Source organism: Chryseobacterium endophyticum (assembly GCF_056333165.1).
Map to the genome: position 1 here is coordinate 733,485 of NZ_JBWGXE010000002.1, position 57,671 is coordinate 791,155.

Below are 57,671 nucleotides of genomic sequence, written 5' to 3' on the forward strand. Positions count from 1 at the left end.
GGTAAAATCTTACCAAGAAGATATACCGGAACTTCTTTAAAATACCAAAGAAAAGTTTCTGCTGCGATCAAAAGAGCAAGACACCTTGCTTTACTACCGTACGTAGCTGACTTATTGAAGTAAAAATATTACAATTAGCCATTAGCTTCAGCTTTTGGCTTTTTGTTGCTGAATAAATAATTAATTCTAACTTGATTTTAGATTTCAGATTTCAGACAAAAGGCATCTCGCCTATTTCTAATTTCTCACTTCTAACATCTAAAAAAAGGACAACAACAATGGACATTATCCTAAAAAAAGACGTAGAAAACTTAGGTCTTGAATTCGACACCGTAAGCGTAAAACCTGGTTATGCCAGAAACTTCTTAATTCCTCAAGGATATGCGCTTTTAGCAACTCCTAAAAACAAGGCAGCTTTAGAAGCTACTTTGGAAGCGAGAAAAGAAGAAGAAGCAAAATTAATCGCTGCTGCAAACGCTGTAGTAGAGCAATTGAAGAAGACTTCTGTTACTATTCCTGCAAAAGTAGGTTCTGGTGACAAATTATTCGGATCAATCAACAATGCAGACCTTTCTGCAGCTCTTGAAAAAGCTGGTGTTTCTGTAGAGAAAAAATACATCAAAATCCCAGGAAACACAATCAAAAGAACAGGTAAAGTTACCGCCAACATCAGATTACACAGAAATGTTGAGTACAATTTTGAATTCGACATCGTATCTGACGCTCCGGTAGAAGCTCCGAAAGCAGCTCCTGCTAAAAAGGAAGAAGCTAAATCTGAAGAAGAAGCTTAATCAACAAGACTTTTATCATACAAACCACTTCCAACCGAAGTGGTTTTTGTTTTTTTATATCAAATAGTGTTTATCAACAATGTACAATTTTAGGCAGCAAATTTGCTCTAGTTCCGGAAAATTATTTTTATGGAAATAAGCGAAGTTGTATCAAAGCAAAAAGAATTTTTCAAAACCCATCAGACGAAAAATATTAAATTTCGGAAAATGTACCTTGAAAAACTCAAAGAGCTTATTATCAGGAATGAAGACATTTTATATAAAGCTATTGAAAAAGATTTTGGGAAGTCAAAATTTGATACGTTCACTACTGAAATTTCGTTCATTGTTAATGATATTAATTATTATCTGAAAAACCTGAAATCATTTTCCAGACCAAGAAGAGTAAGCACAAATCTTATCAATCAGATCGGGAAAAGCAGAATTTATTCTGAGCCTTTGGGGAATATTCTTGTCATAGGAGCCTGGAATTATCCCTATCAGCTCTCCTTATCCCCTATCGTTGCAGCAATGGCAGCCGGAAACTGTTGTATCGTAAAACCGAGTGAAATTGCAGAAAACACCATGAAGGCTATAGTGCATCTCATTAATGAAAATTTCCCTCCTGAATATGTATTCGCTTTTGAAGGCGGTGTAGATGAGACAACAGAATTATTACAACTTAAGTTTGACAAAATATTTTTTACGGGAAGCACCAAAGTAGGCAAAATCGTTTATGAAGCTGCCTCGAAGCAACTTACACCGGTCACCCTGGAACTCGGCGGAAAATCACCGGTAATCGTTACGAAAGAGGCTAATCTGGAAGTTGCCGCCAGGCGAATCGTCTGGGGAAAATTTCTTAATGCAGGGCAAACCTGTGTGGCCCCCGATTATTTACTGGTCCAGGAATCTGTACAGGAACAGTTTTTAGAGACACTGAGAAAATATATCCAGGAATTTAATTACCAGCCGGATTCCGAACACTATACAAAGATTATAAATGTAAAGAACTTCGACCGGTTGAAAGGCCTGATAGAAGCCGATAAAATATATTTCGGAGGAAATTCTGATCGTGAAAAGCTCTATATGGAACCCACCATTCTATCTGGAATAAGCTGGAATGACAAAGTAATGCAGGAGGAGATTTTCGGTCCTGTTCTGCCTGTTATTTCATTTAACAATTTTAACCTTATCCTCAACGAAATCTCTGAACTTGAGAAGCCACTCGCAGCCTATCTCTTTACTGATAATGCTGAAGAGAAAGCTATTTTTAAGAATAAATTATCCTTTGGCGGAGGCTGTATTAACGAGGTAATAATGCATTTAGGAAATGAAAATCTTCCATTTGGAGGCGTAGGAAATTCCGGTATAGGAAACTACCATGGAAAATTTGGTTTTGATACTTTCTCCCACCAGAAAGCGATCCTGGAAAAGAAAACCTGGGGAGAGCCCCAAATAAAATATCCACCCTATTCCGAAAAGAAGCTGGGATGGATCAGGAAACTTATTAATTTTTAGGTTAATCGATAGCGATAAAAAACCGGGAAAAATTTCCCGGTTTTATTTTTATGATCTTTCAGGAGTCCACTTATTAAAAAATTCCTTTACTTTTTCTAAACTGTATCCTTTTCCTTCTTCCAAAACATCACTTGGCTGAACATGAATCATTTTGCCATTTTGGTCAAGAATAATAAAAACGGGATATCCGTACTTTTCTCCGGGATTTCCATATTGGGAGAATACTTTTTCATTCTTATTGTCCGGTGAATAATTCAGGTGGTAATATTCATAATTTTTATCAACAATATTTTTCAGCTCAGGCGTCGTCTGCACATATTGGTTAAATCTGAGACACCAGATACACCAGTTGCCACCGGCCTGGATGATGATGTTCTTTTTCTCTTTCTTTGCTTTGGCAATCAGATTTTCAATATCTTTTTCGGCATTGGCTTTCGGGTTATAAGGCTTTGGCAACCGGGCCTTTTCTTCCGCAGCTTTCTTTTTCGCATCTAATTCAGAATGATCAGCGGGTACCAATAAAGTTTTATCGGTATTTTTTTGCTTATCATCAGGTTTTATATTTTGGGAGAAAGCAAAAAAGCTCAGTCCCAGAAATCCTATAATTGATAACTTTTTCATACAATAAAATTAAAAAAATAATACTATTTGCAGGCAAAGATACAACCATATTTTTATTATGCTTAAATTTGCCTGTTTTATGAATTTCTTAATCAAAATATTATACTTAATCTCTAAGCTTCCGCTGAAAATCTTATACATTTTTTCAGATATCATGTTTTTTCTGAATCACTATATCGTAGGATACCGGAAGCATGTTATTACCGAGAATCTGAAAAATTCCTTTCCTGAAAAAACGGAAGAAGAGATCGGCCAGATCCGAAAGAAGTTCTATCTGAATTTTTCAGATTATCTTGTTGAAACCATCAAATCCTTCAGCATTTCGGAAAACGAAGCGAGAGTACGCATGCAGCACATCAATCAGGAGCTTTTTCATGAAGCGAAGGCTGAAGGCAAAAATATCATACTCCTGGCAGGCCATGTCTTTAACTGGGAATGGATTAATGCCCTCGCGACGATTGTTCCGCAGGACCACTGCCATCCCGTATACCGAAAGGTCAACAGTAACTTCTGGGAAAACCAGATGAAACACATCCGCAACAAATTCGGCAATGAAGCACTGGAAGCCAATGAAGTGATTCTTAATATCTTCAGGTCGAAAAATGACGGAAGCTCGGCCTATATGTTTGTGGCTGACCAGACCCCGCATTTTGCGCATATTACGTATGGACTGGAGTTCCTGAACCAGCGGACGCCCGTATTTACAGGCTACGACAGACTGGCAACAAAAATGGATCTTGCATTCATTTACTGTGAGATGAAAAAAGTAAAACGCGGATTTTACCAGGTAAATTATCACAGGATATATCCCGACGGAGAAAAATTTGTAAAAAATGAAGTGGTAAAGAAATTCCATAAACTATTGGAAAATACCATCCATAAGCGTCCTGACAATTATCTTTGGTCTCATAGAAAGTGGAAGTATCAGGATTCTATCAAAGATTTCGATGCAGAAAAAACAGTATAGAACGAATGCAGAAAAAATTAGCGGTAGTCATATTAAACTGGAACGGAAAGACTTGGCTTGAAAAATTTCTTCCCAGCGTTGCCCGGTTTTCCCGGCAATCTGACATTTATGTGATAGACAATTTTTCTACCGATGATTCCGTAGCCTTTTTGCAGCATCACTTTCCACATGTTAAGATCGTTAAAAATGATAAGAATTACGGCTTTGCAGGTGGTTATAACGAAGGATTGAAGCATATTGACAATGAAATATACTGCCTCCTCAATTCCGATGTAGAAGTTACAGAAAACTGGACAGAGCCTGTACTGGAACTGTTTGAAAGAAATCAGGAAATATCAGCGGTACAGCCCAAAATTTTATCTTTTGACAGAAAAAACTATTTTGAATTTGCCGGTGCGGCAGGCGGTTTAATCGACAATTTAGGGTATCCGTATTGCAGGGGAAGAATTTTTGATGATGTGGAAGAAGATCTTGGACAGTATGATGACGAAACAGAAATTTTCTGGGCATCCGGTTGTTGCCTTTTTATCCGTTCAAAAGATTTCTGGTCACAAAACGGGTTTGATGAACGATTTTTTGCCCATCAGGAAGAAATTGACCTTTGCTGGAGACTGATTAATGCGGGAAAAAAGATCTTTTACACCGGGAGATCAAAAGTTTATCATGTCGGCGGAGGAACTTTAAATAAGCAAAGTGCAAAAAAGACCTTTCTGAACATGAGGAACAACCTTTCCATGTTACTGAAAAACATGCCGTTTCCGAATATGATTTTCGTTATATTCGCAAGGCTATGTCTGGACGGATTGGCTGCCGTATATTTTGGATATAAATACGGATTTTCTCATTTCTGGGCTGTCGGAAAGGCACATTTTGCTTTTTATATGCAGATTCCCGGAACATGGAAGCGTCGCCAGAAACAACAGAAGCATAAATTTTATCAATCAAAATGGTTGATTTTTAAACATTTCCTACAATGAAAACAACTTCTTTATCTTTATTATTATTTGTGTGCATTTTCCAGTTCGGATTTTCGCAGAAGAATACCTGGTCTGAAATTGATAAAAACTGCAGCTTCCGGGCATTAACGGAAAAGGGTTCTGAAAATGTAAAAGATACTGATCCTGTAACAGTTGAAGTTTTTTCATTCCGCGACCTTATCGATAATATTGATATTGAAAAGGAGAAAGCTGTATCTAAAAAAGTGATGCCTTTTAATGAAATTCATGAAAAAATTGACCGTAAAGGAAAGGTAAATTTCAAAAAAGGCTCTGTCTATCTGGTAAGGCTTCAGGAAGGAATACATGGCGGAAGATTTCGCATTGAGATCAGTAAAAATGCAGACAAAAAACTTGTTGATAGTTTCAGTAAATATTTGAATGAAAAGGTAACATACGGAAGCATTCTTAAGGAAACAACCGATACTCCGACAAATAAAAATGTCATCAAAAGCTTTATTGTTACGATCAGTGACCATGACAATTTTAATATCAATACTTTAGAAGATCAATTTAAAGATGTCATTCAGGGAATTACAAAGGTGGCCACCAATAGAAATACAACATTCTTTAAAATAACAACTTAACATTCATGGATTTTTGTGCCATAGATTTCGAAACAGCAACTCATGAACGAAATTCAGCATGTGAGCTGGGAGTCTGTATTGTGCAGGATTCCAGAATTGTAGAAACAAAGACCTGGCTGATTAAACCGCCGAGTTTTCCTTACTTTAATCCTTTTAACGTCGATGTTCACGGAATTTTACCGGAAGATGTAAAAGATGCTCCTACTTTTGATGAAATCTGGTATGAGGTGGAGGAAATGATGTACGGGACTTTAATGATTGCCCATAACGCAGGTTTTGATGCCGGTGTTCTCCGTGGCTGCCTGAATCACTATGGAATGTTTACTCCAAAATTAAATTACCTCTGCAGCATTCAGCTTGCTAAAAAATCGTGGAATTATTTACCTAAATACGGGTTAAAACACTTGGCAGAATACCATCAGTTAAGTTTTAAACATCACAGAGCCGGTGATGATGCCGAAGTTTGTGCAAAAATTTCTTTGCTGGCTTTCGAAAAACTTTTTCTCACCACTAATGATGAGATTGCAGATCTTTTGAAACTTAAGATTAAAAAGCTCTAACTTAATTGCTCAGAACTTCAGATAACAGATTGAATTTCGGAATATCAATTTCAAAATTCTCCTGAGTTTCCATATTTCTTACAAGGTACTTTCCACTCATATTTCCTACTCCTGACCGTAACATAACGTTTGAGAAATAAGCAAAGTTTTCGCTGACAGAAATTTCAGGTGTGAGGCCGATTACGCCGTCGCCGATAATTTCCGTATAGCCAAACCCTACATCAAAAATCAGCCATTTTCTCTTCAGAATTTTTATAGGAAAATTTCCGTCATTTTCGATCGTTATATTGTACTTGAAAACGTATCTGTTTTCAGATGGGTAACTGTTTTTGCTATCATATTCAGGTATGACTGAAACTTTAATATTGGAGGTCATTTTAGAGAACATCATCTTGTTATTTTCCAAAAAGATACAAAAATCTCGCCCTTTTGGGGGCGAGATGAAAATTTATATTATAATTTTTTCCTGGATTATAAGCCTAAGCCTTTTCTTTCGTCACCATTCATGAGAATTCCTACCGGATTATCAATAGCCTCTTTTACCGCTACCAGGAAGCCTACAGACTCTTTTCCGTCGATAATTCTATGGTCATAAGACATGGCTACATACATCATCGGACGAATCACCACCTGCCCGTCAACAGCAACCGGTCTCTGGATAATATTGTGCATACCCAGAATTGCAGATTGAGGAGGGTTGATGATCGGCGTAGACATCATGGATCCGAAAGTTCCGCCATTCGTAATGGTGAAAGTTCCGCCTGTCATTTCGTCAACAGTGATTTTTCCGTCTCTTACTTTTATAGCCAGGTCTTTAATATTGGCTTCAACACTTGCAAAAGACATATTTTCTGCATTTCTCAATACCGGAACCATTAATCCTTTAGGACCTGAAACCGCAATCGAAATATCGCAGAAATCGTAGTTTACTTTGAAATCTCCGTCGATAGATGCATTGACATCAGGATACATCTGTAATGCTCTTGTCACCGCTTTTGTAAAGAAAGACATGAAGCCAAGCCCTACACCGTGTTTCTGAGCAAATTCTTCTTTATATTGTTTTCTCAGTCTGAAGATTTCAGACATGTCAACTTCATTGAAAGTAGTCAACATTGCCGTTTCGTTCTTTACAGAAACCAGTCTCTGAGCAATTTTTCTTCTAAGAACTGAAAGTTTTGTCGTCGTTGTTGATCTTGATCCGGTAGCCGTAACAGGATTTCCTCCAAATGCAGGAACAGCTGCCAACTCAGCATCAGATTTAGTGATTCTTCCGTCTCTTCCGCTTCCTGAAACCTGTGAAGCCTCCATTCCTTTTTCATCAAGGATTTTTTTCGCTGCCGGCGATGGTGCACCGGTAGCATACGTTTGTGGTGTAGCAGGCTGGGTAGCAGGTTTTGGAGTCTCCTCTTTTGCAGGTTCAGCAGCTTTCGGAGCTTCTTCCTGTTTTGGAGCTTCAGCCGCAGGAGCATCGCTTCCTGCAGGTTTTGCAGCATCCATATCGATTAAGCAAACTACCTGTCCTACCTGTACAACGTCACCTTCTTCTGCTTTTAAAGTAATGATTCCGCTTTGTTCAGCAGGCAATTCAAGAGTGGCTTTGTCTGAATCTACTTCAGCGATGGGTTGATCTTTTTCTACATAATCACCATCTTTTACAAGCCAGGTTGCAATTTCAACTTCTGTAATTGATTCGCCCGGTGAAGGAACTTTCATTTCTAAAACTGACATATCGTATTTTTTATTTTTTTAATTTTTATTTTTTTGACTTTAAGAAAACAGTAAAAGACAAAAGGCTAATATCTGGTTTTCAGCTAAATTTAAGCGGTTACAGGTCTTTTTACCGGGGCATCATTACGATCAAACACCCGGTTGATCACTGCATTTTGATTTTTCTCAAACATTTTGTGGCTTCCCGGAGCCGGAGCACCACTAGGAACCGGAGCAACCACCTGGATTCCAGTATCCCTGAAGTTTCTTAAGATATAAGACCAAGCTCCCATATTTTCAGGTTCTTCCTGAGCCCAAACAAGAGTTTTTCTGTTTCCATACTTGCTGAAGATGGCCTCAATTGCGTCTGCCTGTAGCGGATACAATTGTTCGAATCTTACCAAAGCAACATTCTCAGCATTTAACTCTTCTTTTTTAGCTAATAATTCAAAATACAGCTTACCTGAACACAGCACTAATTTTTCCACTTTTTCAGGATCTGCAGTCGGATCATCCAAAATAGGCTGGAAGCTTCCTGTAGCAAAATCTTCCAATGGAGAAACTACTTTAGGATGTCTCAATAATGATTTTGGACTCATCACAATCAGAGGTTTTCTGAATGACCACTTCAACTGTCTTCTTAATAAATGGAAGTAGTTGGCCGGGGATGTGATATTGGCAACGACCATATTTTCATTGGCACAAAGCGTTAAGAACCTTTCCAGTCTTGCTGAAGAGTGCTCTGCTCCCTGCCCTTCTGAACCGTGTGGCAATAGCATTACCAGACCGTCCTGGATCTTCCATTTTTCTTCTGCTGCGGCTAAATATTGGTCAACAATAATTTGTGCACCATTTACGAAATCCCCGAATTGCGCTTCCCAAATCGTCAAAGTATTCGGAGAAGCCATTGCATAACCATAATCAAAACCTAAAACACCATATTCTGAAAGGTGAGAATTGTATACATCAAATCTGCTTTCCGAAACGTGTCTTAAAGGGATATATTCTTCTTCGGTATCTTCTGTTTTTACAACGGCATGTCGGTGAGAGAAAGTTCCTCTTTCCACATCCTCACCGGAAATTCTTACATTGTGCCCTTCAACCAAAAGTGTTGCATAAGCCAGCCATTCACCAAGAGCCCAGTCTAAAGAATTTCCTTCAATGGCTTTTATTCTGTTCTCGAAGAGTCTCGTGATTTTATTCAGGAACTTTTTATCAGCCGGAAGTGTAGACATTTTAAGAGCCAGCTCCTTCAGCTTTTCCAGGTCATATTTTGTATCGACAGGTTCCTGTACGGCTCCTCTTTTAGCAATAGGATAGTTCGTCCAGTCATCTGCCATGAACAAATCCATCACATTTTTCTCAATCTCTTTCGAAGCATCAAAATCTTTATCCAGGAGCGCTTTAAATTCAGTTTCCATTTTAGCGATAACATCGTTTGACGTTACGCTGTCTTTCAACAACTGGTCTTTATAGATTTCTCTCGGATTCGGGTGTTTTGAAATGATTTTGTAAAGATTAGGCTGGGTAAATCTCGGCTCATCCCCTTCATTGTGACCATATTTTCTGTATCCTAACAAATCAATGTAAACGTCTTTACCGAATTTAGCCCTGAAATCAGCAGCAAAATGAATCGCATGAACCACTGCTTCCGCATCATCCGCATTCACGTGCATTACAGGAGATTCAGTTACTTTTGCGATGTCAGTACAGTATGTTGAAGATCTTGCATCCATGTAATTTGTGGTAAACGAAACCTGGTTGTTCACAACAATATGAACCGTACCGCCTGTTCTGTAGCCTTCCAGCGTCATCATTTGAGCAACTTCATAAGCAATACCCTGTCCTGCAATAGCACCGTCTCCATGGATAACGATCGGTAATATTTTCGAATAATCTCCTTTGTATTTATCATCTACTTTCGCACGGCAGATCCCTTCTACAAGAGCGGCTACTGTCTCAAGGTGAGATGGGTTCGGGGTAAGATTGATCGCCACTTCTTCTCCTGAAGCGGTTTTTATTTTTTTTGATGATCCTAAGTGATATTTAACGTCACCTGAGAATACATCTTCTTCGAATTCTTTTCCTTCAAATTCCGAGAAAATCTGTTTGTAAGACTTTCCGAAAATATTGGTAAGCACATTCAGCCTTCCTCTGTGGGCCATTCCTAAAACAACCTCGTCAACGCCTAACTGCGAAGATCTGGTGATCAGCTGATCCAATGCAGGAATCAAAGTTTCTCCTCCTTCCAGTGAAAATCTTTTCTGCCCAACAAATTTTGTATGAAGATAATTTTCAAATGCTACCGCCTGGTTTAATTTTAAAAGGATTTCAGTTTTTTCATTCGCTGAAAGACTTGGATGGTTTTCATTAACCTGAAGCCATTGCTTGATAAAATCTTTTTCTTCAACATTGTTGATGTGCATATACTCTACTCCGATCGAATCACAGTAGATGTTTTCCAGATGCGTGATCAGCTCCTGTAAAGTAGCCGGGCCTTTCATCCCTGTTTCAACGGCACAGTTGAATTTTGTATTTAAATCTGACTTATCAAGACCGAAATTTTCGATATCCAAAGTCGGCGTGTAGTGTCTTCTTTCTCGGACAGGATTGGTTTTAGTAAACAGATGACCTCTGGTTCTATACGCTTCGATAAGGTTTACCACCTTAAATTCTTTTTTGATGTGTTCCGGAACTTCACCGTTTGAAGCGGCCTGAGCTGCCTGCTGTACTACGGGAGCTGAAGCTGCCGGAACCTGGCTGTATTGGATATAATCGTCTTCTCCATAGTTCTCCAAAGCAAAATCAAAACCTTGAAAAAAGGCTTTCCAGGAGGGTTCTAAAGAGTCGGGAAATTTTAAGTACTGTTGGTATAAATCCTCAATTAACTGAGAATGAGCTGCGTTTAGGAATGAAAATCTGTCCATTATTACAGTGTATCTGTTATTAAAATTTGTTTATAGAATTGAACCCCAAATTTAATAAAAAAAACCGACTTGGAACAGCGTGAAACTATTAAAAAAACTATAAAAGAAATAATTATTCTGAATTTACTTAAATACTGATAATGAGAGCTTCATATTCACATCCTGATCTTCCATAGGACGCTCCAGAAACGTCTGCCGGATATCTCCAAAACGCATTTCATCTTTTTTAGCCTTTTGGATAAGCTGCTGAATGGCTTTTATTCTCCCCGCATAATTCCCTTTATAGTACATGATATAATTTTGCGTAGGACTTTGTGTCCTGAAACTGAAGTTATTATCCGTAAGCCCAAACTTCTTGGATAACGGAATTCCAAGAAAATAAGACACTTCTTTATCCTTGTAATTATCGGCATCGGTAATCAGTACTGGAAAACCGAATTCATCGTCTTTTTTACCCAGATCCATGGTTGTGTAATTATAGATCTTGTTATAATTCATCACAATGTTTTTATAAAGCGCATCTTTCTTGTTGGAGGTGCTTACATTGATCCCCAGCAAAAGTTTTTCTTCTTCATTTTCAACCATTAAACTGTCGTATTTTATGGCCGCCATCTGGTTGTCTTTCTCCACTTTATTGCCCAGAACATTGTTGAGATTCAACATACTTTTATTGATATTCTCGGCAAAGCGGTCTTCGGTCCAAAAATTTTCTACACGTCTTAAAACGGATAATTTAGGAGTATGGACGATCCAGGTAATCCGAGTCTTTTCGGGAGCAATGGCTTTAAATTTAATATCAACCAGTGTCGGGCTTTCATTTTTATCCTCAAAGAGTTGATATCTCAGTGTTTTGTTGGGATTTTCGTACCGTAAGAACATTTCGCCGTCCGTATCGTTTTTAGGGTCTACATAGCTTATGGAACTTCCTTTTCCTTCATAAGGCGTATAGTAATCGATATCAATGGATTTCGAGCTGGTAAAGAAATTATTCCAGCGGGTAAAGTTCTGCAGATTATTAAACTGATTGAAAACCTTTTCTACCGGATAGTTAATTTCTTTTTCAATTTTAAAATCTTTGCTTTCATCCACAAAATAGTACATTGAAGCGGCATAAGCCCCAATCAGCAAAACGATAAATACAGCTATAATCTTAAAAAAACGCATCGTACAAATGTATAGAAAATAACAAAAGTGACCAATATGATGATCACTCTGTTTAATAATTTATTTTGAAGGATGAAATATCGGCTTTAAATCAATTTCCGTATTCCATACATCCGTTTTATCCGATATGAGTTCCATGTTCCAGGACCGCTCCTTTTTTCACGACGATAATACCATCCTGAACGGAATACGTACCGTAATCACCATCGTTAAGGTGTTTGCCGCCGATAATGCGTACATTATCACCGATGTGGCAGTTTTTATCTAAAATTGCTTTTTCGATATAACAATATTTTCCGATGCCCATATTAGGGCGGCCTTTACTGTCATTATCAACAATTTCTGCAGTGCCCTGGTAAAAATCTGAGCCCATCACATACGCGTTAACGATTGTACTTCCTTTGTCAATTCTTGTCCTGTTTCCAATCACGGAGTTTTCAATTTTATCTGCCATGATGATGCATCCGTCACCAAATACCGCTTTGCTTACATAAGAACCGTTTATTTTTGATGGTGGAAGCATTCTCGCTCTGGTATAGATCGGAGAAGATGAAAAAAGGTTAAACTGCGGGAAATCCTGACAAAGATCAAGGTTTGCTTCATAAAACGATTCTATGGTTCCGATATCCGTCCAATACCCTTCATACTGATAACTGAGCGTGGTATATTTCCCTATGGAATTTGGTATAATATCTTTTCCGAAATCGTCTCCCGCACCTTCATCAAACATCTTTTTGAGAATGCTTTTGGTAAAAATATAAATCCCCATGGAGGCAAGATATTCTTTACCGGCATTTTTATTTTCTTCCGAAACTTCGGACTTTAAGCCGTCCAGCATGTCGTATCCAGGCTTTTCAACAAAAGAGGTAATATTTCCTTCATCGTCAGAACTTAAGATCCCGAAACCTGTCGCATCTTTGGCATTTACAGGAATGGTAGCAATGGTCACATCACCGCCTTTCTCTATATGGAAATCCAGCATTTCCTTGAAATCCATCTGATAAAGCTGATCTCCTGAAAGAATTAAGATATAATCATAATCGTATTTTTCCAAATGTTTCATCGACTGACGCACCGCATCAGCCGTTCCCTGATACCAGCTTTCGTTTTCAACATTCTGTTCGGCAGCCAGAATATCCACAAATCCTTTGCTGAAAATATCAAAGTGATATGAGTTTTTAATGTGTGAATTTAAAGACGCTGAATTAAACTGTGTTAAAACAAGAATCTTGTTCATCCCTGAATTTAAACAATTGGAAATCGGAATATCTACCAATCTGTATTTCCCTGCGATTGGTACGGCAGGTTTTGACCTTGTGTATGTGAGCGGGAACAGCCTTGTTCCTCTACCGCCTCCTAAAACAATGGATATAACATTGCGATTCATAAATATTTTGCATTTTACGTATTAATATTTTTTTATTTAATTTTTATATAAAGCTATGTATTTTTCAGCAGACTTTTCCCAAGCAAAATCAAAACTCATATTGGCATGAATAAGATTTTCCATTACCTCCTTTTGATTGTAGACCATCAATGCCCTGTTCATAGCATGGATAACATCATCTACACCAGGATAAGTAAAATTAATCCCTGCCCCACCTGTGGAAATATCCGCTACGGTATCTCTCAGGCCTCCAATATAGCGAACAATCGGAACCGTACCATATCTCATCGAGTACATCTGATTAAGCCCGCAGGGTTCAACCCTTGATGGCATCAGCAAAAAATCCGCCGAAGCATATATTTTATGTGAAAGATATTCTTTGTATCCCACATCCAGTCCGAAATTGGTGTAGGTATAATCATATTCTTTCAGTTTGTTTTCAATGTACGTGTTTCCGGAACCCAAAACCATTATATTAAGTGCTCCATAACTTTGTTTAATGCTTCTCCAGACGATATCAGGAAGCAAATCTGCGCCTTTTTCCGTAGCAAATCTTCCGATAAAAGCAAATAAAGGAAGCTCAGGCTTTAAGCCATATTCTTTACACAGTTTTTCTTTATTTTTCTTTTTCTGCTCTACGGCATTTTTAATATTAAAATTAAAATCCAGCATCGGATCGGTTTCAGGATTCCAGACTTCCGTGTCGATGCCGTTGATAATTCCGTAGGCTTTACCGAACTCATCTCTTACCAGGCTTTCAAGACCTCTGAAGCTTACATAAAGCTCCTCAAGATATCCCTGGGAAACGGTGGTAAAAGCATTGGCACATTTAATCATGCTTGCCAGAGGATTGATCAACCCGTTCCAGTCCAGTAATCCCCATTTGTACGGATCGAAGGAAGGAAGATATCTGGCCATTTCCCAGCTCATCATTCCCTGGTATTCACCATTGTGAATGGTTCCCACCGTTTTCACACCTTTAAGGAAAGAAAATTCCGGACAATATTCGATCATAAACGGAACCAATCCCGTATGGTAATCGTGACAATGCAGAACATCGGGACGGATTTCCATAGCACTCAGCCAATGAAGAACACCGTGCTGAAAAGCAATGAACTGAAAATTCTCATCCTGATAGCCGTATGGATTATCTCTATCCAGAAGCCCTGGAATTTTTACCATGTACAATTCAAAGCCTAAAGCATTGGATTTTTCCTTTAAAACCTGCACCTGCAGCATATTTCCTCCCTGGTGTATAAAGCCATCAAAAACTATGTCAAACTGATGATCATAGACAAAAGATTTATTATACCACGGCATAACAACCTTCGCATCAATATCTTTAATTTTGTTCTGATACTTCGGCAAAGCGCCTACTACATCGGCAAGACCTCCCACTTTTGCCACCGGATAACATTCGGTACTGAGATGGTAAATTATCATATTCTATCTTTTATAATGTTTGATTCTGTTGTGTTTATATTTTATGTCTTTTCTTTTTAAAATAATCCCTGATAATGGCGGAAGATTGATACTGATCGACTTCTGATGATTCATATAATTTTCGTATTGTTCATCAAAAATATCGGCTCTTACGCCGCTTCCTGCATATTGCTCGTCATCGGAATTAAAAATAACTTCCCAGTGACTTCCTGCGCTTACCCCTACTTTATAATCGATTACGCGTGGAGTAAGGTTCAAAATAACCATACAGACGTCATCTTTTCGCTGTCCTTTTCTCAGGTAAATATATACTGAATTTTCAACGTCATCCGCCTGCACCCACTCAAACCCATAATAGTTGAACTGATTTTCGTAAAGTGCCGTTTCAGTTCTGTAAAGGTGATTCAGTTTTTTCACCAAATCCTTCAATCCTTTGTGAACAGGATACATCAGCAAATGCCAGTCCAGGCTTTTTTTAAAGTTCCATTCGCTCGTTTGCCCGAATTCATCACCCATGAATAAAAGCTTGGCGCCGGGATGCGTAAACATGTATACATACAAAGCCCTTAGATTGGCAAACTTCTGCCATTCGTCACCAAACATTTTGTAAATAAGACTTGCTTTTCCATGAACCACTTCATCATGGGAGAGTGGCATCATATAATTTTCGTTATACATATACATTGAAGCGAAAGTCAGCTTGTGATGATTAAACTTCCGTTCAATGGGATCTACTTTAAAGTAATCCAGGGTATCATGCATCCACCCCATCATCCATTTCATTCCGAAACCGACTCCTCCGTCATGCACAGGTTTTGTAAGCATCGGAAAATCCGAGCTTTCCTCAGCGATTGTTATGATATTATCACCAAACTCCTTGTAAACAGCCGAATTGAATTCCTGCAAAAATGTCTTTGCTTCAAGATTTACATTTCCCCCATAAATATTGGGCTCCCATTCGCCTTCATTCCTGGAATAATCGAGATGAAGCATGGAAGTCACCGCATCTACCCGCAAACCGTCGGCGTGGTAGCGCTCCAGCCAGAACATAGCGTTGGAGATCAAAAAAGATTTTACTTCATTTCGCCCGTAATTAAAAATATAGGATTTCCAGTCGGGGTGGAATCCCTTCCTCGGATCTTCATGTTCATAAAGATACGATCCGTCAAACCGATGCAGCCCATTAGCATCACCCGGAAAATGGGAAGGTACCCAGTCGAGGATCACGCCGATATCATTTTTATGGAGTTCATCAATGAGAAACATCAGGTCCTGGGGCGAGCCGAAACGTGATGTTGCCGCGAAAAACCCCGTAATCTGGTAACCCCAGCTTGGATCGTACGGGTATTCCATAACCGGCATGAATTCCACATGGGTGAATTCCATTTCTTTGATGTAAGGAACAAGCTTTTCAGCTACATCACGGTAACTTAAAAATTTTTCGGGATCCTTATCACTTCGTATCCATGAGCCAAGATGAAGTTCGTAAACGGAAACCGGAGCCTTGAGACTGTTTTTTTTCCAGCGGTTCTGAAGCCAGTCTTTGTCATTCCATTCATACCAGGTGGTAGAAACCAGTGATGCTGCCTGAATGTTTTGTTCCCAGCTCAGTGCATACGGGTCGCTCTTTTCCAGAACTTCCCCTCTCGCTGTTTCTATCGCATATTTGTATAATGTTCCCCAGGTAAGCCCTGCAACGAAGCCTTCCCAGATTCCCGATCCGTCCCATCTTGGGAACAGGATATGGTCTTTGTGATTCCAGCTGTTGAAATTACCGATTACCGAAACTTTTTTGGCGTTGGGTGCCCATACCGAAAAGTAAACGCCCTGCACGCCATCTTTTTCTACGGAATGTGCCCCGAACTTGTCGTACAGCTTATAATGTTTACCTTCTTTAAAAAGATAAATATCATGATCCGTAAAAAGAGTGTATGTTTTAACCGAATTCATCACGGTTTTGATTTAAATTTTAATACTTCTCTGAAACTACTGAAAAAATCAGAAAGAACTGTTAATAAATAGTGAAGTAATTATTATGTTAAATACACAACCATTACTTGCTTCTTATCAAATATAGCTTTTTTTCAGGAGTGTTTCCTTTGATTTTAAAAATAATTTGCCATAAAAAGATTTTATTCTAAATTTATCCTTCAGAATTATAAAAAACGCTTGGATGAGATTTAAACTCCATACTGAGGAAAATGATGAAAGGAATATCTATATCACAGGAAATTTCAACAGCTGGAACCCGCGGGATCTACGCTATCAGCTTGCCAAAGCCGGAGACCGGAATTATTATATAGAAATCGACAATGCGCTTTTACCCGAAACCATAGAATACAAATTCACAAAAGGAGGCTGGGAAAATGTAGAGCTCGATACCTACGGAAACATTACACCAAACAGAAAAGTGAAGAAATCAGAAGGAAAAGCTTCCGACCTGGTAGAGAAATGGCGACTAAACTGGGGACCGTTTAAAAAAGAATTTTTTCCCATTGTGGAAGTTATTTCAGAAGAATTTTACATTCCTCAGCTGGAACGCCACCGGAAGGTCTGGGCATTGCTCCCATACGATTACTATGTTTCAGAAAAGAACTACCCTGTGCTTTATCTTCAGGACGCACAAAATCTTTTCAACGAAGGCAGTGATTACGGCAACTGGGAAATCGACAAGAAACTTTCCGTACTCTCCGAATATGGACGTGGAGAAGTCATCATTATCGCCATAGAACACGGAAGCGAAGACAGAGTTAAGGAGTATATTTTCGATAATGACCATGTCGCCAATGGCTCGGAAGGGAAAAAATACATCCGTTTTATCACCGATACCCTGAAACCTTTTGTAGACGAACATTACCGGATTAAAAAAGACCGCGAGAACACAGGAATCGGCGGCAGCTCTCTGGGGGCATTGATCAGTATTTACAGCGGCTTTCTGTATCCTGAAGTCTATTCTAAACTGCTTATCTTTTCACCTTCACTCTGGGTAGAGCCCGGCAATAATTTTCCGATGATGAATTTCAGGGTTCCTTATAAAATGAAAATCTATCTGTATGGCGGCGGCCGGGAAGGTTCTAAAATGGTTAAAAGAATTCATATTTTCGAACAATATTTAAAACGCTGGGAAAAGAAAAATCTTTTTGATTTCGAATTCAGAACGAGCATCAATCCGGAGGGAACCCATAACGAATTCTACTGGTCACAGGAATTCCCAAGGGCAATCGAATGGCTTTTTTACAACAATACACAAAACCCGGTTGAGGTACAACCTCAGCAAAACAGCATTAAAAAGTAAACAATGAAATTAGTCAATAAAAAAATTAAAAACTATACTCAGATTTTCCATCTTTTCACGGAAGAAGAATGGATCAAAACATCCGGAAATTTCAACAAAAACATCCCGGCATTTTTCAGCGGTAAAAAGTACGAGGTTTTCGTCAACGTTCAGGAAGAAGGCATTGCTTATTTCATAGGTTTGGGCAAATCAGATGTGGCTTTATTTGAAATCCAGCAGGTCGCACTGAAGTTTTCGCAGATTTACAAAGAAAAGATCGCGGCATTGCCGACACTGGTCGTAGGAGATTTTATCAATGAAAAGCAATTCGAGGAGTTTGTGAAAGGTCTTTTAATCGGCTCTTACCACTATCCTTTTGAAAAAACTCATGCATTCTGGAACGTAAAATTCGAGCTTCATTTTGAGAATGTAAGCCAAAAGAAACTGGATCATATTAACCAAAAAGCAGTAGCCATAAGCAACGGACAAATCGCATGTCAGGAATGGCTGAACAAACCGGCAAATCTTAAAAAACCGGATATGTTTAGTTTATATTTAAAAAATTTAGCCAAGAAACATGACCTGAAATATACAGTTTTCAACAGAAAAAAATGTGAGGAACTGGGATTGGGCGCTTATCTTTCGGTAAATCAGGGAAGCGCTTACGACGCCGCTTTTACCATCCTTGAATATAAAACCAACGCTAAAAATGCAAAAACCTTCGGCCTTGTAGGAAAATGTGTGCTATTTGATACCGGCGGAATTTCGTTAAAAAATCCGGACAACATGCATTATATGAAGTCGGATATGGGCGGCGCCACCGCCGTTGTAGGAACTTTGATTTATGCCGCAGAAATGCAGCTTCCGGTTAATATCATTGCCATTTTACCCATCACAGACAATGCCATTTCCGAAAATGCATTTCTTCCGAGCGATGTCATCACGGCGTACAACGGAAAAACGATCGAGGTCCTTAACACCGATGCCGAAGGAAGAATGATCCTGGCAGACGGACTTTCTTATCTCTCCAAAAACTATAAAACAGATGTCCTTATCGACATTGCCACCCTTACGGGCAGTTCTGTAAGAATGTTTGGCGACACCTGCGGAGCTCTTTTTACAAACAATAACGAACTCAAAGATACACTGATAAAAACAGGCGATAAGGTAAACCAGAGACTATGGAACTTACCGCTTTGGGAGGTATGGAAAGATGACATAAAGTCTGATGTAGCAGATATAAAAAATATCTCGATGAAACCCATCGGAGATTGTATAGTAGCGGCGAAATTTCTGGAATATTTTATCGAAGACCATCCAAAATGGGCGCACCTCGATATAGCCGGAGTAGCTTTCGGAAATGTAGGCTATGCTAAAGAGAAAGCAGCCACCGGATTTGGCGTGCAGCTGCTGGCAGATTTAATCGAAAATTATCACTAAAAATTAGTTTATTACAAAAAATCTCTGTATAATTGAACCAGAATTTTCAAAAGCACATTATTTTTATTAATTTAATATTAAATAAATAATAAAAAACCGCTTTTATTTTTGAAATTTCACTAAAAACTAAAAAACATTATATGGAGAAGAAAACAATAGTATGTATTTCGTGCTATTACAAGGGATATGATTTCATGGACGAAATGAAACATCTCGGTAATAAGGTCATTTTAATTACTTCAGAAAACCTGAAAGAAAAAAACTGGCCATGGCATGCTATCGACGAAACCTTCTACATGCACGAGCTGAAACCCTCAGTCTGGAATCTCGACCATCTTATCCAGGGATTTTCTTACCTCATGCAAACCCGAAAAGTCGATGCTGTGGTAGCCCTTGATGACTACGATGTGGAAAAAGCAGCACTGGTGCGGGAAACCTTTCGCATTCCCGGTATGGGACAAACTACGCACCGGTATTTCAGGGACAAGCTTGCCATGCGGCAAAAAGCAAAAGATTCGCATATCAGGGTTCCTGAATTCACTGCAGTCTTTAACAATGATGAGGTTAATGCATTTGCCGATCAGGTTCCGGCACCGTGGGTTTTGAAACCGCGTTCAGAAGCTTCCGCGTCAGGAATCAAAAAGCTGCATTCCAAAGAAGAACTTTGGGAAGCCCTCAATAATCTGGGAGAAGAACGTCACCTGTTCCTGCTGGAAAGCTTTAAACCCGGTGATGTATATCACATTGACAGTCTTACATTCAATAAAGAAATCGTTTTCACCGCCGTCTCAAAATACCTGGCACCTCCCATGCAGGTTTCTCATGAAGGAGGTGTTTTCAGAACTAAAACACTGGGACGGTATTCTGAAGAATTTACAGTCCTGGAAAATGCCAATGCAAAACTTTTATCCAGTTTCGGACTGATGAACGGTGCGACACATACCGAGTTTATAAAAGGTAAAGAAGACGGAAAATACTACTTCCTGGAAACCTCTTCAAGAGTGGGAGGCGCTCATATTCCTGATCTTGTGAAAGCTTCCAGCAATATCAACATCTGGAGAGAATGGGCAAAAATTGAAGATGCTCTACTGCGGGGAAAAGACTACCGGATTTCCAAACCTACAGGATATTACGCCGGATTGATCATTGCACTGATTAAAGATGAAAAAGCAGATCATACTCAATTTGAAAGCCCGGAAACAGTGAAATTTTTACCGATCGATCATCACGTCGGAATTGTGTATAAATCCAATGATCCGGCAATGATTCAGGAAAGGCTCGACCATGCCGCAGAAATCATTCACGCTGAAATGCTGAATATTCTCCCTCCGAAGAGCAAACCGACGAGCTAGCAGCCAGCAAATTAATTATCATTGATCAATCATCATCATTTATTACAAAAAAATGCCGCATATAGAACATACCGATTATTACTCACATATTTTAGGAGCAAGTATAAAAGTAGAAGTCACAGGACATTACGGATATCCGATCATTATGTTTCCGACCTCTCAGGGTCTTTATACCCAAAACCATGATTTTCATCTCAATGAAAGCATTAACTGGTTTATCGAAAAGGGAAAAATAAAGTTGTATAACATCCAGACGATCGACAGTTGGAGCTTTTACGACGAAAGCATTCCGCCGCAGCAACGGATCAGAAATTATGAAAAATATGTACAGTTTCTTATTAAGGAATTTGTACCCTACATTCAGAAAATCCATAAAACACATCGTGTTGCAGTAGCCGGAGCAAGTTTCGGCGGATACCACGCGGCTAATTTTGCCTTCAGGTTTCCGGATGTTGTCTCTCACGTATTTTGTCTTTCGGGAGCTTTCAGCATCAGGAATTTTATGGACGGATATTCTGATGATCTGGTATATTTCAATTGTCCAAGAGAGTTTGTAAAAAATGATGAAGCCTGGAAATACAGACACATGCACATTGTTTTAAGCACTTCCGATCAGGATATCTGCAGGGATAAAAATATTGAAATGGCAGAAATTCTGCGTTTAAAAGGAATAGATTTCTGGTATGACGAAAGAAAATGGATTAATCACGACTGGCCGCTTTGGAGGATGGTTTTCCCGACTTTTATCGGGGCGTTTTTCTCTTAGGAACTTTTTTGATTTAGATTGTGATTGATTTTAACGCAAAGTCCACAAAGATTTTTAACTACCAATTGCTTTTAAGTATCAGAAATAAACAACTTATGGTTACATTCAAATCAATATCAAAATCCATTTTAATTAAATTTATAATAAATAATACAAAACATTAAAAAAATACATTATGGTTAAAAAAGTCGGAATACTATTCGGAATGGAAGACACTTTTCCCTGGGCATTTATTGATAAAGTAAATGAAATCGGAAAAGGTGAAATCGTGGCAGAACCTGTAACGATAGATAAGCTCGAACAGGGAACCGATTATGGCTACGCCGTGATCATCGACAGAATTTCACAGGATGTGCCTTTTTACAGGGCTTATCTTAAAAATGCAGCGCTGAACGGAACTTATGTCATCAACAATCCTTTTTGGTGGAGTGCCGATGAAAAGTTTTTCAATAATGCTTTAATGACAAAACTCGGAATTCCTCTTCCCAAAACCGTTCTCCTTCCCTCTTTTGAAAGACCGGAAAACACTTCGGAAACTTCTTTCAGAAACCTCAAATTCCCTCATGACTGGGATTATATTTTTAACTACGTAGGATTTCCGGCTTATATGAAACCTCATGACGGTGGCGGCTGGAGAAATGTATACCGCGTAGAAAACCCGCAGGATCTCTGGGAAAAACATTCGGAAACTGAGCAGCTTGTCATGATGGTGCAGGAAGAAATTATTTTTGATGATTACTACCGGGTATATTGTTTGGGCAGAAAATATGTACATATCATGCCTTACGAGCCGAGAAACGCTCCCCATATGAGGTATGAAACCACCCATAAAACACAGGGTAAAGAATTGGAAAAACTATTGAAAACCATCCATGATTACACCATCAAAATGAATGAAGCTTTAGGCTATGATTTCAATACGGTGGAATTTGCTGTTCGCGACGGAATCCCTTATGCTATTGACTTCTGCAATCCGGCTCCGGATGCCGACAGAAATTCTGTAGGGGAAGAAAATTTTGCATGGATTGTGGAGCATGCGGCAAAGTTAGCCGTAGAAAAAGCTAAAGAATATGTTTCCGGAAAACCTAATATCGCATGGGGAAATTTTGTAAAAGATTCTATTAAATAAAAAACATAAAAACACGAAAAAAAATGCATCAGTTTACTATTGGCATCGAAGAAGAATATCAGATTATTGATGTTGAGAGCAGAGACCTGATCTCTCATGTTTCGAAAATTATCGAAGGCGGAAAAGCGGTTTTAAGCGAAAATTTAAAGCACGAAATGCACGAATCCATGATCGAAATGGAAACCGGGATCTGCCAGAACATTCAGGAAGCCAGAGCAGAATTAACCAATCTCAGAAGACATCTCATTAAGACCGCCCACGAACAGGGATTGCGCGTCTCCGGTGGTGGAACACATCCCTTTTCCAACTGGGAGCACAATACCATTACCGACGGCGAACGCTATCATAAAATCGTAGACGACATGGGTGATGTCGCACGCGGAAATTTGATTTTTGGACTTCACGTTCATATCGGAATTCCAAACCGTGAAGAAGGTGTAAGAATCCAGAATGTGATGAGGTATTTTCTTCCCCACGTGTATGCCCTGTCTACCAACTCTCCTTTCTGGATCGGCAGAAATACAGGATTTAAATCTTACCGGCAGGAAATTTTCGTAAAATTCCCAAGAACCGGAATTCCCAGTTTCTTCAATTCCCTTGCCGAATTCGACAGCTATGTCGACCTTTTGGTAAAAACGGGAACCATAGACAATGCCAAAAAAATATGGTGGGATCTTCGGGTGCACCCGTTCTATCCTACCATCGAGTTCAGGATTTGTGATATGCCTTTAAGAATCGATGAGACGGTTTGCCTTGCTGCCATCATGCAGTCACTGGTTGCAAAAATCTATAAGCTGCACCAGCAGAATTTAAGTTTCAGAAGCTACCGAAGATTACTGCTCAACGAAAATAAATGGCGAGCCTCAAAAAGCGGAATTGAAGCTCATCTTATCGATTTTGGGAAAGAAGAATCTGTTCCGTATCCTGATCTTTTGAAAGAACTTCTGGAATTCATTGATGATGTGGTGGATGATTTAGGTTGCCGTAGTGAAGTAGAATATGCCTGGAAAATACTGGAACACGGAACAGGTGCCGACCGACAGCTTAAAATTTTCAATGAAACAGGTGATCTGACGAAAGTCGTTGACTATATGATCTCCGAAACGGAATATGGCATCACCCACGGTGAACCGCTTCACAATTTGTAATACATTTGTACAAAATATGAAGTAGCATGAAAGAGATCCGAATTGCTTTGCTGGATATGAACAACAACCAGATCAACCAGGGATTTAAAAATATAAAAGAAATCGCCGAAGCTTTCAAACAAAGCTGCCACGAGGAAAATGTAACCATCACCACGTTTGATGTGAGGTTTAAAAATGAAATTCCGGATGTTGAAGACTTCGACATTTTTATTTCTTCCGGAGGACCGGGGAATCCTCACAGAGAAGGATTTGAGTGGGAAGAGCAATTCAGCGGATTCCTGGATTCGGTGTTTGAACATAATAAATCCAGTTCCAATAAAAAATACCTTTTCCTGATCTGCCATTCTTTCCAGCTGGCCAGCATTCACTGGAAACTGGGCAATATATGTAAAAGAAAATCATACTCTTTCGGAGTAATGCCGGTGCATAAAACAGAAGAAGGCGAGCAGGAGTTTTTATTTAAAAATCTTCCGAACCCCTTCTACGCCGTTGATTCGCGGGCTTATCAATTCATAGAGCCGGATCATCATCGTTTCGAGGAATTGGGAATGCAAATCACGGCAATTGAAAAATTCAGGCCTCACGTTGATCTTGAAAGAGCAGTCATGGCTGTTCGCTTTTCTGAGGAAATATTTGGTACGCAGTTTCACCCCGAAGCCAATCCCGAAGGAATCATTGAAAATCTTAAGGACGAAAAAAACAAATTGGCCATGATCGAGAATTTCGGAATGGAAAAATACCTGGAAACCATCGACAGAATTGATGATGATGATAAAATCATTCTTACGCAATCGCAGATTCTTCCCCGGTTTTTCGACTTTGCAAAACAAAATATCGTGTATCAAACTGATACTGTAATTTAAATTTGATAATTACATTTTACCATATATTATTTTAATCGGGTCAGATTACCCGATTTTTTAAATCACAAAGAAAAATATTTATGATTCCTAAATACCGAAAACAGTTTAACCACGATTTTTCACAGGAAAAGTATGGTCTCCTGAAAGAATATTTAAAGCAAAAAAGCGGTCTGGAACCTGTGTTCAGGATTTCCGAAAGTCCGATTTTCCTGACCAAAGAATTTGAATCCAAATTGTTAGATGCAAGTGAAAGCATTATTGATCAGATTAAAGCTCTCCCTCCGGATATTTTACAAAAGGCTATTCCTGATAATTGCAGAGTCCCTAATGACACGGAAAAACCTCATTTTTTTACGATAGATTTCGGGATCTGCAGAAATGCAAACGGTGAAATAGAACCGCAGCTGATTGAACTTCAGGCCTTCCCTTCGCTCTATGCTTTTCAGAAGGTTTTTGAAGATACGTTCTGTGAAGTATATCCTTTTCTTTCGGAGATCAGGAATACGATGAAGCATGAAACCTTTAAAAATCATTTGAAAGAATTGATTGTCGGCAACGAAAACCCTGAAAATGTTATTCTTCTTGAAATTTATCCCGAAAAACAGAAAACTGCCATTGACTTCGTTTTCACCGAACAATTGCTGGGCATTAAAACCGTTTGCCTGACTAAAGTAAAAAAAGAAGGTAAAAAATTATTCTATGATAACAACGGAACTTTGACAGAGATCAAAAGGATTTACAACCGTGTCATTTTCGATGAACTGGACAGAATCCCGGACCTGAAAACGGAATTTGATTTCCGTGAAGACATTGATATCACCTGGGTAACGCATCCGAACTGGTTCTTTAAAATTTCTAAGTTCCTCTTGCCACTTTTACAGCATCAGTTTGTTCCGAAAAGTTATTTTCTGAACGAATTCCCCGAAGATGAAAACCTCGGCAATTTTGTACTGAAGCCTTTATTTTCCTTCGCCGGAAGCGGAGTGAATTTAAATCCCACCAAAGAAGTTACAGAAGCTATTGAAGACAAGGAAAACTATATTTTGCAGCGGAAAGTGCAGTACGAACCGGTTTTTGAAGATATTCACGGATATTTTTCCAAAGCGGAGATCAGATTATTGTATATTTGGAGCGAAAATGACGAACGTCCCATCCTGCTGGAAAACCTTTGTCGGATGACCAAAGCGGCCATGGTAAATGTCGATTTCAATAAGAAAGATGCCATCTGGATCGGAAGCTCGAATGCTTTTTTTGCAGAGGAATAATTTTAAAACTAATATACAATGAATGAAACTTCAGCTTTTGAAGATTTTGAAAAGAAAGCAAATTTTACACGAAGAAGAAATCTTTTACCGGTATGGATCAAAATCTTTGTTTGGTTTTTTATGATCGGAGGAACAATATCCGCTTTGCTTCTTGGAATCGGACCTTTTGTAAGAGAATTTAAAACTTCGATTTACGGAATTGAAGCAACACATACTTATACTTTTTACGGACTATTAACAAGTTGCTTACTCATCTATAAAGGAATTGTAGCCTACGGGCTTTGGTTTGAACAAAAATGGGCTCCGCAAGCTGCTATTGTTGATGCCATCGTCGGTATTGCAGTATGTACTATCATGATGATTACACCATTTATATCACCTGATACGAATTCTTTCACCCTGCGGTTAGAGCTGATTCCCTTGTATTTTTATCTGGTTAAAATGCGTGAGATAAAACAGCTTTGGGAAAATTTATAAAATAACTTTAATATTAAAAAAATTTTCGGCGGCATCTTTGATGCCGCCGAAAGTTTTTTAATCCTATAAATTAAATCTTATCATCTTCCAGAAGCTCTCTTGTCTGGTAATCCTGAACCAGATCAATAGCATTGGAAATAACGTCGCTTAAAGCGGTGATAAACGTCCCTTCTTCAGCCATTCCCATCGCATGTTTCAGGGCTTCGATTTCTTTGGGGATGATCTCATAACTTACATCTTTTCCTGATGATTGCATGCCTTCGATAATGAGTCCGTTGATCTCATCTTCCGTTCTCCCGCGGAGATGTTTCTCATTTCTTATAATGATATGGTCGAACATTCTTCCCGCAATTTTTCCACATTCCCTGATATCGCTGTCTCTGCGGTCACCTACCCCAGAAATGATCCCGATCTTTTTCGTCGCTTCCACATTTTTAAGGTAATCCTCAATCGCTTCGTACCCTGATGGATTATGGGCGAAGTCAATTAAGACCTTGAAATTTTTGAATTTAAAAACATTCAGCCTTCCGGGCGTAAGCTGTGCACTTGGAATAAAAGTCCTTAAAGAATTAGAAATATCTTCAATTCCGAATCCGTAGAGATAACAGGCAAGACTTGCAGCAAGTACATTTTCAATCATAAATTTAGCCTTTCCTTCCATAGTAATCGGGAAATCTTTGGCTTTACCAATCCTTATCTTCCAGTCGCCTTTTTTGATGGTGACAAATCCTTCTTCGTAAACACAGGTAATCCTTCCCTCCTTGGCAAATTTTTGAATATGCCTGTTGTTTTCATTCATACTGAAGATGGCAACATGGCTATCCAGATCATTGATGATCTTCATGGAATATTCATTGTCGGCATTCAAAATGCTCCATCCGCTTTTCTTCACACTGTCGAGGACAACTCTTTTCACACGGGTAAGATCTCTGAGGTTATGGATATCGTTCATTCCGAGATGATCTTCTTCAATATTGGTTAAAACCCCGATATCGCACTGCGAAAAGCCCAGTCCGGAACGTAGAATTCCCCCTCTGGCAGTTTCCAGCACGGCAAATTCTACCGTCGGATCTTTTAAAATAAATTCAGCCGAAAGAGGTCCTGTTGTATCCCCTTTCGTCAGCATCGTATTCTGAATATAAATCCCGTCAGAAGTCGTAAAGCCAACCCTATAGCCATTGCTTTTTACAATATGGGAAATCAGTCTGGTAGTGGTGGTTTTGCCATTGGTGCCTGTCACCGCAATGATCGGAATGGTAAACGGTTTGCCTGGTGGATACAACATATCAACAACCGGAGCGGCCACATTTCTCGGTAAGCCTTCGCTTGGAGCCAAATGCATCCTGAAACCCGGCGCGGCATTTACTTCAATGATGGCACCTCCGCTTTCCTTCAACGGCTGCGTAAGGTTTTCAGCCATAATATCGATCCCGCAGACATCAAGACCAATAATTTTTGATATTCTTTCTGCCATTGTGATATTTTCCGGATGAACCATATCTGTAACATCAATCGAAGTTCCTCCCGTTGAGAGATTGGCCGTCGACTTCAGATAAACGACCTCTCCTCGCTGAGGAATTGTCTGCAATGTATAATTCAGTTTTTCAAGAAGCTCGGTCGTATCTTTATCAACTTCAATTTCGGTTAAAACATTTTCATGACCGTAGCCTCTTCTCGGATCTCTATTTTCCTTTTCAATGAGTTGCTCGAGATTCAGCTCTCCATCACCCACAACGTGCGCAGGAACTCTCCTTGCAGCAGCCACCATTTTATTATTAATGACAAGAACCCTGAAATCATACCCTGTAATATATTTTTCAACAATTACTTTTTTTGAATATTTCTGTGCATGCTCAAGTCCTGTTTTTGCAGATTCCCAGTCAGTAACATTGATGGAAGAGCCTTTTCCGTGATTTCCGTCCAAAGGTTTAATCACCACCGGATATCCTATTTTCCTGACCACACTGTCAAGACCTTCTTCATCCATGATCAGATCTCCGATGGGTACCGGTATCGCAGCGTCATGCAGCATTCTTTTCGTTAACTCTTTATTACAGGCAATATCTACGGCAATAGAGCTTGTTTTCCCTGTAATGGTCGCCTGGAATCTCTGCTGATTTACTCCATAGCCGAGCTGCACCAGAGAATTCGTCCCCAAACGGATCCATGGGATTTTCCTTGAAACCGCTTCCTCAACGATACTTCCCGTAGAAGGACCTAGACGTACTCTTTCACGAATCTCTTTAAGCTTCTGAATACAGGCATTGATATCATAGTTATCCCCATCGATCAGGGCCTGTGCAATTCTTACAGATTCTTCGGCTGCATAAATTCCTGCATTTTCTTCAATATAATTAAATACTACATTGTAAACACCCGGAGTTTTGGTCTCCCTGGTTCTTCCGAAACCCACATCCATCCCTGCCAGAGTCTGAATCTCCAGGGCAATATGCTCAATAACGTGTCCCATCCAGGTTCCTGTTTCTATACGATGAAAAAATCCTCCTTCCACACCTTCGGAACATCTGTGGGTAAACAAAGAAGGCAGCAATTTTTCGATCCTTTCTCTAAACCCGTTGATCTTATTGGTAGGAAAATTTTCCATCTCTTCCAGATCCAACCTCATCTGTATCAGCTTCTTTCTTCTGATACTCCAAATATTCGGGCCGCGCAATGCCTGTATCTTTTCAATTTTCATAGTCTATTTGCATTTTTAATAGTTAACAATAACTGCATTTAAAATCAAAGATAATGCAAAACCCCAAACAAAACTATACCACGTTTGAATATTTACTAAAAATAAACGAGATTTTTTTGCCATTCTAAAATCCTCAAAATCAATTTTATGGACCTTGAATTTTCCCACCTGTTAATTATTTTTTAAATTTGCACCCTATGACGAAACCTGTTGGAAAATTAATTGTAATCGGTGGTGCTGTAAACAAAGGAAGTTTTGCCGAAACCGATTTTGATCAGAATATCGAAAAAAACCTGAATTTTTTTGAGCGAGGAATCCTTAGAAAAATCATCAATGAGTCTAAGCATAAGGAAGATTCTGTCATTGAAATTATTACGACAGCCTCACAGATTCCACAGATCGTAGGCTCAGAATATAAAAAAGCTTTTGAATTTTTAGGTGCCAAAAATGTAAACATCCTGGATATTCACAATCGCGAAGAGGCCAACTCTGATCCGATTGTAGCCAGGGCAAATGCCGCAGATGTTGTCATGTTCACCGGAGGAGACCAGCTGAGGCTGACTTCTATTCTGGGGGGAACCAGATTCCATGATACGATTCTGCTGAAATATCAGGAACAGGACTTTATTTATTCAGGCACTTCTGCCGGAGCAGCCGCAGCTTCCGAAAATATGATTTACCAGGGAAGCAGTTCTGAAGCCTTGCTGAAAGGGGAAATTAAAACTACACAGGGCTTGGGCCTTATTGATAATGTAATCATCGATACCCATTTTGTACAACGCGGAAGAATCGGGAGACTATTCCAGGCGGTAGTCAACAATCCCAGAACACTCGGAATCGGGCTTGGTGAAGACACCGGGCTTTTTATTCACGATGATGTCATGACAGCAGTCGGTTCCGGGCTTGTTATCCTTGTGGACGGAAGATTCATTAAAGATACCAACCTTACCAATATCAATCTTGGGGAGCCTATTTCTATCGACAATCTTACAGTACACGTAATGTCTATGAACGACCATTATGATCTTACCACAAAAACCCTGACGATCGAGAATTCACAATTTAATCCGATTCCTCAGGACAAATAATCACCAAACATGTTCAGACACAAAGGCAGGACAAGAACATATTATCACAATCTACGCATTGCCTGCTTACTGTCTTTTGTTGCCGGGATCGTAAATGTAGCGGGTTATTTATCCGTTCAGACCCTTACCACAAATGTTACAGGTCATTTCGCTTTTTTTATTGATGAAGTCTTTAATCTGAGATTCTGGAAAGGGATGATATTCTTTCTCTACATCCTCTTTTTCTTTTTCGGATCTTTTGTTTCCAATTTTATCACGGAAATCGCTTCAAGGAAAAACAGCAAATACCTTTACATTATCCCGACGCTGATTGAGTGCACCCTTTTGTTAGGCGCAGGCATCTGGGGGAATTATTTTATTAAATACAATCCTGTCTTACTGTCATTCATTCTTCTGTTTGCCATGGGTCTTCAGAATTCCCTGGTGACTACTATTTCCAATGCAACAGTGAGAACAACGCATCTTACCGGATTGTTTACAGACCTTGGAATTGAGCTTTCACAGCTTTTCTTTTACCGGGAAGGAGATCAGAGGAAAAAACTTGTTTCATCCATAAAGCTCAGGATTTCCATCATCAGTTTTTTCTTTCTGGGAGGCATCACGGGAGGCATCCTTTATGGTCTGATCAGTTTAAAAATACTGATCCTGGCTGCGTTCACATTACTGGCGGGAATCATATATGATTTTATAAAAATTGGCTATCTTGTCTACAAAAAACAACATTAAAATGAAGGTAATAATTCACGGCGGATTTTTCTCTGAAAGTGATCAGAGTCATGAAGTAAAAACGGCAAAACAAGAATCTCTGAAAAATATTGTAAAAAAAGCTTTTGATTATTTACAGGACCATTCAGCGTTTGATACGGCTGCATTTGCTGTTTCACTCCTTGAAGATGACGAACTGTACAATGCCGGAACAGGTTCTCAGATCCAGAGTGACGGTGTGATCAGGATGAGTGCAGCCATCATGGACGGAGAAACTGAAAAAATGAGTGGTGTCATCAATATCCAGGACGTGAAAAATCCGATTTTTGTGGCCAAAGCACTGATGAAAGAAGATGACCGCGTCTTAGGAGGAGGCGGAGCGAAAAAATACGCCGATGAACATGGATTTGAAAACTTTTCCACAGAAATTCCGAAAAGAAGGGAAGAATACGAAGCAAAATTGAAGAATGGCGGTAAAGGTACAGTCGGTTGTGTCGTTATTGATAAAGAAGGTAAATTAGCCGTTGCCACTTCCACCGGCGGAAAAGGATTTGAAATTCCCGGCAGGATATCAGATTCGGCTACTGTTGCCGGTAATTATGCCAATGCTTCTTGTGCAGTAAGCTGTACCGGTGTCGGTGAAGATATCGTAAGCAATGCTACAGCAGCAAAAATCGTTACAAGAGTGACCGATGGAATGCCTATTGAGAAGGCTTTTGACAAAACATTTGAGGAACTGAAAGTGATCGACGGATTTGCAGGTGCAATCGCTATTGATAACCATGGAAATATATTCCACCGTGACTCCCATCCTACCATGGTTTTTGCAAGTTTCGACGGAGAAAATTTAGAAACTTTCAATTAATTTTAACATTATTTTATACTTCTGATATTTTTTTTGGCACGTATTTTACATGATTGTTAATAACAAAATTTTAATATTAACACTTAAAAAATAGAAATCATGGGAAATAAGACAAAAGGTTTATTAGCATTAGTTGGTCTTGGCGCTTTAGCATATTGGAAATACAAAAACTCAAGTCCTGAGCAAAAACAAATCGTAAAAGATAAAATAAACAATGCAAAGGATAACCTAAACAAATGGGGAAATGATCTTAAAGACAAAGCTAATAACGTTGCTTCCCAGGTTCAAGACAAAGCAGATGAATTCAAAAACAAAGCACAGGATACTGTAAATAAAGCACAGGAAACTGTAAGCTAAGACTAGTTATTTTAACATTCATATATTCAGAAAAGTCATCGTAATTTTGTTACGATGACTTTTTTATTGCTTCTATAGCAAACACCAAAGGGATTTTATTTCCAAACTGTGGAATTCTCCATTTTCCTTTTTCAAATTCCTCTACATGCCTGAAACAAGGATATGGAGACCAGTCGAATTCATTGAAACGCTCCAGAGAAATCCCGTTATTCAGTAATCCCTGGAGTACTTCTGCCAGAGAATGATTCCACATTACATATTGCTGGACTATATCGGCAGACTGGTCTGCATAAGTCCCTTCATAGGTCTCAACAATAGGTTTTTCATTAAAGTAATTATACTTCACTCCTTCAAAATCATCATCAAACATCCATATTACCGGATGAAATTCTGCCATGACAAATTTTCCCTCTGATTTTAAGAAATGAGAAACTACCTTCGCCCACCGATCAAGATCAGGAAGCCATCCGATTGTACCATAACTGGTAAAGACAACATCAAATTTCCGGTCGAGAACATCCGGAAGCTCGTACAGATCCGTACAGATAAACTGAGTATCCGTTCCACATTTTGCAGCCAGTTCCTCAGCAGCAGCAATTGCTTTATCCGAGAGATCAACTCCCGTCACCTTTGCCCCCAGCCTTGATAAGGAAATAGAATCCTGCCCGAAATGACATTGCAGATGAAGAACGCTTTTGTCCTTAAGGTCTCCCAAAAGCTCAAGTTCAATAGAATTCAGAGAGGTCCTGCCTTCCAGGAATTCATTCACAAAATAAAAATCCGATTTCAGATGAGTCTCTACTTTGGCATTCCAGGAGTTTTTGTTTATTTCCAGATAGTTTTCCATGGCTGATATTTTTCCAAAAATATAAAAATAAATTTACACCAATAATACACTATTACAGTCGGGAAATTACAAACCGATAATTATTTTTTCGAACTAAATATTACAGCCTGACATCATTTAAAGTTATATTTAATCAACGCAAAAGTATATTCTTCCGATGTAAAAGTATATTCTTGCTATACAGATTAATATTTTAGCGATCCAAAAGTATATTGGCACACCGCAAACTTATATTTTAGCAATGTAAAAGTATATTTTGGCGATGCAGATTAATATTTTAGCGATGTAAAAGTATATTGGCGTATCCCAAAGTTGTATTTGAGCAATGTAAAAGTATATTCTTGGAGTGTAAAATAATATTTTTGTTTATATGAACTCTCAAATGCTTTACACAGGTTAAATCAAAAGCTCACTCTTTCAATATAAAATTTAGTTTATTCTCTTTCGATTACAATAGAAGTATAAAAACTGTACAGCTTCCAGCCTAATAATTCGTATAATTTTTTGCCTTGCTCGGTGGCCACCAAAAAATTATTGGAAAAACCTTTTGACAGTGCTACTTTTTCAAGCTCTTTCATTAAAAAACCTGCCAGTCCTTTTCTTCGATGATCTTTTTCCGTAAAAATTCTGTCATAAACAGCAAGATCATCTACAAATACAATACGGCCCGATGAGGCTATATTATTATTTTCCATAATGTTGACCAAAAGAGTGGATTCATAATATTTGTATTCGAATCTGTATTCATCCGGAAGATTTTTATCTGAGAATTTCATAGGAGAAGAGCAGTACATCATATATCCCTGTGGCTGCAATACCCATCTTTCCGGGATTCTGTCTTTAAATTCATCAAAAAGCGCACATACTTTTAGAAAAACCCAAGGCTGATTAATTGTTTCTGCCAATTCAAAAAAATCATCATTACAGCTGGGAAATACATAGCGTTTCCTTTGTTTTTCCTCCCCTACATCAACCATCAATCCTGATTTATAGCGTACAGGCAATGGCAACTGTCGTGACAACGACCAAGCTTTAAGCCATTTTTCAATAACGTCTGATGAAACGTGTCCGTCCATAAAATTAATTTATATAAAGCTCAGCAGATATCCCATTCCTGAGCCCAGCACAACGATAAGGGCACTATTGATTTTCCTGAATCCAAAGCTTAGAAAAAGACAGACAACTTCAATTCTTTATAAAGCCAGGCAAAAATACCTGTCATAAAAACTGCAGGAAGAATAAAACAAACTCCTGCAGTCATTAATCCTTTCCACCCTGCTTTTTCTCTGCCAATATGGATGGCCATTTCCGTGCTGTTGGGACCGGGAATTAAATTGGTTGCCCCTACCAGATCCAAAAAATGCTGCTGACTAAGCCATTTTCTTTTGGTGACAACTTCGTCCTGCATCATTGAAATATGTGCAGCCGGCCCTCCGAAACCTATGACTCCAAGCTTGAGAAAAAGTTTGGCTATTTCTTTTAAGTCTTCTGTATTTTTCATGGCATTACAGAATTCTAAAATGGTATTATTTATTTAAAAACTCTTCCAAACTCACCGTCTTCTGCTCTCCGGCTTCAAGATCTTTATAAGTTACATTTCCGTTTTTGATTTCTTCTTCGCCAAGGAAAACAAGATTTCTGATCCCTTTTTTCTCAGCATACGTAAACTGCTTACCGATCTTCGCCGATTCAGGATAAAGTTCGGCAGAAATTCCTTTTTCTCTTAATTGCTTTATCAATTTTAAAGCTTCCAACGTTTCGTCACCACCAAAATTGGCAAACAGGTACTCCACTTTCGAGGTCGCTTCTTCGGGGAACAGTTCCAGTTCTTCCATTACCAGGTAAATCCTGTCAAGGCCAAAAGAAATCCCGATACCCGGAATATTTTTCACTCCGAAAACTTCGGTAAGATTATCATACCGTCCACCGCCGCCAATGGATCCCATCTGAACTTCATCCGCTTTTACTTCGAAAATAGCACCTGTATAATAATCCAAACCTCTGGCAAGCGTGATATCAAATACCAGATTCTGAATATTGACTCCCAAATTCAATGATTGGGTAATAACAAACTCCAGCTCTTCAACCCCTTTCAGCCCGGTTTCATTCCCTGCAAATTTTTCTTTCAGCTGAAGCAGGTTTTCTAAAGCATCTTCCGACTGGGCAAATAGGAAATCCAGTTTATCAATGGATTCCTGGGCAATTTCTCTTTCCAGCAATTCCTTTACCACTCCTTCTTTACCGATTTTATCCAACTTATCGAGTGCAACCGTAAAATCAATCAGCTTATCGGTAATTCCTGCATATTCGGCTAATCCGGAAAGTATTTTGCGGTTGTTGATATGAATCGTCACAGAAACACCGAGCTCTGCAAATGATTTTAAATACAATTGAACCAAATCTACCTCCTGTAAAAGACTCTCACTGCCCACGACATCCGCATCACACTGATAAAACTCTCTGAATCTTCCTTTCTGCGGACGGTCGGCCCTCCAAACCGGCTGGATTTGATATCTTTTAAAAGGAAAAGTCAGCTGATTGTGGTTCATCGCTACAAATCTGGCAAAAGGTACGGTAAGATCGTAGCGCAGGGCTTTATCTGAGATCTGTGAGGTCAGTTTCTGATGACTTTTATTCTCCCAATCTTCAGAATTGACTTTCGAAGTATAATCTCCAGAATTTAAAATCTTAAAGATCAGACGGTCACCTTCCTCTCCGTATTTCCCCGTTAATGTCGAAAGATTTTCAAAGCTTGGGGTCTCCAATGGCTGGAACCCGAATAACTCGAAGTTTTTCTGTAAGATATTAATGATAAATCTTCTTCTTGCAACTTCCGATGCTGTAAAATCTCTCGTCCCTTTTGCTAAACCTGGTTTCATTTTATAATTGATAAATGATGATTAATGTATATGTGCTGCAAAAATAAGCAATTGAACTGACTTAAGCTAAATCGAAAGCCGAAGAAGACGATCTTCTTCAGCTTAGGATTTATCCATCATTTGTGTTTTTGCCTCAGGTCATATACTCTCAAGGATTTCCAGGATTTCCTCACCATAATTTTCGATCTTATGCTTCCCGAAACCTTTGATATCCAGCAGCTCTTCTTTTCTTGCAGGTTTGTATTTTGCTACAGATAAAAGTTCTTTGTTGGTTGCAATAAAATATGTCGGAAGATTCTGGGCTCGTGCCTTCTCGGATCGCCATTCCTTGAGAGCACTGAGAATTTTCTCTTCATCATGATTCAGCAACTCATTTTCAGCGGAATATTTCATCTGTTTTGGTTCTTTAACGGTGTTTGCAGTAATTTTCTGTTCATCAAAATACAATATCACCGACCAGTAGTTATCATCATTTACAAAAGCTGTTTCCACTTTTACGATCTGATGAGATTCAAGGAAATCATCAAGGCTGTGCTGATCATGCTGCAGAAATTCCTGCTGCAGCCTGATCTTAAAAACTTTTACTTTCATCACCTGTGATTTATTATTTTCCGCCAAGAAGCAGAATTTCCTCTACTTTGATCTCGGTAATATATCTTTTAACCCCGTCTTTATCATCATACGATCTGTAGGTAAGCTTTCCTTCCACGGCAATTTCTTTTCCTTTCGGAACATATTTCTGAAAGATCTCGGCGGCTTTCCCGAAAGCGATCAGGTTGTGCCACTGTGTTTCTTCCACCTTTTCACCTTTTGCATTCGTGTAATAATCGTTGGTGGCAAGCGATACTACTGCTTTTGCATTTCCGTTTTCGAAGTTTACCATTTCAACTTCTTTTCCTGTGTAACCGATTAATGTTACTCTGTTTCTTAGTGACATAATTTTTATTTTTTTAAGATTAAATACTAAATCTGAGACGTTCACTGTTTTCTCAAATCTCTGTTGCAAAGATTGCGGAAGCCTAAAAATCAAGCCGGTATGAAACTATTTAAATTCATTTGTAGTCGTTTGAAAACGAATAGAGACATTCAGTCAAAAAAATATATCCGTTTGAAAACGGATAATTGCTTACCTTTGATCTATATGAAGAAAACGATTAAAAGAACATTGAGGGTTTCAAAATATGTGATCTACAAGGAAACACTGGTAGATTACAAAGAACATTTCTGGTCTTTTCTGGGCGCATTTTTCGGAATCGGAATTATTGCCTTCATCCAGTCGCATTCTTTATCACATACCGAAAATATTTTTCTCATCGGATCCTTCGGAGCATCCAGTGTATTAATCTACGGCGCGATCCAGAGTCCGCTCGCACAGCCCCGGAATCTTGTGGGAGGCCATGTGCTCTCAGCCCTGGTAGGCGTGACCGTCTATAAAATCGTTCCCGATATCATCTGGCTTTCGGCACCTCTTGCAGTGGCTTTCTCTATCGTACTGATGCAGTATACCAAAACCCTGCATCCTCCGGGTGGTGCTACAGCGCTGATTGCAGTAAGTTCCACCGGAAAAATTCCCGAGCTGGGATTCTGGTATGTATTATCACCGGTTCTCTCCGGATGCCTTATCCTATTATTAACAGCACTTTTCTTCAATAATATCACTCCCAACAGAAGCTATCCCACACACACCAGATTCAAGAGGCTGCTGAAGAAAAAACATGCTCATCCACACAAACTGAAAAAATAAATTTATGAATTGTCTCGAATGCGGCGAAAAGATCATCGGAAGATCAGACAAAAAGTTCTGCAACGATGCCTGCCGAAACGCTTACAACAACAAACAGAACAAAGATTCCAACAATTTCATGCGTAATGTCAACAACAAGCTGCGCAGGAATTACAGGATCCTCACGGAAGTAAATACCGAAGGCAAAACGAAAGTGCTCCGGTCAAAGCTTGATGGCTTAGGTTTTGATTTTGACTATTTTACAAATATCAAAGTGTATAAAAACGGTTCGGAATATAAATTTATCTACGACTACGGATACAAAATCTTAGACGATGATTTTGTCCTGATCGTTAAAAACCAGTTGTAAATCAAAGCAATATTTAATGAAAGACATTATACTGATCACCGGAGCAAGCGGGCTTATTGCTAAAGAACTTTCAAAAAGGCTTGAGAAAAACTATACGGTTCGTTTCTTAACCCGAAATAAAAAGTATGATAACGAATTCGAATGGAATATCAAAGAGCAGACTATCGATGAGGCAGCATTGGAAGGCGTTACCCATATCATTCATCTTGCGGGTGCCAATATTTCCGAGAAACGATGGACAGAAGATCGCAAAAAAGAACTTATCGCCAGCAGAGTCGATTCCGCAGCACTGCTTTCGGCAACATTAAAAAAGAAAAACATTAGATTAAAGTCTTTCATATCTGCTTCCGGAATAAATTACTACGGAACCAAAAGCACAGAGAAGATTTTTAATGAAAACGATGATCCCGGAAGTGATTTCTTAAGCAAAGTTGTTATTTTATGGGAAAAAGCTGCCGACCAGTTCAGGGAAAACAATCTTGCCGAAAGGGTGGTTAAAATCCGTACTGCGGTGGTCCTTTCTGAGAAGGATGGTGCTTTGAAGAAAATGCTGCCGACCATTCGTATGGGCATCGGGTCGCCTTTGGGAACAGGGAAGCAATACATGCCTTGGATTCATATTGAAGATATCTGCGGAATTTACGAATACGCTTTACAAAACAACGATATGAACGGTGCTTTCAATGCTGTTTCACCCCAACATACGACGAATAAGAACCTGACAGAAAAAATTGCGGAGGTACTCAAAAAACCGCTTTTTATGCCTAACGTTCCGGGGTTTGTTTTAAAACTGATCTTCGGCGAACTGGCAGACGCTCTTTTGGAAGGCTCCAGAGCATCCTCAGACAAAATTCAGAAAGCTGGTTTTCATTTTCAATATCCGGATTTAAAGAAGGCTTTGGAAAATTTATTACATCGATAACAAGACAATTCATGCAAAATACAAACATTCAGATAGATAAAACGGAAATATTATCCGACAACTGGTACACTTTAAAGAAAGTGACCTTTACGATTCAGAAAAAAGACGGAAGTTTCGAGCAGCAGAGCCGTGAAGCCTACGACCGCGGAAACGGGGCCGTTATCCTGTTGTATAATACAGAATCGGGGATGGTAATCCTCACAAGACAGTTCAGGCTGCCAACTTTTATCAATGGAAATCCTTCCGGGATGATGATAGAAGCATGTGCCGGACTTTTGGATAATGACCATCCCGAAGAATGCATCAAACGGGAAACCGAAGAAGAAACAGGATACAAGATCACCCATGTCGAAAAGATCTTCGAAGCTTATATGTCGCCTGGTTCCGTCACCGAAATCCTTCATTTTTTCATTGCTGAATATTCAAAAGAAATGAAGATCACGGACGGCGGAGGCCTTGAGGACGAAGGTGAAGACATCGAGGTGTTGGAGCTTGGCATTGATGAAGCTTTAAAAATGATCGAATCCGGAGACATTAAAGACGCAAAAACGATCATGCTGCTTCAGTACATAAAACTGAAAAATATTCTTTAAATTCATACAAAATTAAATCAGATATCATGAAATTATTATATACCGCCGGCCTTTCACTCATTCTATCCGTGCCGGTTTTTGCCCAGAAGACAGAAAAGCCAGGTCCGAGAGACAAGGCTGTGATTGAACATTTCAGGAATGATTATAAAAAGAAAAACTACAGGAAATTCGCCGGAAATATTGTGGTGAAAGACAACCAGGTCCTGTTTGATAACAAAGTTGTGTTTTACGACAAGGCCGATAAAATCACCAAAGCCGTCCTTCAGGAAGGACTGATCTATCCGCAGCTGTTAACCGATTTCCAGGTCGATAAATTTGAAAATGAAGACAGTGACAGAACCCAGAAGCGTTTTGCCAAACTTCAGAAAAACTGGAAGGATGCTTTTGATGTGAACAACATCAGGCTGTATAATGCTTCCGAACTTAATTTCTTAAGCGCTGATGAAAAAGTGAAAAGATTCAGGATATTCTGTAAAGACCCGAAGTTTCCTAATACTATGGTCTATTACGTTGAACTTACCGATAAAAATGCGGTTAAAGACACTCCGCTGCAGGATTTTATCAAGAATGCCAAGGTTACCCATATTTACCAAAGGACGGAGTAATCCTCATTTTGATGATTCATTCTACGATATCGGATTATTTAAACGCCATCTGTGAATTCCGGCAGGTTTACCCGGTTGTAAAAGGTCAGCCACTGCGGACCAATGATCCAGGCATGATGACAATCAGAGATGCTTTGAACGGACTGAAACAAATCCTTGAAAACAAGTATAAAGTATTCGAAGGGCTTGAATTATATGTAAATATTTCCCGTGGTATCACCAATCTGCCTCATGTTTTGTACGCCTGCATCCTTACGCCAGGCCAGCTGGTTCCGAACGGAATTTATACGGCCCTATGCTGTGATGTATTGGGAAGAGGCTTCCTGATCGGCTGTGTAGAATCTAAAATCACGGCAAAAGGCCTGGCGACCGTGCAGCGAAAAAAGAAACCCGGGCTCTTGCCAATTGACGTTGACGGAACCAGTGAAAGGACGAAATACAACGATGTGTTCGTTAATCCGAAGGAGTTTTACTATCCGGTGAAAGATGAAGATGCCGTGGATGAGCATATCAGAAAGTCGATTGAGGTGGCGTGCATACTTTCAAGAAAACACATAATATGAGAATTTTAGCCCTTTTACTTTTTGTTTCAACATCATTATCAGCACAGTTTAATAATGTGCAAAACCAAATAAAATTTGGAAGTTATGGTTATTTGAATCGTATTGATGTATACTCTAAAGAATATCCCACAAAGCTTATTGAAGGTTCGGGTTCTATCTTAAACAAAGACCATAAAAATATCGGATCGATTGGTTTTTCGACTGAAATAAATACGGATAAAAATGATCAGGTGATCCGTATTCGAAAATCCGAATCCTATCATTATGAAAAGTTTCGGCGTAAACCTCAGAAAAGTGTTATTAATGAAATCACGATCTACTTTAATGATTCTCAAAAGCCTGACTTAGCAAAATATATTTCTGAAACTTATATTTCTAATGCTTTGGTTACCCGTAAGAGTATATTGTTTGATGTACTCGAAAACAAAGATGGTAACACGGATTTAAGCCTGTAAAAACAGTATTGGATGAAACGGTAAAGTATGTTAACTAAAATTGTTTTTGCATTAATAATGAACAACTTACTATTTCTCAATTTAAAACCCTAATTTTGCCTCCCGAAAAAAGGATCCCACCATATGAAAAAATTAGGCGAATACAGAAAGCTTCTGGAAGTAGATAAAAACGTAACTCTGAAGGAACTGAAAACCATTTACAGAAATGTAATGAAAGATACCCATCCTGATAAATTCATCAATGATGAAGAGGGAAAGCAGGAGGCAGAAGAAAAAAGCAAATCGATAATTGAAGCCTACCATTTCCTGGTGAGCATCAACCCTGAAACTCAGGAAAAATATAAAGAAGAATATACGGAAACCACGACCACCTCAAATATTCAGGATTTTTACCTGGAAAAATCCATCCTTACCGTTCAGCATCTTAATGGAAATATTTATGAATACCTGGGGGTTCCGAGGAATACCTATATCAAAATGGTGAATGCCGATTCGCCGAGCCGTTTTGCCAGAAGACATATCTACGGCAGCTTTGTGTACAGAAAAGCGGGTGAAGTGATGGCAGATTAATCTGTTTTAAATAAAATAAAGATAAAAAGGTGACTTCGAGAATTTGAAGCCACCTTTCGTCTTTTTAGCGGGCCTTCGGTAGCCTCACGCGCCGCCGGTTTTCGAGACCTGCTTTCGTCGGTCGACGAAGACCTCTTGTGACGCCCGACGCAAGACCCTTGTGTCGGGCGACGAAAGCGTCTCTCGGAAAACTGGAACTTATTGCTTACATGATTATCGATATTTAATTTTCATTCTTTCAGTAAAAGCGCTGCATAAACGCATTATCACAACAAATTTAAAGGAATCAACTAATATCATTGAAAAAGCCTCACAGGTCTTGAAAACCTGTGAAGTTTGGTGTAGCATTGAATGCATCTTACTGTTTAAATAAAAAGGTTTACTGATGACAGATCAATAAAAAACCGACCTGTAATACAACAGGACGGTTTTTAGGTTAATTAAAGGTTGATTATTTATTAATCTAAATGTTTCGGGGTAAATCCGTCATCACTCAGTTCTCTATGATCATATTCAGCTTTCATTTCAGCTTCATAGTCTACTTTTTCGTGCTTGCCCATTCTTCTTAAGATAGAGTCGAACAAAGAGTATACAACCGGTACGATAATCAAGGTAAGGAATAGAGATGATGTCAAACCACCAATGACTACCCATGCCAGACCTTTGTTCATTTCCGCTCCTGCTCCAGTTGCCAATGCGATCGGCAACATCCCGAAGATCATCGCGATCGTGGTCATGAGGATCGGACGGAGACGGGCATGGTTCGCCTGTACCAAAGCATCATGGGTATTCGCACCTGCTGCTTTTCTCGCGTTGGTAAAGTCGACGATCAAAATCGCGTTTTTCGCTACCAGACCAATCAGCATGATCATCCCCAGCATGGTGAAAATGTTCAGTGAGTTGGCGGTAAGGGCAAGAATCACCATTACCCCGATCATTGCCAATGGGATGGAGAATAATACAACGAAAGGATATACAAAACTGTCATACAGCGAAACCATTACCAGGTATACCAATACAATAGCTGCTAACAAAGCAATTCCCAGGGTACCGAAACCTTCCTGCTGGTTTTCCATATCTCCGCTCCAGATGTAGTCTACGCCCACAGGCTTGGTTGGCTTATCCATGAACTGTGCGGCCCATTCGTTGGCTACGTCACCCACAGGTCTACCTACGGCTTTTGCTCTTACTTTTACGGAAGGCGATTTATCCCTACGTTCCAGCAAGCTCGGTCCTGAACCCATTTTTACATCGGCAAACTGGCTCAGACGGATCTGCTGCCCCTGCGGATTGGTAAACATCAGGTTCTTCACATCATCGATCGACTGCCTGTTGGCATCACCGAAACGGATGTTGATGTCATACTCATACTCCCCTGCTCTGAACTTCCCGTCGGTATTCCCGTTAAAAGCCGTCTGCATCGTCTGTCCTACGCTGGAAAGGTTTAAGCCTAAAGAAGCCATTTTATCACGGTCGATGTTCACCTGAACTTCAGGGTTGCCGGTGTCGGTGGACAGTTCCGCATCTACAGCTCCCGGAACTTTTTTAAGCAATGCCAAAATTCGGGTAGCCTCTTTTACTGCGGTTGCATTATCTGGCGCTGTTACCACCATTTCAATCGGTGCATTTTCAGCACCCATAATTCCGATAGGAGCGGTTTTAAATTCAACTCCTGTAAATTTCTCTTCTAATGCTCTTTTTACTTTCGCCGCTTTGATGTTGGTGCTTTCAGAACGTTCGGATTTGTCGGTAAGGTTTACCTGAACTTCCGACTGATAGGTTGTTGCCTGGGCACCACCGAAACCGGTAGACTGCTGACCAACCGTGGTAATAAGATCCACAACGTCTTTGTCGTTTCTTAAAAACTTCTCAACATCTAACGTCAGCTGGTTTGTTTTTTCCACCGTTGCATCTTTGGAAAGCTCCATCTGAACCAGGAACTGTCCGCGGTCAATCGGCGGGAAGAATTCCCCTCCGATAAATCCGAATGCCACCAGCATGAAAGAAGAAATCAGGACAAGGAAAGTGATGACCACGGTCATTACTCTTCGCAAAGTAGTTTTTAAACACCATTCCAGAATTCCGGTGATCCAGTGGGTGAATTTATCGATCATGCTTTCAAACCACAGGATGAATTTCTGGAACCAGTTTTTCCCTGTTAAATGTTCGAGTTTACCAAATCTTGACGACAGCCAGGGGATAATGGTAAAGGAAGCCAGCAATGAAAGCATCGTTGCAATAACCACGGTGACACAGAACTGTGCCAGAATGTTGGCTACCAGACCTGAACTCATGGCAATTGGAAGGAACACCACCACGATTACCAAAGTAATGGCCGCTACGGTAAACCCGATCTCCGAAGCCCCGTCGTATGCGGCACGGATCTTACTTTTACCCATCTCCATGTGACGGTAAATGTTTTCCAGCACTACGATTGCGTCATCCACCAGGATCCCTACTACGAGCGAGAGTCCCAGTAAGCTCATCAGGTTCAGAGTATACCCCATCAGGTTCATCCCGATAAAGGTTGCCACCAATGAAGCCGGGATCGAAACCATTACAATGAATGCATTTCTGATGCTGTGAAGGAATAATAACATCACAATCGCCACCAAGATGATCGCTAAGAATAAGTCGAAGATTACGTGGTTGGCAGATTCGAGGGTAAAATCGGTGGTATCGTTTACCACTTTCACTTTTACGCCCTGTACTTTATAGGCTTCTTCCACCGTAGCGATGGTTTTCTGAACACTTTCCGATACCGCCACGGCATTGGCATCAGATTGTTTCTTCACCTGCATTAAGATCGTCGGAAACTGATTGAACCGCGCTACTTTTTCTACATCTTTCTGAGAATCGAAAACCGTTGCGATATCAGATAAACGGACCTGAGCTCCATTCTTATTGGAAACCACCAGGTTGTTCATCTCCTCGATTGACTTATATTTCCCTGATAACCTGATCGTAGATTTTGAGGTTCTTGTTTTCAGACTCCCAGTAGGGAAATCAAGGTTTGAGGAAAGGATTGCCTGCTGTACGTCTGCTATCGAAAGGCCGTATCCCTGCAATTTTTTCTCATCCAGATTCACCTGGATTTCCCTTTCCTGTCCGCCCACAAGATCTACCTGGGCTACTCCGTTTACACGGGAGAAGATTGGCTCGATCTTTTTATCTAAAAGGTCATACAGATCTTTACTGTTCAATTTATCTGAAGAAATACTCATGGTGATGATCGGTAAATCATCGAGGGAGAATTTATTCAGGGACGGTGCGTCCACGTCATCGGGAAGGTCTGCCAGAATAGCGTTTACCTTTCGCTGTGCATCATTCAGTGCATAGTCGACATCGGCTCCGTCATTCAACTGTACCATGATCACGGATAAGCTTTCATAGGAAGACGATTCTACTTTTTTCACGTTTTCGAGGGACCCTACGGCATCTTCAATCTTCCGGGTCACGGAAGTTTCCACCTCTGCGGGTGAAGCTCCCGGGTATACCGTAGAAATGGTCACCATATTGGTTTCAAACTTCGGAATCAACTCATACCCCATCATGGAGTAGCTTAAGATACCACCCAATGTAAGAATCGTAAAGAGTACGATGACAAGGGACGGCCTTTTAATGGATATTTCTGCTAACTTCATCGTCCTTCTACTTTATAATATTCACTTTAGATCCGTTGTCTAAGTTGATCTGCCCGCTGGTTACTACCTGCTCGCCTCCGTTCAGCCCGCTCAGTACCTGAACTTTGTCGCCATATACTTTTCCTACGGTTACTTTGATCATTTTAGCCACTCCATTCTGAACGATGAACAACTGTCCTGAGCTTACTCCATTTACGAAAGCTTCTGCAGGAACGGTCAGCATGTTCTGGGTTTCCGCACCGTTATTGGTTTTAAAGGTAGCTGTGGCATACATCCCCGCTTTCAGGTTTCCTCTGTTCTGAACTTCAATTTCAACAGGGAAATTCAGGGAAGCATCACTTTTCGGAGCAATGAAGGTAATTCTTCCGGAGAAAGATTCTTCCGGCAATACGTTTACTTTAATCGGAACTTCCTGTCCGATCTGGATTTTCCCGATCTGGCTTTCATCCACCAAAACGGAAAGCTTTAATGAATTGATGTTTACGATTTCAAATAAAGCGGTTCCTGGCGCTACGACCATTCCCGGCTCCACCATTTTCTTGTTGATGGTTCCGCTGATTCCGGCACGTACGCTGGTATCGTTTATTTTTACGCCCTGGGCACGAACGGCCGCCTGGGCATTTTTCAGCTGAAGTCTTGAGTTGTCAAGCTGCTGCTTGGTTACCCCGCCTGTTTTGAAGGCATTTTCATACCGTTGGTTATCGATAATAGCATTCTGCAAATTGTTCTGCGCCTGGGTAACATCTACTTCGATGGCATCTTTTTTAATGGTCGCCAATACCTGTCCGGCCCCTACTCTCGATCCTTCTTTTACCAAAACACTTACAATTCTTCCGGAGATTTCGGAAGACTGGTTAGATTCCTGCTTCGGAATGAATGTTCCGTTGGCCGAGTAGTCTGTGTCTATGTTTTGTCTGGAAACGGTTACGACGTTTACATTAATTTTATCTACCTGCTTGGCTACTTCTTTTACTTCCTTCGTTTGCTTTTCTTTATTGCCAGCAATTTTATAGGCTGCCAAACCGACCAGTACAGCCGCCACGATAATATATATTAGAGTTTTTTTCATTGTAGTTTATTATGGGTTTTGTAATGTGTTTAATTCTCCTTTTGCTTTGATTAGTTTAATTTCGGCCTGCTTGTAATCCAATAGGGCGTTTGCGTAATTCTGCTTGGCCTGCGTGAGTGCGTTTTCTGCATCCAGAACTTCCGTAAGCGTTGCAAGACCATACTGGTAGTTGGATTGTGTATTTTGCTGAACCCTTTCCGCCAGTCCTACATTGTCCTTGTTGCTTTCGATATTGATCAGAGCGTTTTCCATATTGGTGATGGCATTTTTATAATCCAGGCTTAAATTCAACTGGGTATTCTGAATATCCTGGTCAATATCCTGAATATCGATTTCCGCCTGATTGATTTTCGCTTTGGTTGCCCCTCCCGTAAAGATCGGAATGTTGATATTTAATCCGATCGCAGAGAAATCGCTCCAGAGTACGCCGTTGTTGAGACCGTTCGTTAAAGGAAACTTGGCTCCGGTTGCTCCCCAGCCATAGTTGGCGACAAGGTTCACCGTTGGGTATTTATAAGCTTCCGTTGCTTTTTTATTATACACCAGAAGCTCCCTGTTTTTGTTCAGCACCTTCACTTCGGTACGATCGTCGAGATTGACATTGCTGGCGATAAGCTCCGGTTTTGGTTCGATGCTTTTTTCTTCCAGTTCGATATCCGTGCTGATCGGAACACCCATGTAGAATTTCAGGGCGTTCTTTGACAATTCCACAGAGTTTCTAAGCGTCTGTCTGTTGGATCCGATATTCGTGAGCTGAACATTGGTTCGGTCCAGGTCGATGGATTTTGCCAACCCGTTATCTACCAGACTTTTGATGACATTTCTTACCTTTTCGGTATTGTCATAGCTGGCTTCTACGGTTTTGAGGTTTTCCTCCTGAACAAACACCTGATAATAGGCTGTCGCTACATTTTCGATGATCTGCTCATTGGTAAGCTGGGCATTCAAAATATAGAATTCCCTGGTAGATTTTGCTGCTTTAAGGCCGGTAAATACCCTTTGGTCAAAAATAGCCTGCTGCAGCTGTACGGACGCGGTGGAACTCCATGGCTGTCCCAGCTGTGCCCGGATTCTCTGCCCTCCAAATTCAAGAAGCGATTCCTGAATTATGGGATTGTAGGTAAGCCCTGCCGTAGCATTGATCTGCGGCAACGCTCCTGCTCTGGCTTCATCAATTTTATATTCGGCTTTTGTGATCTGCAAGGCAGCCTTTTTTGCTTCCGCTTTGTTTTGGAGAGCCTGTTTGATGGCCTCCTGGAGGGAAACCTGCTGTTGCGCAGAGATTGATGAAAAGCCGAAAATCATAAATGCAGCCGCTATTCCTATCTTTAGCTTTTGTGCAGTTATACGTTTTCTTTTCATAATTTTATACTTCGTTTATTTTTTAATGTAATTGCTTGTTCAGAGTTTTTATTTCTAAAAGACGAATTGTTTTTATAAATACTTTAACATTTCAGTTAATTTTTAAACAACATCTCCAGGATGATCTCTTTTCTTTCGGAAATAATTTTGTCGAATTCCACTTCGTCGATCATCAGGTTTTCCATCAGAAGAGGCCTTACCGCACTGGGGAAAACCAGCAGAGAAATCATATTGAGTACAAACTGGATGGGCTTCATTTTAGCGATATTGCCCTTCTCCATCTCCGTTTCAATATCCTTATAAAGCTTATTCAGTTCGTCTTCTTCAATATCTTTCTGCTGGCAGTTTCCTTTATTGATCTGTGATACGATATAAGTTTCCAAGTACGGATACTGAAGACTTGTAGAAAGACTTCCTTCGATGAACTGACCAATCTTTTCCTTGAATGGCAGATCTGAATTCATAATAATTTCAGATTTTTCGTGTTCTACCTTCTGAGCTTCATCAAAAATGATCTGGATCAGATTATCCCGTGACCGAAAATAATAGTTGATCAGCGTTCTGTTGACTCCGGCTTCATCAGCGATTTCCTGTGTAGTGGCATCAAACTTCCCTTTCACAAAGAATAAATTCTTCGCGGTTTCTTTAATTAATTCCTGTGTTTGGTCTTTTTTTGCTTGATTTGACATTTTTGTTAAACAAATTTGTGCAAATATAAATCAATCAAATGTTTTGACAAAATTGTTAAACAAAATTATTAATAGAAAAAATTATGACATGCATCATGTTTTAACATAATGGTTTTGTATTAATCATTTTTAATCTTTTAAAATAAGGGGTTTCATTATATTTGCCGGAAAATTAGTAACCGATGCAAAAAATTTTATTTCTGCTGTCTATTTTCTGTTGTATTTCTATTTTTTCACAACAAAAAAGATCCGAAAATACTGAGTTTTCCTTTTATGAAAACAAAGGCCAGATTGTAGATAAGGACGGAAAAGAAAACCCTGATGTAAAATATCTATTCCTTTCTAATGGTTTAAACGTTCAGCTGAAGAAAAATGGGTTTTCGTATGATGTTTATGAAACTAAAAAAAGTATAAATCCCAATTCTTCAAAGTTTAAAAAAGACAAATCAATACAAGGTAAAACCTATTTTGAGGACGAATTTCTGTATGAAAATTTATATCACAGAGTTGATATTGAATTATTGAATTCAAATAAAAATGTTTTGATTACTGCCGAAGGGAAATCCTCAGATTATGACAATTATTACAACCTTTCTGACAGACCGGAAGGAATAACGAATGTTCATCGTTTTCAAAAAGTTTTATATAAAAACATTTATCCAAATATTGATTTGGTTTTCTTTAAGCCAAGAGACACTTTAAAGCCTGTCGAATATAATTTCATCATTAATCCGGGAGGAAAAATTTCTGATATCAAGATGAAATTTAATGGTGCTTCTACATCAATTAAAGATAATAAACTTTTAATGAAGGTCCGTTTTGGAGAAATGTATGAAAACATTCCAAACAGCTGGATTACAGGAAATAAAAAAGAAAATATTAATATCGCTTTTAAAGATCTCGGTGATCAGACTTTCGGGTTTAATGCTCCTATCAATAGCTCGGATAAAACCATTGTCATTGATCCTGTACCTACGAGGGTTTGGGGAAGTCACGTCGGAGGAACAGGAGACGAGTACGGAAGAGTCAGAAATGATATTCAGAACACAGGTTATCTGATAGGATCTACAACTAGTTATAATAATTTTGCGACCTCAGGGACCTATCAACAAAATATTGCAGGCGGTATTGATGCTTTCCTCATAAAGATTACTAAAAACGGCCAAAAACTCTGGGGTACATATTATGGTTTCGGGATGACGGACTATTTTATGGATGCCGATTTTGACGAGGATTTTAATATTTATGCAGGAGGAATCGTCCAGAGAGGACCATATAACGACAATATTGTCATGGTAAAGTTTAACACTAACGGAAATCTTGTTTTTCAAAAAGAATTTACTTCAAGCAGTAATGATAAGCTATACTCTGTGTCATATAATCAAAATTACGTATATATCGCCGGTGATAGCTTTAGCACAGATTTTCCAACTGTAAATGCTATACAGCCTACAAAATCTACACCACCAGGCTACACAGATGGTATTCTGGCATCTATAAATGCCTCCACAGCAACAACAGAGTGGGCTACTTATTTTGGAAACAGTGACGGATCAACTTCTTTTTTTCATATCATGTCTTCTGTAGACAACCTTGAATTAATCGGGGCTACACAGTCGTCAAATATTCCGATGGTTAACGCTTTTCAACCTGTAAAAGCCGGCGGCTCTGATGGTATCTATATCAGGCTTTCAAAATCCGGTAACACAATTTTAAGGTCAAGTTACTATGGCAATGTCGGAGATGAATTTATTATGAAGGGCAGAATCGTAAATAATGTTCTGATTCTTCCCGGAAAATATTCTACCACTAGTTTCCCTTTAGGACAACCCGGTATATGGAGGATAAACCTAACAAACAATTCAATTTCCAAAAACTATTTTAACTTCGACGGTGGTTATCAGCTCCTTGCCTATCCTGATAGCTTTGGTAATGTTTTCTTTACTGGATTACACTCAAGTGGACAAGCTGATATTTCGACACCTGGCGCATATATGGGATTTCAAGCCTCACTTTTCGCTACCTTCATGATTAAATACAATCAGAATGACGTTAAAGAATGGGGAACTTATTATACAGGAAGCGGAGCAACCCAACAGGGAGAGGTTATAAAAGATAATGAGGGAGCAATTTACTTAACCGGGCTTTCTGGTGGAAATACTTCTGGGATAGCCACACCGGGAACCTTTCAACAATCTCCCGGCGGAGGTAATGATATGTTTATTGCCAAATTCCAGGATTGCACTTCTTCCGCAGTCCTTTCTTCCAACTCCCCGGTCTGCATAAACTCAACGCTTCAATTAAATGCCTCAGGAGGAACTTCGTACAACTGGACCGGGCCAAACGGATTTACATCAACACTCCAGAACCCTACAATTCCGAACGCAACGGCATCCCATTCCGGAGTATACAGCTGCCAGGTATCCGGATCCGGAAGCTGCGATGGAATCTTCACCGTAAACGTGATCGTAGGAGACCAGATCGCACCAGTTGCAGACGTCATCACTCTTCCAGACATAACCGGCGACTGCCACACCATCGTTACAACGATTCCTACCGCTACAGATAATTGTGCAGGAATCATTACGGCAACCACAACCGATCCGCTTTCTTACTCGTTACCTGGAACGTATGTGATCCATTGGACCTATAATGACGGCAACGGGAACAGCTCGACACAAAACCAGAACATCACTGTAACAGCTCCTGCTCTTCCGACCACTGGCAACCTCCAACAAACTTTCTGTGCAAGCAGTCATCCTACGATTGCCAATCTTCAGATTACAGGGCAGAATATCAAATGGTATGACACAACTGGGAATATTTTACCCTCTACAACAAATTTAGTGAACGGACAAACGTATTACGCTTCTCAAGCCATCAACGGTTGTGAAAGTAATAAAATTGCTGTTCAGATCACGGTGAATGAAACCCCTGAGCCAACAGGCAATCCCGCACAGGATTTTTGTGCCTCATCAAATCCTACCCTTGCAAACCTGATTGTTAGTGGAACCGCGATAAAGTTTTATGATGCCTCGGGAAATGTTTTGCCTCCTACCACACCTCTTGTTCATGGGGTAACTTATTTTGTAACTCAAACTTTAAATAATTGTGAATCGGAGAAGCTGTCGATTTCAGTAACCCTTTCTACCAATAATGTCCCGGCAAATGATTTTTCCGATACGATATGCAACAGCAATACAGGGAATTCAATGACGATCGATCTTACGTCTTATCAGGCAAATCTCATCACAAATCCAGGAAACTATATCTTTACCTATACGGATAATCTTGGAAACCCTATCAGCAACCCATCCAGCTATACGGTGAATATTGGTCCAACAGTTATTCATATAAAGGTGGCTACGGCTGACGGATGTTTTACCGTCGTACGATTAAGTCTGATGATAAATCCGAAACCACTGGTTAATCTTCCTGAAAAAATCGATTTCTGTAAAGGTAAAAGTGTGACCCTTGATGCGGGAAGCGGTTATTCTTCGTATTTATGGAGTACCGGCGCTACCTCACAAGCCATTACGGTTTCGGCAGCAGGAAATTATTCTGTAACAGTAACCAACAGTTTCGGATGTCAAAATACAGCGCAAACACTGGTAAACTATATGGTCTTGCCTGAAATTACAGCGATTAACATACAAAACAGTTCGGCAACAATTATCCTTTCATCCACAGGGAGTTTTGAATATTCTCTGGACAATTTCACCTGGCAGGATTCTAATGTTTTTACCAATTTAAGTATCGGTGAATATATTGTTTATGTAAGAACAAAAGGAGGCTGCATCATCGGTCAGAGGCCTTTTTCCATTTTTAATATTCCTAATGCATTTACGCCGAATGGTGACGGATACAATGACCATTGGAAAATAGCCGGTCTGGAAAATTATTCGGGAACGCAGGTAAATGTGTATGACAGAAGAGGATTGCCGGTCTTTAAAGAGGTGATCACCAAAAAGCCCCTTGACTGGGACGGAAAGCTCAACGGAGGCCCGATTCCTACAGGAAATTACTGGTACACTATTAAAGTATCCGACCGCAGAGTATACACCGGATGGTTAATGGTTAAAAACAGAGAGTAAACAAAAATGAGCAGAAAATTCTGCTCATTTTTGTTTTATAATAATTTAATTTTGTCGTCTAAAATATCAATGATTTTATCCTTATAAAGCCCTCCGATGGCTTTTTTGAAATTCTTCTTACTCATCTGCAATTCATCTTTGATTTCTTCCGGAGTAGATTTATCTGAAACATGGAGCAAACCGTAATTTTCTTCCAGCTTGTCAAGGATTTTCTGCTTGAATTCATCGATATTCTCGAAACCTTCAGGCTGCAATGAAACGTCAATTTTCCCATCTTCACGAATGGCTTTGATAAAACCGGTTTCTTCAGACAGCGGATACAACTTTTTAAAAACATCCGAACCGTAAATCAGCCCGATATATTTTTTGTTGATAACCACATTCCAGCCCAGTTCGCTTTCATTCATCATGATGAGGTCAACTTTATCCCCTTTTTTAAAAGGCAGATCCTGATATTGAGGGTTTCTTTTGAATTTTGTGGTTCCAGTGATCAAACCGAGATCTTCATCCACATAAATATGAACGAGATATCTTTTCCCTTCAACTATTTTCGTTTTCTGCTGTTTGTAAGGAATAAACAGGTCTTTGATAATTCCCCAGTCCATAAAGGCACCGCTCGGAAGACTTTGCACACAGCTCATCACCGCAAATTCGTCGACTTCAGCCAGAGGAATTTCTGTAGTCGCTTTCAGTTTGTTGTCATCCTGGTAAACAAAAACCTCAATTTCATCATCATTTTCTTTGTCTTCCTGAACGAAAATCTTTGGTAAAAAAGCTTTTTCACCCGATTCATCCGTTAAGATCCATCCTGAATTATTTTTATCTGAAATTTTTAAAGTCTGGGTTTTTCCGAGTTGCATTGATAATAAAATTAGTCGGTAAAGGTACGGAAAATAATGTTTGAGCGTAAACGGGTTTGAGAATTTAGGCGGTAACATCAAAAAAGGCTGCCTTCAATGATGATGCAGCCTTAATTTACAATATTTAAATGATTAAAATTTAATCATCTATTACATATGAATCGGTCTTTTTGCCGTAGCATCTAATGCCGCTTCTTTGATCGCTTCCGCATACGTCGGGTGTGCGTGAGAGCTTCTGGCGATATCTTCTGCACTGGCACGGAATTCCATAGCAATGACGCCTTCTGCGATAAGGTCGGCTGCTCTTGCGCCCACGATGTGCATTCCCAAAACCTCATCGGTCTTTTCGTCTGCGATGATTTTTACCAAACCGTCGACATCACCACTTGCACGGCTTCTTCCTAAAGCTCTCATAGGAAATGATCCTACTTTATAAGCCACGCCTTCCTCTTTCAGCTGCTCTTCCGTTTTACCAACTCCGGCAACTTCCGGCCATGTATACACTACGCCCGGGATTAAATTATAATTGATATGAGGTTTTTGACCGGCTAAAGTTTCAGCAACAAAAACACCCTCCTCTTCTGCCTTGTGTGCAAGCATTGCTCCTTTGATCACGTCTCCGATCGCGTAAATGTTGGCCATATTGGTCTGAAGATGGTCGTTTACTTTCACTCTTCCTCTTTCGTCAAGCTCAACACCCGCTTTTTCAAGTCCGAGACCGTCGGTATAAGGTCTTCTTCCTACGGAAACTAAACAATAATCTCCTTCAACGGTAACTTCTTCACCTTTTTTATCTTTAGCGGTAACTTTTACAGTATCCCCGTTTCTTTCAACCGCTGAAACTGCCGTCGAAAGCATGAATTTCATTCCCTGTTTTTTAAGAACTTTAGTTAATTCCTTACTTAAAGCGCCGTCCATTCCCGGGATAATTTTATCCATAAATTCAACCACAGTCACCTGCGCGCCCAGTCTCAGATATACTGATCCCAGCTCAAGTCCGATAACGCCACCACCGATCACCACAAGGTGTTTAGGGATTTCTTTAAGATTTAAAGCTTCTGTAGAAGTAATTACTCTTTCTTTATCAATGTTGATAAAAGGCAATGAAGAAGGTTTTGAACCGGTAGCAATAATCGTATATTTAGATTCGATGGTTTCGGTAGAACCGTCATTCTTGGTTACTTTAATCTGAGTTGCAGATTCGAAGCTGCCGACACCTTCAAAAACAGTGATTTTATTTTTGTTCATCAGGTAATTGATCCCATCTGTATTTTGCTTTACCACCTCATTCTTACGCTCGATCATTCTTGCGATATCGGCCTGAGGTTCGTTAATAATGATTCCGTGACCTGCAAAATTGTGCTTGGCGTTCTCAAAATGCTCTGAACTGTCCAGAAGTGCTTTTGAAGGAATACAACCCACGTTAAGACAAGTTCCTCCTAAAGTCGGATATTTTTCAATAATTGCTGTTGTGAAACCTAATTGCGCGGCACGGATTGCAGCAACATAACCACCAGGACCGGAACCGATTACGGTAACATCGAATTGACTCATGTTATTTATGAATTTGTTTATTAATTATCTCTTTAATTCTTACAAATTTAACGATTAATTACGAAGTGGGAAAGTGAGATTTGTCAAATTTCGGGATGGAGGATGGAAGATGGGGTGATCGGAGCTTAATGTATTGTGATGATCTTGATATTTACACGATGCTGCATTTACCTTCTGGCATCCGGCTTCAAGCTTCCCGCCTATTGCCTGCTAATTTCTATAAGTCAGTCCAGGATCAGTTTTCCCTGCCCGAATGTTCCTGTGCTGTCAAAAAAAGAACCTCCGTACACATACCACTCCAGGTTTTCCAGGTATTCTACGGCATTTTCAGGAGTGATATTCGGTCGGTTTTTTTTCGAAACAATTCCTTTATACCATCTTCCCGATTCGGAATAATGCTCATATTCTATCAGGTAATGGATCCAGATTCTCTGGCAAAGCTTACACTGTTGTATGCTTACTTCCGCATATCTTCCGTTGGTATGATCGATCCCCAATTCGGAACTTCTGAATTCCGTATAATGAGAAGTCGGTTTTTCACAGCTGCATCCGATTTTCTGGATCTTTATCATGAATGAAAATGATTTTTTCTGATTAATTCGCCAAAAATAGGGAAATAAGATGGGTTGAGAACTATTTCACCAGATCCAGCAGCACTTTCTCATATTTATCCATAATGATGTTCTTGGAGAATCTTGATTTGATGGAATTTCTGATCGCTTCTTTGTCATGCTCTTCATGAAGAATTCTGAGGATCTGTTGAGAAAAATCCTCATGATCTTCTATATTTGAAATTTCACCGTTGATGTTGTTCTGTATAATTTCATTGATTCCGCCGGGACAGTGGTTAGCCAGAGAATAAGTTCCGCAGGCACCCGCTTCCAGCAAGACATTTGGGAATCCTTCATATCTTGAGGAAAGAATAAACAGGTCGGCATGGGCAAGAAATTCGTACGGATTTTCCTGTCTGCCGTGAAAAATGACATTTTTAAGATCTAAAAAATCTTTCATCTGGTGCAGCATTTCCCGGTCTTTTCCATCGCCTAAAATATGCAGTAAAACATTCTCATTTTTAAGTCTTGAAAAGACCATAAGCAGATTATCAAATCCCTTTCTAGGAGACAAATTCCCAATGGCTACGACATTTTTATAATTGTATTTAAAGCAAGCCGGCTTGTTGGAAGCGGCTATTTTGTCTTCAATAAAATCAAAATCAACAGGATTATTGATCTTGGCAATTTTGTCCGATTTTATCCTGAAATTCTTGATAAGGTCTTTCATCATATCATCGCTCTGCGCAATGATACGGTGGTAATTGTTGTAAAAATTATAAAAAAATCTGATCTCTTTTCTGGTCACGTGCTTAGTCACCACGTTGGTTTCCCTGGCAATAAACTTCGTTTTCGGGAAAAGCTTAATAAATAACGACAAATACGCATTTACTTCACCATATCCCGAAAACACGATATCCGGTTTTCTGCGATAAATTTCTGCTAAAATGGGCTTTAATGAATGCCTGATTCTCTCGGTATTGATGTCAATGATCTCAACATCCTGATTGAGGAAATTCAGGTAGCCGCCCTGTTTACGTAAAAGCAAAATCTTAGGTTCAAACCGATTCCGGGAAAGATGGTTTGCAATGGTAGTAACAATCCTTTCAGCACCACCCGTTTCCAGGTCCGGCAGGATAAATATGATAGAAATCTTTTTCATCTATGTAAATTTAGTAAAAAGTTTTTTTACCCTTAAATTTAAACTGACAATTAATGATTTTTAACGCATGATTAAATTTAAATATTTTCTCCTTTACATAAAAAAAGAAACTCTCCGCGGAAGAATTTCTTTTAAATATTTAGTTTAAAAAATCTTTAGTTGGCCACATCACTGATGAACTTTATCCTCAGCATCCTTACTTCCTCATCAGAAAGCTCATCCCCGAATTCATCCAGGAGTACTTTCATACTGTCGCTTTCCGATTCGTTCATGAATTCCATAAAGCCGTCGACGATGTCTTCATCAAAGTTATCTTCAATATAGTAGTCAATATTGAGTTTGGTTCCCTGGTAAACGATGCGTTCCATTTCTTTCAGCAGTTCATCCATAGAGAGGTTTTTGGCTCTCGCAATATCTTCAAGATCGATTTTTTTGTCCGTACTCTGGATGATGAACACTTTATGGCTGGATTTATTGGCCACCTGTTTCAGCACCATATCCTGGGTACGCTCGATATTGTTTTCTTCTACATATTTATGGATGAAATCGGCAAACTCTTTACCATATTTCTTGGCTTTTCCTTCCCCGACACCGTAAATTTTGTTAATTTCCTCAACCGTCACCGGATATTGAACCGTCATATCCTCAAGACTCGGGTCCATGAAAACCGTGTAAGGCGGAATGCCATGTTTTTTGGCTACTTTTTTACGTAATTCCTTCAGCTGGCTAAAGAGGTTCTGATCTAAACCTCCCGCAGACTGCATTTGAATCTGGTCGCTCTCTGCCTTCGTCTGGGTAAGGTCAAATTCCCTGTCTTCGGCGATGACGAATGAGTGTTCCAGTTTTCCTTCTAATACAAATCTGCCCTTTTCAGCTATTTTTAAAACGCCATAGGTTTCAATATCTTTCTGTAAAAAGTTCTGAACCGTTGCCTGTCTCAAAATGGTTTTCCAGTGATTATCCTTTTCCTCTTTTCCGAATCCGAAATAAGAAGCCTGCTCGAGCTTGTAAGATTTTGTAACGGCCGTTTCTTTACCGGCAATGATTGAAATCAGATCTTTTGCCTTGAACTTTTCTCCTGTATCC

General features: G+C 39.6%; 52 protein-coding genes and 1 pseudogene (2 of these 53 cut by a window edge). 29 read left to right on the forward strand and 24 right to left on the reverse strand.

Translation table 11 applies throughout. From position 1 onward, the window contains the following. The 3 genes from rpsR to AC0N32_RS07790 all read left to right on the forward strand — a co-directional run. On the forward strand, nucleotides 1-123 hold the 3' end of the coding sequence (gene rpsR, locus AC0N32_RS07780) for a 30S ribosomal protein S18 (RefSeq protein WP_002979091.1). Its footprint begins 180 nt before the window's first position; 123 of the gene's 303 nt are visible here — the last part of the coding sequence; the start codon falls outside the window, past its left edge; the stop codon is at nucleotides 121-123. A gap of 155 nt (nucleotides 124-278) precedes the next feature. Further along, on the forward strand, nucleotides 279-791 hold the full coding sequence (gene rplI / locus AC0N32_RS07785) for a 50S ribosomal protein L9 (protein ID WP_476393287.1): 513 nt from the start codon (nucleotides 279-281) through the stop codon (nucleotides 789-791). A gap of 129 nt (nucleotides 792-920) precedes the next feature. Continuing rightward, nucleotides 921-2,288, forward strand: coding sequence for an aldehyde dehydrogenase (locus AC0N32_RS07790; protein ID WP_476393288.1), 1,368 nt, complete (start codon nucleotides 921-923; stop codon nucleotides 2,286-2,288). 48 nt (nucleotides 2,289-2,336) lie between these two features. On the opposite strand, the gene AC0N32_RS07795 is transcribed toward AC0N32_RS07790, so the two are convergent. Further along, nucleotides 2,337-2,909, reverse strand: a complete 573-nt coding sequence (locus AC0N32_RS07795; protein ID WP_476393289.1) for a thioredoxin family protein — start codon at nucleotides 2,907-2,909, stop codon at nucleotides 2,337-2,339. A gap of 79 nt (nucleotides 2,910-2,988) precedes the next feature. Between AC0N32_RS07795 and AC0N32_RS07800 the strand changes: the two genes are divergently transcribed. Genes AC0N32_RS07800 through AC0N32_RS07815 form a run of 4 tightly spaced genes read left to right on the forward strand, consistent with a single transcriptional unit; the run spans nucleotide 2,989 to nucleotide 6,018 of the window. Then, the gene (locus AC0N32_RS07800) at nucleotides 2,989-3,876 is read left to right on the forward strand and encodes a lysophospholipid acyltransferase family protein (RefSeq protein ID WP_476393290.1); all 888 of its coding nucleotides are present in this window, start codon (nucleotides 2,989-2,991) and stop codon (nucleotides 3,874-3,876) included. 5 nt (nucleotides 3,877-3,881) lie between these two features. Next, nucleotides 3,882-4,853: a glycosyltransferase family 2 protein gene (locus tag AC0N32_RS07805; protein WP_476393291.1), complete on the forward strand. Its 972-nt coding sequence runs from the start codon at nucleotides 3,882-3,884 to the stop codon at nucleotides 4,851-4,853. After that, nucleotides 4,850-5,458: a hypothetical protein gene (locus AC0N32_RS07810; protein WP_476393292.1), complete on the forward strand. Its 609-nt coding sequence runs from the start codon at nucleotides 4,850-4,852 to the stop codon at nucleotides 5,456-5,458. The genes AC0N32_RS07805 and AC0N32_RS07810 overlap by 4 nt, the downstream gene beginning before the upstream one ends. A gap of 5 nt (nucleotides 5,459-5,463) precedes the next feature. Continuing rightward, nucleotides 5,464-6,018, forward strand: coding sequence for a 3'-5' exonuclease (locus AC0N32_RS07815; RefSeq protein ID WP_476393293.1), 555 nt, complete (start codon nucleotides 5,464-5,466; stop codon nucleotides 6,016-6,018). 1 nt (nucleotide 6,019) lies between these two features. Here the strand turns inward: AC0N32_RS07815 and apaG are convergent, their stop codons facing one another. From apaG to glgB, 7 genes are all read right to left on the reverse strand, one after another. Next, complete coding sequence (gene apaG / locus AC0N32_RS07820) at nucleotides 6,020-6,409, reverse strand: Co2+/Mg2+ efflux protein ApaG (RefSeq protein WP_476393294.1); 390 nt, start codon at nucleotides 6,407-6,409, stop codon at nucleotides 6,020-6,022. An 80-nt stretch (nucleotides 6,410-6,489) separates the two neighbouring features. Continuing rightward, nucleotides 6,490-7,746: a 2-oxoglutarate dehydrogenase complex dihydrolipoyllysine-residue succinyltransferase gene (odhB, locus tag AC0N32_RS07825; protein WP_476393295.1), complete on the reverse strand. Its 1,257-nt coding sequence runs from the start codon at nucleotides 7,744-7,746 to the stop codon at nucleotides 6,490-6,492. 89 nt (nucleotides 7,747-7,835) lie between these two features. Beyond that, complete coding sequence (locus AC0N32_RS07830; RefSeq protein ID WP_476393296.1) at nucleotides 7,836-10,652, reverse strand: 2-oxoglutarate dehydrogenase E1 component; 2,817 nt, start codon at nucleotides 10,650-10,652, stop codon at nucleotides 7,836-7,838. 123 nt (nucleotides 10,653-10,775) lie between these two features. Further along, nucleotides 10,776-11,816 (reverse strand): SRPBCC domain-containing protein, encoded by a 1,041-nt coding sequence (locus AC0N32_RS07835; RefSeq protein ID WP_476393297.1) that lies wholly within the window; start codon nucleotides 11,814-11,816, stop codon nucleotides 10,776-10,778. A 118-nt stretch (nucleotides 11,817-11,934) separates the two neighbouring features. Next, on the reverse strand, nucleotides 11,935-13,203 hold the full coding sequence (locus AC0N32_RS07840; protein WP_476393298.1) for a glucose-1-phosphate adenylyltransferase: 1,269 nt from the start codon (nucleotides 13,201-13,203) through the stop codon (nucleotides 11,935-11,937). A gap of 36 nt (nucleotides 13,204-13,239) precedes the next feature. Beyond that, complete coding sequence (locus AC0N32_RS07845) at nucleotides 13,240-14,646, reverse strand: glycogen synthase (protein ID WP_476393299.1); 1,407 nt, start codon at nucleotides 14,644-14,646, stop codon at nucleotides 13,240-13,242. Nucleotides 14,647-14,649: 3 nt separating this feature from the next. After that, nucleotides 14,650-16,596: a 1,4-alpha-glucan branching protein GlgB gene (glgB, locus tag AC0N32_RS07850; protein WP_476393300.1), complete on the reverse strand. Its 1,947-nt coding sequence runs from the start codon at nucleotides 16,594-16,596 to the stop codon at nucleotides 14,650-14,652. A gap of 223 nt (nucleotides 16,597-16,819) precedes the next feature. On the opposite strand from glgB, the gene AC0N32_RS07855 reads away from it, so the two are divergent. From AC0N32_RS07855 to AC0N32_RS07895, 9 genes are all read left to right on the forward strand, one after another. Then, nucleotides 16,820-17,941, forward strand: a complete 1,122-nt coding sequence (locus tag AC0N32_RS07855; protein ID WP_476393301.1) for an alpha/beta hydrolase — start codon at nucleotides 16,820-16,822, stop codon at nucleotides 17,939-17,941. 3 nt (nucleotides 17,942-17,944) lie between these two features. Next, nucleotides 17,945-19,360: a M17 family metallopeptidase gene (locus AC0N32_RS07860; RefSeq protein WP_476393302.1), complete on the forward strand. Its 1,416-nt coding sequence runs from the start codon at nucleotides 17,945-17,947 to the stop codon at nucleotides 19,358-19,360. A 140-nt stretch (nucleotides 19,361-19,500) separates the two neighbouring features. Next, the gene (locus AC0N32_RS07865; RefSeq protein WP_476393303.1) at nucleotides 19,501-20,712 is read left to right on the forward strand and encodes an ATP-grasp domain-containing protein; all 1,212 of its coding nucleotides are present in this window, start codon (nucleotides 19,501-19,503) and stop codon (nucleotides 20,710-20,712) included. Between the two features lie 52 nt (nucleotides 20,713-20,764). Continuing rightward, entirely contained in the window at nucleotides 20,765-21,478 is a 714-nt protein-coding gene (locus AC0N32_RS07870) for an alpha/beta hydrolase-fold protein (RefSeq protein WP_476393304.1), read from the forward strand. 175 nt (nucleotides 21,479-21,653) lie between these two features. After that, nucleotides 21,654-22,607, forward strand: a complete 954-nt coding sequence (locus tag AC0N32_RS07875) for an ATP-grasp domain-containing protein (RefSeq protein WP_476393305.1) — start codon at nucleotides 21,654-21,656, stop codon at nucleotides 22,605-22,607. 23 nt (nucleotides 22,608-22,630) lie between these two features. Beyond that, nucleotides 22,631-23,755: a carboxylate-amine ligase gene (locus tag AC0N32_RS07880; protein ID WP_476393306.1), complete on the forward strand. Its 1,125-nt coding sequence runs from the start codon at nucleotides 22,631-22,633 to the stop codon at nucleotides 23,753-23,755. A gap of 26 nt (nucleotides 23,756-23,781) precedes the next feature. Next, the gene (locus tag AC0N32_RS07885; RefSeq protein WP_476393307.1) at nucleotides 23,782-24,618 is read left to right on the forward strand and encodes a type 1 glutamine amidotransferase; all 837 of its coding nucleotides are present in this window, start codon (nucleotides 23,782-23,784) and stop codon (nucleotides 24,616-24,618) included. An 80-nt stretch (nucleotides 24,619-24,698) separates the two neighbouring features. Next, the gene (locus tag AC0N32_RS07890; protein WP_476393308.1) at nucleotides 24,699-25,883 is read left to right on the forward strand and encodes a hypothetical protein; all 1,185 of its coding nucleotides are present in this window, start codon (nucleotides 24,699-24,701) and stop codon (nucleotides 25,881-25,883) included. 18 nt (nucleotides 25,884-25,901) lie between these two features. After that, the gene (locus AC0N32_RS07895) at nucleotides 25,902-26,360 is read left to right on the forward strand and encodes a hypothetical protein (protein ID WP_476393309.1); all 459 of its coding nucleotides are present in this window, start codon (nucleotides 25,902-25,904) and stop codon (nucleotides 26,358-26,360) included. 70 nt (nucleotides 26,361-26,430) lie between these two features. On the opposite strand, the gene cphA is transcribed toward AC0N32_RS07895, so the two are convergent. Then, entirely contained in the window at nucleotides 26,431-29,058 is a 2,628-nt protein-coding gene (gene cphA, locus AC0N32_RS07900; protein WP_476393310.1) for a cyanophycin synthetase, read from the reverse strand. Nucleotides 29,059-29,255: 197 nt separating this feature from the next. On the opposite strand from cphA, the gene AC0N32_RS07905 reads away from it, so the two are divergent. From AC0N32_RS07905 to AC0N32_RS07920, 4 genes are all read left to right on the forward strand, one after another. Then, the gene (locus AC0N32_RS07905) at nucleotides 29,256-30,146 is read left to right on the forward strand and encodes a cyanophycinase (RefSeq protein WP_476393311.1); all 891 of its coding nucleotides are present in this window, start codon (nucleotides 29,256-29,258) and stop codon (nucleotides 30,144-30,146) included. A 9-nt stretch (nucleotides 30,147-30,155) separates the two neighbouring features. Then, complete coding sequence (locus tag AC0N32_RS07910) at nucleotides 30,156-30,872, forward strand: YoaK family protein (RefSeq protein ID WP_476393312.1); 717 nt, start codon at nucleotides 30,156-30,158, stop codon at nucleotides 30,870-30,872. Nucleotide 30,873: 1 nt separating this feature from the next. Continuing rightward, complete coding sequence (locus AC0N32_RS07915) at nucleotides 30,874-31,716, forward strand: isoaspartyl peptidase/L-asparaginase (RefSeq protein WP_476393313.1); 843 nt, start codon at nucleotides 30,874-30,876, stop codon at nucleotides 31,714-31,716. A gap of 99 nt (nucleotides 31,717-31,815) precedes the next feature. Continuing rightward, nucleotides 31,816-32,073: a YtxH domain-containing protein gene (locus AC0N32_RS07920; protein WP_476393314.1), complete on the forward strand. Its 258-nt coding sequence runs from the start codon at nucleotides 31,816-31,818 to the stop codon at nucleotides 32,071-32,073. Nucleotides 32,074-32,122: 49 nt separating this feature from the next. On the opposite strand, the gene AC0N32_RS07925 is transcribed toward AC0N32_RS07920, so the two are convergent. The 6 genes and pseudogenes from AC0N32_RS07925 to AC0N32_RS07950 all read right to left on the reverse strand — a co-directional run bounded on the left by AC0N32_RS07925 (nucleotide 32,123) and on the right by AC0N32_RS07950 (nucleotide 36,736). Next, a complete protein-coding gene (locus AC0N32_RS07925; RefSeq protein WP_476393315.1) occupies nucleotides 32,123-32,920 on the reverse strand; it encodes a class I SAM-dependent methyltransferase in 798 nt (265 codons plus the stop codon). 434 nt (nucleotides 32,921-33,354) lie between these two features. Further along, nucleotides 33,355-33,996 (reverse strand): GNAT family N-acetyltransferase, encoded by a 642-nt coding sequence (locus tag AC0N32_RS07930; protein ID WP_476393316.1) that lies wholly within the window; start codon nucleotides 33,994-33,996, stop codon nucleotides 33,355-33,357. A gap of 116 nt (nucleotides 33,997-34,112) precedes the next feature. Then, nucleotides 34,113-34,421 (reverse strand): annotated as a pseudogene (locus AC0N32_RS07935) (chromate transporter); the annotation flags it as partial. A 25-nt stretch (nucleotides 34,422-34,446) separates the two neighbouring features. Then, a complete protein-coding gene (gene hisS, locus AC0N32_RS07940; protein ID WP_476393317.1) occupies nucleotides 34,447-35,799 on the reverse strand; it encodes a histidine--tRNA ligase in 1,353 nt (450 codons plus the stop codon). Nucleotides 35,800-35,937: 138 nt separating this feature from the next. Continuing rightward, nucleotides 35,938-36,390 (reverse strand): HRDC domain-containing protein, encoded by a 453-nt coding sequence (locus AC0N32_RS07945; RefSeq protein ID WP_476393318.1) that lies wholly within the window; start codon nucleotides 36,388-36,390, stop codon nucleotides 35,938-35,940. A 13-nt stretch (nucleotides 36,391-36,403) separates the two neighbouring features. Further along, nucleotides 36,404-36,736 carry a single-stranded DNA-binding protein gene (locus AC0N32_RS07950; protein ID WP_476393319.1) on the reverse strand — a complete coding sequence of 111 codons (333 nt, stop codon included), beginning with the start codon at nucleotides 36,734-36,736 and terminating at the stop codon, nucleotides 36,404-36,406. Between the two features lie 204 nt (nucleotides 36,737-36,940). Here AC0N32_RS07950 and AC0N32_RS07955 point away from each other — a divergent pair, with 204 nt between their 5' ends. From AC0N32_RS07955 to AC0N32_RS07990, 8 genes are all read left to right on the forward strand, one after another. Further along, a complete protein-coding gene (locus AC0N32_RS07955) occupies nucleotides 36,941-37,543 on the forward strand; it encodes an HPP family protein (RefSeq protein WP_476393320.1) in 603 nt (200 codons plus the stop codon). Nucleotides 37,544-37,547: 4 nt separating this feature from the next. Continuing rightward, nucleotides 37,548-37,892, forward strand: a complete 345-nt coding sequence (locus AC0N32_RS07960) for a hypothetical protein (protein WP_476393321.1) — start codon at nucleotides 37,548-37,550, stop codon at nucleotides 37,890-37,892. Nucleotides 37,893-37,908: 16 nt separating this feature from the next. Beyond that, complete coding sequence (locus AC0N32_RS07965) at nucleotides 37,909-38,814, forward strand: TIGR01777 family oxidoreductase (RefSeq protein WP_476393322.1); 906 nt, start codon at nucleotides 37,909-37,911, stop codon at nucleotides 38,812-38,814. An 11-nt stretch (nucleotides 38,815-38,825) separates the two neighbouring features. Then, nucleotides 38,826-39,407, forward strand: a complete 582-nt coding sequence (gene nudK / locus AC0N32_RS07970) for a GDP-mannose pyrophosphatase NudK (protein WP_476393323.1) — start codon at nucleotides 38,826-38,828, stop codon at nucleotides 39,405-39,407. A 26-nt stretch (nucleotides 39,408-39,433) separates the two neighbouring features. After that, a complete protein-coding gene (locus tag AC0N32_RS07975; protein ID WP_476393324.1) occupies nucleotides 39,434-40,012 on the forward strand; it encodes a hypothetical protein in 579 nt (192 codons plus the stop codon). 113 nt (nucleotides 40,013-40,125) lie between these two features. After that, nucleotides 40,126-40,575, forward strand: coding sequence for a hypothetical protein (locus AC0N32_RS07980; RefSeq protein ID WP_476393325.1), 450 nt, complete (start codon nucleotides 40,126-40,128; stop codon nucleotides 40,573-40,575). Continuing rightward, nucleotides 40,572-41,030, forward strand: a complete 459-nt coding sequence (locus AC0N32_RS07985) for a hypothetical protein (protein WP_476393326.1) — start codon at nucleotides 40,572-40,574, stop codon at nucleotides 41,028-41,030. Before AC0N32_RS07980 ends, AC0N32_RS07985 begins: the two co-directional genes overlap by 4 nt. Nucleotides 41,031-41,153: 123 nt before the next feature. Next, entirely contained in the window at nucleotides 41,154-41,600 is a 447-nt protein-coding gene (locus tag AC0N32_RS07990) for a KTSC domain-containing protein (protein ID WP_476393327.1), read from the forward strand. A 458-nt stretch (nucleotides 41,601-42,058) separates the two neighbouring features. Here the strand turns inward: AC0N32_RS07990 and AC0N32_RS07995 are convergent, their stop codons facing one another. The 4 genes from AC0N32_RS07995 to AC0N32_RS08010 all read right to left on the reverse strand — a co-directional run bounded on the left by AC0N32_RS07995 (nucleotide 42,059) and on the right by AC0N32_RS08010 (nucleotide 48,364). After that, nucleotides 42,059-45,244, reverse strand: a complete 3,186-nt coding sequence (locus tag AC0N32_RS07995) for an efflux RND transporter permease subunit (RefSeq protein WP_476393328.1) — start codon at nucleotides 45,242-45,244, stop codon at nucleotides 42,059-42,061. 7 nt (nucleotides 45,245-45,251) lie between these two features. Next, nucleotides 45,252-46,313: an efflux RND transporter periplasmic adaptor subunit gene (locus AC0N32_RS08000; protein WP_476393329.1), complete on the reverse strand. Its 1,062-nt coding sequence runs from the start codon at nucleotides 46,311-46,313 to the stop codon at nucleotides 45,252-45,254. A 9-nt stretch (nucleotides 46,314-46,322) separates the two neighbouring features. Further along, a complete protein-coding gene (locus tag AC0N32_RS08005) occupies nucleotides 46,323-47,675 on the reverse strand; it encodes a TolC family protein (RefSeq protein ID WP_476393330.1) in 1,353 nt (450 codons plus the stop codon). Nucleotides 47,676-47,770: 95 nt separating this feature from the next. Beyond that, nucleotides 47,771-48,364 carry a TetR/AcrR family transcriptional regulator gene (locus AC0N32_RS08010; RefSeq protein ID WP_476393331.1) on the reverse strand — a complete coding sequence of 198 codons (594 nt, stop codon included), beginning with the start codon at nucleotides 48,362-48,364 and terminating at the stop codon, nucleotides 47,771-47,773. Between the two features lie 182 nt (nucleotides 48,365-48,546). Here AC0N32_RS08010 and AC0N32_RS08015 point away from each other — a divergent pair, with 182 nt between their 5' ends. Further along, complete coding sequence (locus AC0N32_RS08015) at nucleotides 48,547-52,458, forward strand: DUF7948 domain-containing protein (RefSeq protein ID WP_476393332.1); 3,912 nt, start codon at nucleotides 48,547-48,549, stop codon at nucleotides 52,456-52,458. Nucleotides 52,459-52,493: 35 nt separating this feature from the next. Here the strand turns inward: AC0N32_RS08015 and AC0N32_RS08020 are convergent, their stop codons facing one another. The 5 genes from AC0N32_RS08020 to recQ all read right to left on the reverse strand — a co-directional run. Continuing rightward, entirely contained in the window at nucleotides 52,494-53,318 is an 825-nt protein-coding gene (locus AC0N32_RS08020; protein WP_476393333.1) for a CvfB family protein, read from the reverse strand. A 150-nt stretch (nucleotides 53,319-53,468) separates the two neighbouring features. Beyond that, nucleotides 53,469-54,872 (reverse strand): dihydrolipoyl dehydrogenase, encoded by a 1,404-nt coding sequence (gene lpdA, locus AC0N32_RS08025; protein ID WP_476393334.1) that lies wholly within the window; start codon nucleotides 54,870-54,872, stop codon nucleotides 53,469-53,471. A 224-nt stretch (nucleotides 54,873-55,096) separates the two neighbouring features. Continuing rightward, the gene (locus AC0N32_RS08030; protein WP_476393335.1) at nucleotides 55,097-55,444 is read right to left on the reverse strand and encodes a hypothetical protein; all 348 of its coding nucleotides are present in this window, start codon (nucleotides 55,442-55,444) and stop codon (nucleotides 55,097-55,099) included. Between the two features lie 61 nt (nucleotides 55,445-55,505). Beyond that, nucleotides 55,506-56,585 (reverse strand): glycosyltransferase, encoded by a 1,080-nt coding sequence (locus AC0N32_RS08035; RefSeq protein ID WP_476393336.1) that lies wholly within the window; start codon nucleotides 56,583-56,585, stop codon nucleotides 55,506-55,508. A gap of 155 nt (nucleotides 56,586-56,740) precedes the next feature. Continuing rightward, nucleotides 56,741-57,671, reverse strand: partial view of a DNA helicase RecQ gene (gene recQ, locus AC0N32_RS08040; RefSeq protein WP_476393337.1) — the 3' portion only. The gene runs 1,274 nt beyond the window's last position; 931 of the gene's 2,205 nt are visible here — the last part of the coding sequence; its start codon lies off the right edge, out of view; its stop codon occupies nucleotides 56,741-56,743.

Excerpts from the sequence above, each read along its gene's own strand:
- rplI (WP_476393287.1), top strand. The coding sequence starts at position 279 with ATGGACATTATCCTAAAAAAAGACGTAGAAAACTTAGGTCTTGAATTC.
- AC0N32_RS07790 (WP_476393288.1), top strand. The coding sequence starts at position 921 with ATGGAAATAAGCGAAGTTGTATCAAAGCAAAAAGAATTTTTCAAAACC.
- AC0N32_RS07795 (WP_476393289.1), bottom strand. The coding sequence starts at position 2,909 with ATGAAAAAGTTATCAATTATAGGATTTCTGGGACTGAGCTTTTTTGCT.
- AC0N32_RS07800 (WP_476393290.1), top strand. The coding sequence starts at position 2,989 with ATGAATTTCTTAATCAAAATATTATACTTAATCTCTAAGCTTCCGCTG.
- AC0N32_RS07805 (WP_476393291.1), top strand. The coding sequence starts at position 3,882 with ATGCAGAAAAAATTAGCGGTAGTCATATTAAACTGGAACGGAAAGACT.
- AC0N32_RS07810 (WP_476393292.1), top strand. The coding sequence starts at position 4,850 with ATGAAAACAACTTCTTTATCTTTATTATTATTTGTGTGCATTTTCCAG.
- AC0N32_RS07815 (WP_476393293.1), top strand. The coding sequence starts at position 5,464 with ATGGATTTTTGTGCCATAGATTTCGAAACAGCAACTCATGAACGAAAT.
- apaG (WP_476393294.1), bottom strand. The coding sequence starts at position 6,409 with ATGATGTTCTCTAAAATGACCTCCAATATTAAAGTTTCAGTCATACCT.
- odhB (WP_476393295.1), bottom strand. The coding sequence starts at position 7,746 with ATGTCAGTTTTAGAAATGAAAGTTCCTTCACCGGGCGAATCAATTACA.
- AC0N32_RS07830 (WP_476393296.1), bottom strand. The coding sequence starts at position 10,652 with ATGGACAGATTTTCATTCCTAAACGCAGCTCATTCTCAGTTAATTGAG.
- AC0N32_RS07835 (WP_476393297.1), bottom strand. The coding sequence starts at position 11,816 with ATGCGTTTTTTTAAGATTATAGCTGTATTTATCGTTTTGCTGATTGGG.
- AC0N32_RS07840 (WP_476393298.1), bottom strand. The coding sequence starts at position 13,203 with ATGAATCGCAATGTTATATCCATTGTTTTAGGAGGCGGTAGAGGAACA.
- AC0N32_RS07845 (WP_476393299.1), bottom strand. The coding sequence starts at position 14,646 with ATGATAATTTACCATCTCAGTACCGAATGTTATCCGGTGGCAAAAGTG.
- glgB (WP_476393300.1), bottom strand. The coding sequence starts at position 16,596 with ATGAATTCGGTTAAAACATACACTCTTTTTACGGATCATGATATTTAT.
- AC0N32_RS07855 (WP_476393301.1), top strand. The coding sequence starts at position 16,820 with ATGAGATTTAAACTCCATACTGAGGAAAATGATGAAAGGAATATCTAT.
- AC0N32_RS07860 (WP_476393302.1), top strand. The coding sequence starts at position 17,945 with ATGAAATTAGTCAATAAAAAAATTAAAAACTATACTCAGATTTTCCAT.
- AC0N32_RS07865 (WP_476393303.1), top strand. The coding sequence starts at position 19,501 with ATGGAGAAGAAAACAATAGTATGTATTTCGTGCTATTACAAGGGATAT.
- AC0N32_RS07870 (WP_476393304.1), top strand. The coding sequence starts at position 20,765 with ATGCCGCATATAGAACATACCGATTATTACTCACATATTTTAGGAGCA.
- AC0N32_RS07875 (WP_476393305.1), top strand. The coding sequence starts at position 21,654 with ATGGTTAAAAAAGTCGGAATACTATTCGGAATGGAAGACACTTTTCCC.
- AC0N32_RS07880 (WP_476393306.1), top strand. The coding sequence starts at position 22,631 with ATGCATCAGTTTACTATTGGCATCGAAGAAGAATATCAGATTATTGAT.
- AC0N32_RS07885 (WP_476393307.1), top strand. The coding sequence starts at position 23,782 with ATGAAAGAGATCCGAATTGCTTTGCTGGATATGAACAACAACCAGATC.
- AC0N32_RS07890 (WP_476393308.1), top strand. The coding sequence starts at position 24,699 with ATGATTCCTAAATACCGAAAACAGTTTAACCACGATTTTTCACAGGAA.
- AC0N32_RS07895 (WP_476393309.1), top strand. The coding sequence starts at position 25,902 with ATGAATGAAACTTCAGCTTTTGAAGATTTTGAAAAGAAAGCAAATTTT.
- cphA (WP_476393310.1), bottom strand. The coding sequence starts at position 29,058 with ATGAAAATTGAAAAGATACAGGCATTGCGCGGCCCGAATATTTGGAGT.
- AC0N32_RS07905 (WP_476393311.1), top strand. The coding sequence starts at position 29,256 with ATGACGAAACCTGTTGGAAAATTAATTGTAATCGGTGGTGCTGTAAAC.
- AC0N32_RS07910 (WP_476393312.1), top strand. The coding sequence starts at position 30,156 with ATGTTCAGACACAAAGGCAGGACAAGAACATATTATCACAATCTACGC.
- AC0N32_RS07915 (WP_476393313.1), top strand. The coding sequence starts at position 30,874 with ATGAAGGTAATAATTCACGGCGGATTTTTCTCTGAAAGTGATCAGAGT.
- AC0N32_RS07920 (WP_476393314.1), top strand. The coding sequence starts at position 31,816 with ATGGGAAATAAGACAAAAGGTTTATTAGCATTAGTTGGTCTTGGCGCT.
- AC0N32_RS07925 (WP_476393315.1), bottom strand. The coding sequence starts at position 32,920 with ATGGAAAACTATCTGGAAATAAACAAAAACTCCTGGAATGCCAAAGTA.
- AC0N32_RS07930 (WP_476393316.1), bottom strand. The coding sequence starts at position 33,996 with ATGGACGGACACGTTTCATCAGACGTTATTGAAAAATGGCTTAAAGCT.
- hisS (WP_476393317.1), bottom strand. The coding sequence starts at position 35,799 with ATGAAACCAGGTTTAGCAAAAGGGACGAGAGATTTTACAGCATCGGAA.
- AC0N32_RS07945 (WP_476393318.1), bottom strand. The coding sequence starts at position 36,390 with ATGAAAGTAAAAGTTTTTAAGATCAGGCTGCAGCAGGAATTTCTGCAG.
- AC0N32_RS07950 (WP_476393319.1), bottom strand. The coding sequence starts at position 36,736 with ATGTCACTAAGAAACAGAGTAACATTAATCGGTTACACAGGAAAAGAA.
- AC0N32_RS07955 (WP_476393320.1), top strand. The coding sequence starts at position 36,941 with ATGAAGAAAACGATTAAAAGAACATTGAGGGTTTCAAAATATGTGATC.
- AC0N32_RS07960 (WP_476393321.1), top strand. The coding sequence starts at position 37,548 with ATGAATTGTCTCGAATGCGGCGAAAAGATCATCGGAAGATCAGACAAA.
- AC0N32_RS07965 (WP_476393322.1), top strand. The coding sequence starts at position 37,909 with ATGAAAGACATTATACTGATCACCGGAGCAAGCGGGCTTATTGCTAAA.
- nudK (WP_476393323.1), top strand. The coding sequence starts at position 38,826 with ATGCAAAATACAAACATTCAGATAGATAAAACGGAAATATTATCCGAC.
- AC0N32_RS07975 (WP_476393324.1), top strand. The coding sequence starts at position 39,434 with ATGAAATTATTATATACCGCCGGCCTTTCACTCATTCTATCCGTGCCG.
- AC0N32_RS07980 (WP_476393325.1), top strand. The coding sequence starts at position 40,126 with ATGATGACAATCAGAGATGCTTTGAACGGACTGAAACAAATCCTTGAA.
- AC0N32_RS07985 (WP_476393326.1), top strand. The coding sequence starts at position 40,572 with ATGAGAATTTTAGCCCTTTTACTTTTTGTTTCAACATCATTATCAGCA.
- AC0N32_RS07990 (WP_476393327.1), top strand. The coding sequence starts at position 41,154 with ATGAAAAAATTAGGCGAATACAGAAAGCTTCTGGAAGTAGATAAAAAC.
- AC0N32_RS07995 (WP_476393328.1), bottom strand. The coding sequence starts at position 45,244 with ATGAAGTTAGCAGAAATATCCATTAAAAGGCCGTCCCTTGTCATCGTA.
- AC0N32_RS08000 (WP_476393329.1), bottom strand. The coding sequence starts at position 46,313 with ATGAAAAAAACTCTAATATATATTATCGTGGCGGCTGTACTGGTCGGT.
- AC0N32_RS08005 (WP_476393330.1), bottom strand. The coding sequence starts at position 47,675 with ATGAAAAGAAAACGTATAACTGCACAAAAGCTAAAGATAGGAATAGCG.
- AC0N32_RS08010 (WP_476393331.1), bottom strand. The coding sequence starts at position 48,364 with ATGTCAAATCAAGCAAAAAAAGACCAAACACAGGAATTAATTAAAGAA.
- AC0N32_RS08015 (WP_476393332.1), top strand. The coding sequence starts at position 48,547 with ATGCAAAAAATTTTATTTCTGCTGTCTATTTTCTGTTGTATTTCTATT.
- AC0N32_RS08020 (WP_476393333.1), bottom strand. The coding sequence starts at position 53,318 with ATGCAACTCGGAAAAACCCAGACTTTAAAAATTTCAGATAAAAATAAT.
- lpdA (WP_476393334.1), bottom strand. The coding sequence starts at position 54,872 with ATGAGTCAATTCGATGTTACCGTAATCGGTTCCGGTCCTGGTGGTTAT.
- AC0N32_RS08030 (WP_476393335.1), bottom strand. The coding sequence starts at position 55,444 with ATGATAAAGATCCAGAAAATCGGATGCAGCTGTGAAAAACCGACTTCT.
- AC0N32_RS08035 (WP_476393336.1), bottom strand. The coding sequence starts at position 56,585 with ATGAAAAAGATTTCTATCATATTTATCCTGCCGGACCTGGAAACGGGT.